This window comes from Microcoleus asticus IPMA8 (assembly GCF_013179805.1).
Lineage (GTDB): Bacteria > Cyanobacteriota > Cyanobacteriia > Cyanobacteriales > Microcoleaceae > Microcoleus > Microcoleus asticus.
Genome location: NZ_SRRZ01000005.1, coordinates 1 through 57,671 on the forward strand (window position 1 = coordinate 1; position 57,671 = coordinate 57,671).

52 protein-coding genes (1 of these 52 running past the window's edge) are annotated in these 57,671 nt (G+C 44.9%); 30 read left to right on the plus strand and 22 right to left on the minus strand.

The window, feature by feature from the left end; genetic code table 11:
* Nucleotides 1–431, plus strand: a 431-nt coding sequence (locus tag E5S67_RS02120; protein WP_172185020.1) for an IS1 family transposase, incomplete at its 5' end; no start/stop codon positions are given.
* Between the two features lie 55 nt (nucleotides 432–486).
* Here the strand turns inward: E5S67_RS02120 and E5S67_RS02125 are convergent.
* Both E5S67_RS02125 and E5S67_RS02130 read right to left on the minus strand, forming a co-directional pair.
* Nucleotides 487–999, minus strand: coding sequence for a DUF3226 domain-containing protein (locus tag E5S67_RS02125; RefSeq protein ID WP_172185022.1), 513 nt, complete (start codon nucleotides 997–999; stop codon nucleotides 487–489).
* A complete protein-coding gene (locus tag E5S67_RS02130; protein WP_172185174.1) occupies nucleotides 996–2,093 on the minus strand; it encodes an AAA family ATPase in 1,098 nt (365 codons plus the stop codon). Before E5S67_RS02130 ends, E5S67_RS02125 begins: the two co-directional genes overlap by 4 nt.
* A 483-nt stretch (nucleotides 2,094–2,576) precedes the next feature.
* Between E5S67_RS02130 and vap15 the strand changes: the two genes are divergently transcribed.
* The 3 genes from vap15 to E5S67_RS33920 are packed head-to-tail and all read left to right on the plus strand — an operon-like array spanning nucleotide 2,577 to nucleotide 3,200.
* Complete coding sequence (gene vap15 / locus E5S67_RS02135; RefSeq protein WP_172185024.1) at nucleotides 2,577–2,813, plus strand: type II toxin-antitoxin system VapB15 family antitoxin; 237 nt, start codon at nucleotides 2,577–2,579, stop codon at nucleotides 2,811–2,813.
* Nucleotides 2,791–3,024 (plus strand): putative toxin-antitoxin system toxin component, PIN family, encoded by a 234-nt coding sequence (locus E5S67_RS33915; protein ID WP_216670139.1) that lies wholly within the window; start codon nucleotides 2,791–2,793, stop codon nucleotides 3,022–3,024. Before vap15 ends, E5S67_RS33915 begins: the two co-directional genes overlap by 23 nt.
* A 20-nt stretch (nucleotides 3,025–3,044) precedes the next feature.
* Nucleotides 3,045–3,200: a putative toxin-antitoxin system toxin component, PIN family gene (locus E5S67_RS33920; protein ID WP_422614750.1), complete on the plus strand. Its 156-nt coding sequence runs from the start codon at nucleotides 3,045–3,047 to the stop codon at nucleotides 3,198–3,200.
* Between the two features lie 5 nt (nucleotides 3,201–3,205).
* Here the strand turns inward: E5S67_RS33920 and E5S67_RS02145 are convergent, their stop codons facing one another.
* The 4 genes from E5S67_RS02145 to E5S67_RS02160 form a co-directional block, all read right to left on the minus strand.
* Nucleotides 3,206–3,439, minus strand: a complete 234-nt coding sequence (locus E5S67_RS02145) for a hypothetical protein (protein WP_172185025.1) — start codon at nucleotides 3,437–3,439, stop codon at nucleotides 3,206–3,208.
* Nucleotides 3,440–3,621: 182 nt separating this feature from the next.
* Entirely contained in the window at nucleotides 3,622–5,409 is a 1,788-nt protein-coding gene (gene aspS, locus E5S67_RS02150; protein ID WP_172185026.1) for an aspartate--tRNA ligase, read from the minus strand.
* Between the two features lie 163 nt (nucleotides 5,410–5,572).
* Nucleotides 5,573–6,178 carry a hypothetical protein gene (locus E5S67_RS02155; protein WP_172185027.1) on the minus strand — a complete coding sequence of 202 codons (606 nt, stop codon included), beginning with the start codon at nucleotides 6,176–6,178 and terminating at the stop codon, nucleotides 5,573–5,575.
* 343 nt (nucleotides 6,179–6,521) lie between these two features.
* Complete coding sequence (locus tag E5S67_RS02160) at nucleotides 6,522–7,145, minus strand: macro domain-containing protein (RefSeq protein ID WP_172185028.1); 624 nt, start codon at nucleotides 7,143–7,145, stop codon at nucleotides 6,522–6,524.
* A gap of 128 nt (nucleotides 7,146–7,273) precedes the next feature.
* Here E5S67_RS02160 and crcB point away from each other — a divergent pair, with 128 nt between their 5' ends.
* Nucleotides 7,274–7,672 carry a fluoride efflux transporter CrcB gene (crcB, locus tag E5S67_RS02165; protein ID WP_172185029.1) on the plus strand — a complete coding sequence of 133 codons (399 nt, stop codon included), beginning with the start codon at nucleotides 7,274–7,276 and terminating at the stop codon, nucleotides 7,670–7,672.
* Between the two features lie 350 nt (nucleotides 7,673–8,022).
* On the opposite strand, the gene E5S67_RS02170 is transcribed toward crcB, so the two are convergent.
* From E5S67_RS02170 to E5S67_RS34655, 4 genes are all read right to left on the minus strand, one after another.
* Nucleotides 8,023–8,985, minus strand: a complete 963-nt coding sequence (locus E5S67_RS02170; protein WP_172185030.1) for a diguanylate cyclase — start codon at nucleotides 8,983–8,985, stop codon at nucleotides 8,023–8,025.
* A gap of 10 nt (nucleotides 8,986–8,995) precedes the next feature.
* Entirely contained in the window at nucleotides 8,996–12,157 is a 3,162-nt protein-coding gene (locus E5S67_RS02175; RefSeq protein WP_172185031.1) for a response regulator, read from the minus strand.
* Between the two features lie 90 nt (nucleotides 12,158–12,247).
* The gene (locus E5S67_RS02180) at nucleotides 12,248–17,701 is read right to left on the minus strand and encodes a PAS domain S-box protein (protein ID WP_172185033.1); all 5,454 of its coding nucleotides are present in this window, start codon (nucleotides 17,699–17,701) and stop codon (nucleotides 12,248–12,250) included.
* A 752-nt stretch (nucleotides 17,702–18,453) separates the two neighbouring features.
* Nucleotides 18,454–18,648: a PAS domain S-box protein gene (locus E5S67_RS34655; protein WP_172185035.1), complete on the minus strand. Its 195-nt coding sequence runs from the start codon at nucleotides 18,646–18,648 to the stop codon at nucleotides 18,454–18,456.
* A gap of 211 nt (nucleotides 18,649–18,859) precedes the next feature.
* On the opposite strand from E5S67_RS34655, the gene E5S67_RS32165 reads away from it, so the two are divergent.
* The 8 genes from E5S67_RS32165 to E5S67_RS02215 all read left to right on the plus strand — a co-directional run bounded on the left by E5S67_RS32165 (nucleotide 18,860) and on the right by E5S67_RS02215 (nucleotide 26,916).
* Nucleotides 18,860–19,075, plus strand: a complete 216-nt coding sequence (locus E5S67_RS32165; RefSeq protein ID WP_216670140.1) for a hypothetical protein — start codon at nucleotides 18,860–18,862, stop codon at nucleotides 19,073–19,075.
* A gap of 190 nt (nucleotides 19,076–19,265) precedes the next feature.
* The gene (locus E5S67_RS32170) at nucleotides 19,266–19,508 is read left to right on the plus strand and encodes an MFS transporter (protein ID WP_216670141.1); all 243 of its coding nucleotides are present in this window, start codon (nucleotides 19,266–19,268) and stop codon (nucleotides 19,506–19,508) included.
* A gap of 18 nt (nucleotides 19,509–19,526) precedes the next feature.
* Nucleotides 19,527–19,772, plus strand: coding sequence for a hypothetical protein (locus tag E5S67_RS32175; protein ID WP_216670142.1), 246 nt, complete (start codon nucleotides 19,527–19,529; stop codon nucleotides 19,770–19,772).
* Nucleotides 19,773–19,859: 87 nt separating this feature from the next.
* Nucleotides 19,860–21,203: an AAA-associated domain-containing protein gene (locus tag E5S67_RS34345; protein WP_172185037.1), complete on the plus strand. Its 1,344-nt coding sequence runs from the start codon at nucleotides 19,860–19,862 to the stop codon at nucleotides 21,201–21,203.
* A 96-nt stretch (nucleotides 21,204–21,299) separates the two neighbouring features.
* Nucleotides 21,300–23,036, plus strand: a complete 1,737-nt coding sequence (locus E5S67_RS02200) for an ABC transporter permease (protein ID WP_172185039.1) — start codon at nucleotides 21,300–21,302, stop codon at nucleotides 23,034–23,036.
* Between the two features lie 274 nt (nucleotides 23,037–23,310).
* Entirely contained in the window at nucleotides 23,311–24,195 is an 885-nt protein-coding gene (locus tag E5S67_RS02205; protein WP_172185041.1) for an amino acid ABC transporter substrate-binding protein, read from the plus strand.
* Between the two features lie 153 nt (nucleotides 24,196–24,348).
* A complete protein-coding gene (mgtE, locus tag E5S67_RS02210; RefSeq protein ID WP_172185043.1) occupies nucleotides 24,349–25,746 on the plus strand; it encodes a magnesium transporter in 1,398 nt (465 codons plus the stop codon).
* Nucleotides 25,747–25,992: 246 nt separating this feature from the next.
* Complete coding sequence (locus E5S67_RS02215) at nucleotides 25,993–26,916, plus strand: hypothetical protein (protein WP_172185045.1); 924 nt, start codon at nucleotides 25,993–25,995, stop codon at nucleotides 26,914–26,916.
* 180 nt (nucleotides 26,917–27,096) lie between these two features.
* On the opposite strand, the gene fcmC is transcribed toward E5S67_RS02215, so the two are convergent.
* Together fcmC and fcmB are read right to left on the minus strand one after the other, a co-directional pair.
* Nucleotides 27,097–27,615 (minus strand): filament morphology membrane protein FcmC, encoded by a 519-nt coding sequence (gene fcmC / locus E5S67_RS02220; RefSeq protein WP_172185047.1) that lies wholly within the window; start codon nucleotides 27,613–27,615, stop codon nucleotides 27,097–27,099.
* Between the two features lie 20 nt (nucleotides 27,616–27,635).
* A complete protein-coding gene (fcmB, locus tag E5S67_RS02225; protein ID WP_172185049.1) occupies nucleotides 27,636–28,718 on the minus strand; it encodes a filament morphology actin-like protein FcmB in 1,083 nt (360 codons plus the stop codon).
* Nucleotides 28,719–29,040: 322 nt separating this feature from the next.
* Between fcmB and ftsH2 the strand changes: the two genes are divergently transcribed.
* The 5 genes from ftsH2 to E5S67_RS02250 all read left to right on the plus strand — a co-directional run bounded on the left by ftsH2 (nucleotide 29,041) and on the right by E5S67_RS02250 (nucleotide 37,185).
* Nucleotides 29,041–30,927: an ATP-dependent zinc metalloprotease FtsH2 gene (gene ftsH2, locus E5S67_RS02230; RefSeq protein ID WP_172185051.1), complete on the plus strand. Its 1,887-nt coding sequence runs from the start codon at nucleotides 29,041–29,043 to the stop codon at nucleotides 30,925–30,927.
* 133 nt (nucleotides 30,928–31,060) lie between these two features.
* Nucleotides 31,061–31,462 (plus strand): hypothetical protein, encoded by a 402-nt coding sequence (locus E5S67_RS02235; RefSeq protein ID WP_172185053.1) that lies wholly within the window; start codon nucleotides 31,061–31,063, stop codon nucleotides 31,460–31,462.
* 147 nt (nucleotides 31,463–31,609) lie between these two features.
* Nucleotides 31,610–32,899 (plus strand): aminopeptidase P N-terminal domain-containing protein, encoded by a 1,290-nt coding sequence (locus tag E5S67_RS02240; RefSeq protein WP_172185055.1) that lies wholly within the window; start codon nucleotides 31,610–31,612, stop codon nucleotides 32,897–32,899.
* A gap of 122 nt (nucleotides 32,900–33,021) precedes the next feature.
* The gene (locus E5S67_RS02245; protein WP_172185057.1) at nucleotides 33,022–35,949 is read left to right on the plus strand and encodes a PAS domain S-box protein; all 2,928 of its coding nucleotides are present in this window, start codon (nucleotides 33,022–33,024) and stop codon (nucleotides 35,947–35,949) included.
* 6 nt (nucleotides 35,950–35,955) lie between these two features.
* Nucleotides 35,956–37,185 carry a hybrid sensor histidine kinase/response regulator gene (locus tag E5S67_RS02250; RefSeq protein ID WP_172185059.1) on the plus strand — a complete coding sequence of 410 codons (1,230 nt, stop codon included), beginning with the start codon at nucleotides 35,956–35,958 and terminating at the stop codon, nucleotides 37,183–37,185.
* Nucleotides 37,186–37,200: 15 nt separating this feature from the next.
* On the opposite strand, the gene E5S67_RS02255 is transcribed toward E5S67_RS02250, so the two are convergent.
* The 5 genes from E5S67_RS02255 to E5S67_RS02275 form a co-directional block, all read right to left on the minus strand.
* Nucleotides 37,201–37,782, minus strand: coding sequence for a D-glycero-alpha-D-manno-heptose-1,7-bisphosphate 7-phosphatase (locus E5S67_RS02255; RefSeq protein ID WP_172185061.1), 582 nt, complete (start codon nucleotides 37,780–37,782; stop codon nucleotides 37,201–37,203).
* Between the two features lie 302 nt (nucleotides 37,783–38,084).
* A complete protein-coding gene (locus E5S67_RS02260) occupies nucleotides 38,085–39,212 on the minus strand; it encodes an ATP-binding protein (protein WP_172185063.1) in 1,128 nt (375 codons plus the stop codon).
* Complete coding sequence (locus E5S67_RS02265; protein WP_172185065.1) at nucleotides 39,209–41,185, minus strand: WD40 repeat domain-containing protein; 1,977 nt, start codon at nucleotides 41,183–41,185, stop codon at nucleotides 39,209–39,211. The genes E5S67_RS02260 and E5S67_RS02265 overlap by 4 nt, the downstream gene beginning before the upstream one ends.
* 1 nt (nucleotide 41,186) lies before the next feature.
* Nucleotides 41,187–43,562 carry a WD40 repeat domain-containing protein gene (locus E5S67_RS02270; RefSeq protein WP_172185067.1) on the minus strand — a complete coding sequence of 792 codons (2,376 nt, stop codon included), beginning with the start codon at nucleotides 43,560–43,562 and terminating at the stop codon, nucleotides 41,187–41,189.
* Nucleotide 43,563: 1 nt separating this feature from the next.
* On the minus strand, nucleotides 43,564–44,985 hold the full coding sequence (locus E5S67_RS02275) for an NACHT domain-containing protein (RefSeq protein WP_246276589.1): 1,422 nt from the start codon (nucleotides 44,983–44,985) through the stop codon (nucleotides 43,564–43,566).
* Nucleotides 44,986–45,240: 255 nt separating this feature from the next.
* Here E5S67_RS02275 and E5S67_RS02280 point away from each other — a divergent pair, with 255 nt between their 5' ends.
* Together E5S67_RS02280 and E5S67_RS02285 are read left to right on the plus strand one after the other, a co-directional pair.
* Complete coding sequence (locus tag E5S67_RS02280; protein WP_172185069.1) at nucleotides 45,241–45,852, plus strand: ATP-binding protein; 612 nt, start codon at nucleotides 45,241–45,243, stop codon at nucleotides 45,850–45,852.
* A gap of 54 nt (nucleotides 45,853–45,906) precedes the next feature.
* Nucleotides 45,907–46,635: a response regulator transcription factor gene (locus tag E5S67_RS02285; protein WP_172185071.1), complete on the plus strand. Its 729-nt coding sequence runs from the start codon at nucleotides 45,907–45,909 to the stop codon at nucleotides 46,633–46,635.
* 185 nt (nucleotides 46,636–46,820) lie between these two features.
* Here E5S67_RS02285 and E5S67_RS02290 read toward each other — a convergent pair whose 3' ends face one another.
* Nucleotides 46,821–47,783 carry a glycosyltransferase family 9 protein gene (locus E5S67_RS02290; RefSeq protein WP_172185178.1) on the minus strand — a complete coding sequence of 321 codons (963 nt, stop codon included), beginning with the start codon at nucleotides 47,781–47,783 and terminating at the stop codon, nucleotides 46,821–46,823.
* 169 nt (nucleotides 47,784–47,952) lie between these two features.
* Here E5S67_RS02290 and ispD point away from each other — a divergent pair, with 169 nt between their 5' ends.
* Together ispD and E5S67_RS02300 are read left to right on the plus strand one after the other, a co-directional pair.
* A complete protein-coding gene (gene ispD, locus E5S67_RS02295) occupies nucleotides 47,953–48,645 on the plus strand; it encodes a 2-C-methyl-D-erythritol 4-phosphate cytidylyltransferase (protein WP_172185073.1) in 693 nt (230 codons plus the stop codon).
* 127 nt (nucleotides 48,646–48,772) lie between these two features.
* The gene (locus E5S67_RS02300) at nucleotides 48,773–49,423 is read left to right on the plus strand and encodes a Uma2 family endonuclease (protein WP_172185075.1); all 651 of its coding nucleotides are present in this window, start codon (nucleotides 48,773–48,775) and stop codon (nucleotides 49,421–49,423) included.
* A gap of 77 nt (nucleotides 49,424–49,500) precedes the next feature.
* Here the strand turns inward: E5S67_RS02300 and E5S67_RS02305 are convergent, their stop codons facing one another.
* Together E5S67_RS02305 and E5S67_RS02310 are read right to left on the minus strand one after the other, a co-directional pair.
* The gene (locus E5S67_RS02305) at nucleotides 49,501–50,238 is read right to left on the minus strand and encodes an SDR family oxidoreductase (protein ID WP_172185077.1); all 738 of its coding nucleotides are present in this window, start codon (nucleotides 50,236–50,238) and stop codon (nucleotides 49,501–49,503) included.
* Between the two features lie 33 nt (nucleotides 50,239–50,271).
* Nucleotides 50,272–51,039: an SDR family NAD(P)-dependent oxidoreductase gene (locus tag E5S67_RS02310; RefSeq protein ID WP_172185079.1), complete on the minus strand. Its 768-nt coding sequence runs from the start codon at nucleotides 51,037–51,039 to the stop codon at nucleotides 50,272–50,274.
* A gap of 176 nt (nucleotides 51,040–51,215) precedes the next feature.
* On the opposite strand from E5S67_RS02310, the gene E5S67_RS02315 reads away from it, so the two are divergent.
* Together E5S67_RS02315 and E5S67_RS02320 are read left to right on the plus strand one after the other, a co-directional pair.
* Nucleotides 51,216–52,151 carry an AraC family transcriptional regulator gene (locus E5S67_RS02315; RefSeq protein WP_172185081.1) on the plus strand — a complete coding sequence of 312 codons (936 nt, stop codon included), beginning with the start codon at nucleotides 51,216–51,218 and terminating at the stop codon, nucleotides 52,149–52,151.
* A gap of 59 nt (nucleotides 52,152–52,210) precedes the next feature.
* Nucleotides 52,211–52,534: a hypothetical protein gene (locus E5S67_RS02320; RefSeq protein ID WP_172185180.1), complete on the plus strand. Its 324-nt coding sequence runs from the start codon at nucleotides 52,211–52,213 to the stop codon at nucleotides 52,532–52,534.
* A gap of 154 nt (nucleotides 52,535–52,688) precedes the next feature.
* On the opposite strand, the gene E5S67_RS02325 is transcribed toward E5S67_RS02320, so the two are convergent.
* Nucleotides 52,689–53,621 carry a LysR family transcriptional regulator gene (locus tag E5S67_RS02325; RefSeq protein ID WP_172185083.1) on the minus strand — a complete coding sequence of 311 codons (933 nt, stop codon included), beginning with the start codon at nucleotides 53,619–53,621 and terminating at the stop codon, nucleotides 52,689–52,691.
* A gap of 260 nt (nucleotides 53,622–53,881) precedes the next feature.
* Between E5S67_RS02325 and E5S67_RS02330 the strand changes: the two genes are divergently transcribed.
* From E5S67_RS02330 to E5S67_RS02355, 6 genes are all read left to right on the plus strand, one after another.
* Nucleotides 53,882–54,175, plus strand: coding sequence for a hypothetical protein (locus tag E5S67_RS02330; RefSeq protein ID WP_172185085.1), 294 nt, complete (start codon nucleotides 53,882–53,884; stop codon nucleotides 54,173–54,175).
* Nucleotides 54,176–54,338: 163 nt separating this feature from the next.
* Nucleotides 54,339–54,623: a hypothetical protein gene (locus E5S67_RS02335; protein WP_172185087.1), complete on the plus strand. Its 285-nt coding sequence runs from the start codon at nucleotides 54,339–54,341 to the stop codon at nucleotides 54,621–54,623.
* Nucleotides 54,624–54,704: 81 nt separating this feature from the next.
* A complete protein-coding gene (locus tag E5S67_RS02340; RefSeq protein ID WP_172185089.1) occupies nucleotides 54,705–55,769 on the plus strand; it encodes a tetratricopeptide repeat protein in 1,065 nt (354 codons plus the stop codon).
* Nucleotides 55,770–55,947: 178 nt separating this feature from the next.
* Nucleotides 55,948–56,223 carry a hypothetical protein gene (locus E5S67_RS02345; RefSeq protein WP_172185091.1) on the plus strand — a complete coding sequence of 92 codons (276 nt, stop codon included), beginning with the start codon at nucleotides 55,948–55,950 and terminating at the stop codon, nucleotides 56,221–56,223.
* Nucleotides 56,220–56,585 (plus strand): clan AA aspartic protease, encoded by a 366-nt coding sequence (locus E5S67_RS02350; RefSeq protein ID WP_172185093.1) that lies wholly within the window; start codon nucleotides 56,220–56,222, stop codon nucleotides 56,583–56,585. Before E5S67_RS02345 ends, E5S67_RS02350 begins: the two co-directional genes overlap by 4 nt.
* Before the next feature lie 28 nt (nucleotides 56,586–56,613).
* Nucleotides 56,614–57,123, plus strand: a complete 510-nt coding sequence (locus tag E5S67_RS02355) for a GNAT family N-acetyltransferase (protein ID WP_172185095.1) — start codon at nucleotides 56,614–56,616, stop codon at nucleotides 57,121–57,123.
* Nucleotides 57,124–57,263: 140 nt separating this feature from the next.
* Here E5S67_RS02355 and E5S67_RS02360 read toward each other — a convergent pair whose 3' ends face one another.
* Nucleotides 57,264–57,671 carry the 3' portion of an adenylate/guanylate cyclase domain-containing protein gene (locus E5S67_RS02360; RefSeq protein ID WP_172185097.1) on the minus strand. The gene runs 1,170 nt beyond the window's last position, so 408 of the gene's 1,578 nt are visible here — the last part of the coding sequence; its start codon lies off the right edge, out of view; the stop codon is at nucleotides 57,264–57,266.

Consider the following 57,671-nt stretch of genomic DNA (forward strand, 5'->3'; position numbering starts at 1 on the left):
CCAAGGAAAAAAAGCGCTTGAGTGTTCAGATGGATGAGTTATGGTCATTCGTTGATAGTAAAGGAAATCAGCAGTGGGTCTGGCTGGCATTGGATGCCCAGACTAGGGAAATTGTTGGTGTACATATTGGAGATCGTAGCGCAGTATCGGCTCAAGCTTTATGGAATTCAATGCCACCAGTGTACCGTCAATGTGCAGTAATTTATACCGATCATTGGAGTGCTTATGATTCTGTATTGCCCAGTAAACGTCATCAGAGTGTAGATAAAGATAGTGGTTTGACGAGCTATATCGAGCGCTTTAACTGTACTATTCGACAACGAGTATCTCGACTGGTAAGAAAGAGCTTAGGCTTCTCTAAAAAATTAGAAAATCATCTTGCTGCTATTTGGCGGTTTGTGCATCATTACAATGCTAATTTACAACTCTAAATGCCTACTTTTCTTTGAATTCAGTTTTATTCTCTCGATCCTTTCCTTCAGGGCACTACCCGTTATCTGGCAAAATATAGGCTCCTGTACGCGGGCTATTGGTATTTACAACACCAGGGCACTGCGGAAAATTAGGAAAATAACTTCGGAATTTCTTAGCATATGGTTCGACAATGCGATCGGGAGTTGATTTATCGCAATCGGCAACTATCCCGAATGCTGCCAAGTTTGTTTGATACTCATAATTTGCGAATAAAATGTCATCCAAATTAGTCACAAGATTGCTGCTGCCTTCACCGGCAAAAATTGCTACAGAGATACTATCATTAAATAGAATAGAAGGCATATCAAGACGTTTGTACAAATCTCCTTGTTTGGGATAACGGGGAATAAACTTGTGCCAAAATTTGTCAAATTTACTTTCCAATTTTTTTGACATATCCAATCTTGTCAACTTATCTAATTTGTTCCACTCGTCCCGAAAATCCTTAAAACCCAAAAGCTTGAGAACCTTGCCCGTAAATGCTTGATCGTGAGGTCCTTCTACTCCAATAATGGCGTATTTCACACGCGAACCTCCTGCCCCAAATCCTCCCGCAATCTTTGCAATCTTTCTCGTTCAATTCTAACTGCTTTAGTTTGTGACTCCCGTTTCTCTAAACGATAAAGAACTAAGTCTGTCTCCAAATTGCTAGCATCCAACATCGCATCAACTGTTTCTAAACTATGGGTAGTTGCAAATAATTGAACATTCATTTGCTTGCACCACTGCACAATCCAAGCAAATGAACTACGAAGTGCTTCAGTATGAATTGCTGTTTCTATCTCATCAATTAGCAAAACTCCACCTCTGACTTTTGTCAGCGTTAGAGCAATAAATAGCAAGCGACGTACTCCATCACCAAAAGAACTTAATGGTGAAATTCCCACTTGTTTGTGGTCAATATAGAGACTGCTACGATTGCCGCCATGCGAGAGAATCACTAAATCAATAATTCCTGAATCCATCACTTGCAATAGCTTAATCACTTCCGGCTTAAAACGCTGAAAGATAGCTTCTGAGAGCAAGCCAACTTGTGACTGTTCAATGCGGTGAGAAAAAGGTGTCACAGTATCAACTGACAGCATTGCATCTGAGCGAATTCGCCGATTCGTTAAACGCTCATTTTCCCAAATTTCAAAAAATTCAGATAATTCATTTGGTGAATCAGATATAATAGCTTTGAGTTCTATTTCTGCACCTCGCAGAGTATTATCAAATCCAAGATCGTCTGAAGATTGACTGTCGTCATCTTCCGATAATTCCACTCCCTCAAATTCTTGGTAAATTGCCCTCGACTCTCTTACTGAAAACTTACCATTACCAGAAACATGAGTTTCCATTGGGTAAAAATCCAATTGTTCTTCTTCTTTATTTTGAGGAAACAGCCATTTTAGTGCTTCCAGTCTTGGCTTGCGAGAATATTTGATTTCTCGTCGCCACGATGTGTTCAGCCATTCCAGCGGATCTAAGGGGCGACAATAGGTTGATATCGCCTCTAAAACACTGGTTTTACCTGAGTTATTCCCACCAACCAATATGTTGATTTGGCCCAAGTCCTGCAAGTCCAAATCTCGCAGGCCTCGGAACTTATGGATAGTTAAATTGTCAAGGTGTTTCATAATTATCACTTGGGCGTATAATAAGTCGATCGCACTTACCACTCCTTAATCTGCTTCTTGTCTAATTTTGCCCATTCATTAAAATCTGCAAAAGCAGAAGATTCAAAAACAATTCTTCTGCTCATTCCAAATCGTGTAAATTAACTTCAACTAAATTTTGTCGCTCTTTAACATTTTCAATAGCTTTCAAAAGTCTATTCTTGTTGACCTCTGATTTTCGATTATGATAATTATAGCGTTTTTAGTCTAATGACGTGGAACATAATTATAGCATAGCCACACCCGAAACCCTCAACCTCGCCCAACCAACCCAAACCAGCCTCAACGCCTTCTCTCCAACTCCTCTGCATCAACGGCAGGAAATTCGATAACCCCGATCGCCCCGCCGATATCTACCTGAAACGGACTGTTTTAGAGACTTGAAGCCATCCTCAATCCAAAAATTTGAGATAAAATATCGACAAGCCCTAAACATAACGAACAATGACCCTAGCCAACTATCAACTTTCCCTAAACTTTGAGCAAATTTTAGCCCTCGTCAAACAACTGCCATATCCCGAAAAATTGCAGTTAAGTCAAGAGCTGGAAAAAGAAGTATTAAACAGTAAATTAACAGTTCTTTTGGAGTCATTTAGAACCGATGAGCTTTCTTTAGAAACTATCACCCAAGAAGTAGAAGCAGTCCGAAGCGAAATTCATGCCCGAAAAACCACCCCTTAAAGTAATTATAGACACTAATCTTTGGATTAGCTTCTTGATTGGCAAAGAATTAGCTACTCTCAAGAAATTAATAGTGGATCGAGCTATCCAAGTTGTCTTGTGCGAACAAATAATCGAAGAAATCAATCTGGTAACTCAAAGACCAAAACTCCAAAAATATTTTCCGCTAACGAAAGTCCAAGAATTGCTTGAATTATTGGTTTATGGATAGAAATAGCCTCGGAAGTCTCTATTTGTAGAGATGATAAAGATAATTATTTGTTGGCTTTAGCGAAAGATAGTCAAGCTGATTTTTTGATTACAGGAGATGGAGATTTATTGAGTTTGGTGAATTTTGAGGTAACACAAATTTTAACTTACAAAGATTTTTTAGGCAAACTCAATTAAAACTATTATCCTAAACTATATTCATTATCTGCTAAAATGTCTTGTAAAATTTCAGGCGTTAAGCCTCGCTGCATAGCCCGATCGGAAATTTCTGCCATCACCTGCGTTAATGTTTTATTGTGTAAATTTTGTCTAAAAAACAATTGAATAATCGAACTTAACTCTTGCTGAGTCTTAGGACTAGCTTCTTCAAAAGCTGTCTTAATATTTTCATCAACTTGAATCATAATTATTGCCATAGCCGTTAAAAAAAGTGTTAATATGAAAACTTTTTTTGTTCTAACTCTATTTTATCACACATCTTGCACCATTCTCAAGAACAGGCAAGATGCCTGTTCCACAACAGATGAATGTTATTGTGGGGTGGGCTTCTAGCCCGCCCTGAAAGGATTATTGAGAATGGTCAAGGTATTCTACATACTTATGACTTAGGCGTATAAGTCGATCGCACTTGCAACTCCTTCAACTGCTTCTCATCCACACCAGACGGCGCATTTGTCAACAAACACCCCGCTTGCTGCGTCTTCGGAAAAGCCATTACGTCCCGAATAGATTCCTCACCAGCTAACAGCATTACCAACCGATCCAAACCGTAGGCAATTCCTCCGTGGGGGGGAGTTCCATACTCAAACGCATCCAACAAAAAGCCAAACTTATTGTAAGCTTCCTCAGTCGATAAGCCGATCGCCTCAAACACCTTTTCCTGAACTTCCCGCTGATAAATCCGCAGAGAACCGCCACCAACTTCTGTGCCGTTTAACACCAAATCGTAAGCTTGAGCTCTCGCAGCTTTCAAATCGTTAATATCGTCAGGATGCGGCGCAGTAAACGGGTGATGCAGTGCTTCCAAACGCTTCTCGTCAGCGTTCCATTCAAACATCGGGAAATCTGTCACCCACAGCAGATTCATCTTGTCTTTGTCAATCAATCCCAATTCGTTACCGACGAACAAACGCAATCTATCCAAAGTCTTATTGACTGTTGTCGCGTCTGCGGCTGCGAATAACAACAAATGACCGGGTTGCGCGCCGGTGCGATCGAGCAATTCCTGTTTTTGTGCTTCCGTCAAATTATCCTTAATTGCGCCGATCGTATCAATTTCGCCGTTATCCCGCACCCGAATGTAAGCTAATCCCTTCGCACCGGCTTCGCTGGCTTCCTTAAACAAATCGCCGCCCGGTTTAATCCGCACGTTAGAAATCGCATCATTCCCGCCCGGAATCGGCAAAACTTTCACAATTCCGCCCGCAGCAACCGCCCCGGAAAATACCTTAAATCCCGAATCTTTCATCAAATCGGAAACATCGACTAATTCCATACCGAAGCGAGTATCCGGTTTATCGCTACCGTAGCGATCCATCGCTTCTGCGTAAGTCAAGCGCGGGAAAGGACAAGGCAATTCAACGCCTTTGACTGTTTGGAAAATATGGCAGACTAAACCTTCATTTAAGGCAATTACTTCTTCCACAGACATGAAACTCATTTCCATGTCCAATTGCGTAAATTCCGGCTGTCTGTCGGCGCGCAAATCTTCATCGCGGAAACAGCGGGCAATTTGATAATATCTGTCAAAACCAGACACCATCAACAATTGTTTGAACAACTGCGGCGACTGCGGCAAAGCATACCATGCACCGGGATTGACGCGGCTGGGAACTAAATAATCTCTCGCACCTTCTGGAGTCGCCCGAGTTAAAATGGGCGTTTCAATTTCCATGAAACCTTCGACATCTTCCAGGTGGCGGCGCATGGCTTTGACAACTTGGTGGCGAAGCTGCAAATTGCGACTCATACGATCGCGCCGCAAGTCCAAATAGCGATATTTCAGCCGCAAATCTTCCCGCACACTTTCATTTTCCGCCGTCGCTACCTGAAACGGTAACTGTTTGCGAACCGCATTCAACAACTCAATTTCGTCAGCATAAATTTCCACCTCACCCGTAGGCAATTTCGGGTTGAGGGACTCTTCGGGGCGGCTGGTGACTCGCCCGGTAATTTTAAGCACGTATTCGCTGCGCAAAGCCTCAGCCCCGCGATAGGAATCGGGGGTGCGTTCAGGATCGCTGACAATTTGCACGATACCCGATCGATCGCGCACATCCAGAAAAATCACCCCGCCATGATCGCGGCGGCGATCCACCCAGCCGTAAAGGGTGACAGTCTCTCCGATGTGTTTGCTTCGCAGTTCGCCGCAGTAGTAACTTCTCATAATTGGGGGTTGTGGACTAAAAATAAAGCTTTTTAATTATGCAGTATGCCTGAAACTTCTGCTGAATGCAAATGCACGCACAATCGGCATTAGCTTTGGAATTAATTCCAAAGCTAACTAGCCTAACAACCCGCTGGGAGTTCCCAACCCCCGGCCGGCCCTTCTAGGAATCCCCGCGATCGCTGTGAGACTTGTCAAAAAACGCCGTCAGCGCGTTCCATGCAGACTTAGCCGCATCCGTCAAGCGAGTGCCGATCGACTCAATTTGCTTCACAATAAGGTGCCAATTCTTTTCAGCTTCCGTGTGAATGTGGTCAACAGCTTGTTCGATGCGATCGCGTTCGATCAATTTATTTTGTTCCACCGCTTCTCGCGCTTGTCGCACTGCTTTCAAATAAGCTTCGCGACTGACTTCGCCGGCATCTTGCACCTGCGCTTGCGCCCGCGTTTTAATCGCATCTACCACCAGCCAATTTTTCTCAGTTTCTTGTTTAATCAGCCTGACTGCTTCTGTGAATCTCTCGTGGGCGAGATCCTTATTTTCTTCGATCGCCCCGGAGGCCTTATTCACAGCTTTTAAATAAGCTTCGCGGGTGAGTTCCCCCGCTGCTTGCACTTCGGCGGTGGCGCGTTTTTTAATTGCTTCAAACAGCGCCGCAGTTTCTGCGATCGCCTCATCAGTCGCGTCGGGCATCTCTTTTTTGACGAGATCCGTCGTTTCGATAGTTGCCTCTAAAATTGGTTCTTCGGTTACTTTTGGATCTGTCATATCAATCTTCTCCTTTGGTAGCAAACATTTTCAAAAAATCTCACAGTCCCTGGATGCAGACTTTGTAGGTGTAGCGCCAGATTTTATTCGGGCCTTTAAGAATAACTCGGCAATTATTGTTCCAGCTTCATCAAATTTTAAATCTGCGCTTCCGCAGTCGAGCGGTTTCAGTTCTATATTAGATTATATCTACCAAAGTTGAGTTCGTGTGTAGGATACCGCCAACTTGCAGGTACGGTTTAGCGAACTTAAATTTTTAATAAATCGCTCAGCCTCAAAAAACACACACCAATAAAATTGATTTCTCAATACTATAAAACTTGCAACTTTCATACTGCCAATTTTATACCTGCAAATCTTCGACCTCGCTCAAATATAACAAGTGGTGGCATCTTTGAGCGTGCAGTAAAGATTGAGGAAATTCGTAGTGAGATAGGAGGATATCTTCGAGCGCAACTTTCATTTGATTGGCACAGATCTGTGGCGGCACTTTGCCAATTCCCGTACCCATGCCGGGAATAGCGATAGTTTCAATTATATGTTTCACTGGCGTTCCATCTGAGACTGAGCCAAATTTTACTAGAGTCAAAATAGCGCGGGTTGCTAGATAAACATTTACGGTTTCTCTTAAAACTGTGGGAACGCGCATAATTGGTGCAGCTATTAAATAAGGAATTTCAGCATGATCGGTGTCTACAATTTCTGCCATTCCTACTAATAGTTCGCCGTGATGTCGAGCCTGAATTAGTTTTTGCAAGCGTTCAAGAACCTGCCCTCCAAAATATTCCGAAATTTCTAAATCTAAGCCGTCGTCCATGAAACCAAAACTATTCCCCGGACTAACAATAGCATCGCATTTAACATCGAACATTGAGCCGCGGTGTATCTTTACATTTTCCATATTTCCGCAAGTGCTTTCCCACGCTCTAACTAAATCATCATCTACGGCGACTAGCACAATTTGCATAAATACTCTCTATAGGTTTTAATTAAGAATAGCCAGAGCGATCGCCAATTTAATCATACAATACTTTACATAAGTCCGCTAAATCTAAAATTCATCTCAATATCAAGTAGCAAATATTTAATAGCTGTATGCTGCAAGACCCAAATCTCCGCCATCCGATCGCAATTAGTTTAGGTGCCGTTGCCGGCGCTTTGAGCCGCTATTATATCACCTTGTGGTTTGCCAGCCGTTTCGGTACGGCTTTTCCCTACGGAACTTTTTTTATTAACATCACTGGTTGCTTGGCTATGGGATTTTTTATTACCCTCGCTTTTGAACGAGTTCCGACTATTCCGTCGGAAGTGCGGTTAATGGTAGCAACGGGCTTTTTGGGTGCTTATACTACTTTTTCAACTTACGGTTTAGAGACAAATGTCTTGTGGCGCGATCGATCTTACAGCATCGCCGCTTCTTACTGGGCTGGCAGTGCCATACTCGGAGTAATCGCCGTTCAGCTAGGCATCATTCTAGCACGAATTGGCAAATAGATAAAATCGGTTTGGGCAAATAATACCAGTTAAAAAAAGAATGCAACTGTAGGCAAACTCCCAACCCATACAGCATCAGTCAGTCGATTTTAGATCGGGGTTGCGGACAATAACGATGACATCTTTTGAACACAAGTTCCCTTAACCTAATACAGGGAGGGCTTTTAACTGGATTGCTACCCGGTCAGGTTTAGGTGTGATGATGTTTACTGCATCGTGTTTTCCTGCTGAGGGGCTAAAGTCTTCAAGCTGTTTGCCTATCTTGTTTTCAGTTTACTCTTTCTCGGTTGAGTTCACGTTTAATCAATAATGCTTCTGGCGATCGGATATCGCTGTTCTCAAAAGAACAGTTAACGATTTAAACAGCGTTTGGTGCGTTTATTCTCGTACATAAGTTGATCTGCCTTTGCCACCAATTGTTCTAATGAAAAGTCATTATTGAAATCCCCAGCCTGCACCCCTAGACTTATTGATAGTAGATAGGCTCGTTCGTGCTGTCGATTAAAGCTATCAATATTAGCTTGCAGCCGATTATAAAAATTATATGAATTTCCAGAAAAAGTAGGAACAAATAAAGCAAATTCATCTCCGCCCAGTCGAGCCACAATATCTGAATCACGAAAAGTTTGTTTCAATATTTGAGCTGCGTCAACAATTACTCTGTCTCCCATCTCGTGTCCGAAAGTGTCGTTAATCTTTTTCAAACCATCTAAGTCAGCAAATAAAATATAGTAGCTGGTTTGCGTGCGTCGAGCAATTTTTAGTTGTTGATCTGCTAGTAAAAAGAAGCCCCGTCGGTTATATAATCCAGTTAATTCATCCGTCAGGGATAGCTGCCTTACTTCGGCCTCTGCCCTCAGACGTTCCTGGATTTCCTGTTCTAAACGTTGATTTTGTTCGATCAGTTGTTGGTGTTGCTGTTGAATGAGTAATTGATTCTTTACCCTGAGCAGCACTTCCTGCTCTTGAAAAGGTTTAGTGATGTAATCTACACCACCCAATTCAAACGCCCGTACCTTGTCTTCGAGTCGTTCGAGCGCACTGATAAAAACGATCGGAATCTGAGCAGTTGCTTCAGATGCTTTCAACTGTTGGCAAACTTCGTAGCCATTCATTTCAGGCATATTAATATCAAGTAAAATCAGATCCGGAGAGTTGCGGCGAACACCTTCGAGAGCCATTCTACCGTTGAGTGATTTGCGAACAATATAGCCCTGTGACTCTAGGATTTTGGCTAACAACCGCAGATTGTCTGGGGTATCGTCCACGATCAGAATATTCGTTTGGGCAGCAAGTTTAAGTAAAGTCGCCATAATCTTCTTTCTAAAATTGGGTGAGAGTTGCGATCGCTTCCAACTGGAAGTTATCAACCAGCGATATCATTGCTTCAATGATATCTTGTTTCTCCTTGGGAATTTGAGCTATGAGTTGATATAGCTTGCGATCGCTGAGATCGAGTGCTGCTTCATGGACTTGTGCAATCCATTCGATAGGCATAGTTTTCAAATCTTCAGGAGTCAACGTCTTTGGTAGTAAAACAGATGACTCTCGGAGAACTTTTTCAGCGTAGCAGTAGCGGACACCCAAGTGAAAAGCTATTTTGTCGAAAAGTGTGGCTTCACTAAACGGCTTGGTAATGTAGTCATCGCAACCGGCTTGCAGACAGGCGTTGCGATCGTCTTCAAAAGCTAATGCAGTCAGAGCAATGATGGTGGTCATTTTTGCTTTGTCATTTATCTTAGGCTCAGAGTTGTCTGCTGATAACGACTGACTAATGACTGATGACTCTTGCGCTCGAATCTGTATCGCCGCTTCATAACCATCCATGACAGGCATTTGAATGTCCATCAAAATCAGGTCTGGATGCCATACTTGCCAACGGGCGATCGCCTGTGCCCCATTCTCAACCGCACACACCTCAAACCCAACTGACTCCAGCAGTGTCACCAGCAATTGCCGATTTTCTGGAACGTCTTCTGCGACTAGAATTCGGTACATCGGTTGCCCTAATTCCAGCCCGATAACGAGATCGGTTTCAGCTTCTTCTAAATCAAGGGACTCCGGTAGAGCCAAAATAACTTCGCAGGTAAAAGTCGATCCTTGATTCAGGTTGCTTCGGACAGTGATATCCCCTCCCGTCAGACGAGCAAACTGACGACTGATAGACAGTCCTAAACCAGTTCCGTTTGCATGACGACCGCAATCGGTTTGCATGAAAGCTTCAAAAATAGATTCTAAATCTGAGGGCGCAATACCAGATCCGGTATCCTCAACCTCAAAATGCAGGGTAATTGTTTGTTTAATATCGCATAGATTATAGGGAACAGAAATAGGCAGCGTCAAACTGGTTTGGTTGATGGTGTCTTCGCCTTCGCTTAGCGTTCCCGATGGCATATCGTCTGATGAAAAAGCTCGTCCCCGCAGCGCAATCTTTCCTGTGGTTGTAAATTTGATCGCATTCCCTAGCAGATTAATCAAAATTTGGCGAACTTTGGCTTCATCACCGCAGACATAGCGCGGCACAGTAGCATCCCACTCACTACTCAGATTCAAACCTTTTTCAGAAGCTTTGAGGAGGAACATATCGTTAATAGAAAAAAGCAGCCGATGCAAATCAAAACAACTTCGATTCAGTACCAATTTGCCGGCTTCAATTCTGGACATTTCCAAAACGTCATTGATTAATGTCAGCAGGTGTTCTCCACTGCGACTAATGATACCTAAATGCTCTTGAAATTCAGATGGAATATTAGGACTGCGGTTCATAAGCTGGGTAAATCCCAGAATGGCATTCAGCGGCGTTCTGAGTTCGTGGCTCATCTTGGCAAGAAACTGGCTTTTGGCGCGGTTAGCGATCGCAGCCCGCTCTGCGGCTTGTTCTAGGGCAGCTTGTGAAAACTCCAGCACTGCCAGCATGAGGATGTTTCTCATTTCGGCGGCTGCTTCTAACTCCACCGCCTGCCAAGGATAAGACATTTCCCGCACTGTCTGCCTCCACAGTTCAAACGACTTCCGGGGACACAAGTGCATTGCTCCAATTTCATCGACTGTGACGGCATCCTGTGGATTACCTGCCCAGTTTACGGTTTGAATTTGTTCGGGTCGGAACCAAAGAATGTGGTATGACTTTTCTTTGACATAGCTCAGCAAAATTGAGATTGCTAAAACACCGCTGGCTTGGTCTTTGAATTGCTTCGCTTGGGGATACAACTGATAGAGAGAAGCTGTTGCAAACACTCGTTCCTGGTTGTGTTGCGCCAACCACTTTACAAACTCCTCTATCTCTGATTCAGATGGTGTTTGACCCACCAGTGTCAGACGACCATCAAGTAGGATGGCTGCGCCTTGAGCATCAACCAAATTTAGCAGTTGAGAGGCATTTCGAGTCAATACCTGTTCGATAAAATTGGACTCTCGCTGGAATGCCTGCTGAAGTTGATCCTGAATAGTTTTTACTTGCTTTCGGTAAACATTCAATTCTTTTTCTTGCTGATGCACCAGTTCAATCGAGGCAAATTGTCCTAAAAATTCACAACTTTTGCGCGTTTCGTAATTCACCAATCGCGGGCTGTAATGGTGACAAGCAATTAATCCCCAGAGACGCCGATCGTCAATTAACGAAATTGTCAGCGATCCGGCGACTCCCATATTCTGCAAATATTCGATGTGGTAGGGAGAAACTCCCCGTAACACACAATCAGCCAGATCCAGGGGTGTATTGGTGAGGGGATTGTTAGTAGGAATTAGGGGGGCAGGTGTGTAATTGATATCGGGAATTTGGCGCACCCAGTTGCGGTAAAACAATTTGCGGGCGGGTACGGGAATATCGGTCGCCGGATAATGCAATCCCAGATAACTTTCTAAATGGCTTTCTTTTTCTTCTCCAATCACCACCCCATGATTGTCGGCTTCAAAGCGGTAGATCATGACGCGATCGAACCCGGTCATCGCTTTCACTTCTCTGGCAAGGGTTTGAGCTAAATCGGAAAGGTTGGTTGCGCTGCGAAGTTTGAGGATGGCAGCTTGGAGGCGATGATAGAAGTGGACTGAATGAGTTTTGTTGGTGGTCAGTTGGGATTCGAGTTCCAAAATTAACCCATCTGCTGTCCGATGCAGCGTGCTTCTAAAGGTCTGAGTTTTCCGACGCCGATCTACCTGGGCAATTCTCCGGTGTGTTTTTAGCTCAAACGGATTATGAATTTCTAGGTTATTTTCGCTCAGATATTCGGCAATCCGTTGCACTTGAGCGCGGGAAAATAACCGTTGTAAGGGCTGACCAAGCAATGCTTCTGCGGCTATGCCAAAAAACTGTTTTACATTTTCACTCACTTGTAAAATCTTGAGGTTAGCTTCTTGCAACTTCACAACTATTCCATAAGGTTGAATATAACCGGGAGCATACACTGATTCATCGCTGCACTGCTCTAAAGTTGTCAATTCTAAAGGAGTGAGTGAGGGTGGTTTCGTAGCAATTGGTGTTTGCATTTTAAACTAAGTAATTCTAAAAGTTAAAAACTTGTCCATTGTGGATTTTAGACTTTGGATTTTGGATTGAATAATTTTCCTATCCCCCACTCAGGTTGGGGAATTGCCGTGAATTAGCTGAAGAATTTGCTCAAATTGATACTGGTTGGCAAGTTCAGTCAGACGGGTAGCAAGTTGAGCGAGTTCTGGGGACAGTTGAGATACAAGTTCAACGATCGCCCCATCGTCTCCACATACAGCATTCTCCTCCAATTGAGCCAGCCATGCTTCTGATAATGTTGCCATAAGTGTTGGAGCGAGGGCATCTGAAACGGGACAGATCGTACAGCAGAGGTATGTTTCCTCTTTCTCCTGCACTGTTCCTTCTTTCTGGTATACATACTCTAAGCCTAGATATTCCGCCATCTTGAGAAATAGCGTATTTTCTCTGAAGGGTTTGCTGATGTAGTCGTTGCAGCCAGCAGCGAGGGCGAGGGTGCGATCGCTCTGAGAAGCCTGTGCTGTTAGTGCAATAATGATGCTGGTTTGTCCGTGTTCCATTGCCCGAATTTTTTTAGTGGCTTCGTATCCATCTAGCAAGGGCATTCTGATGTCCATCCAGGTGAGGTCGGGTTGCCATTCAAGCCATAGCTGGATTGCCTCCTGTCCGTTGGTAGCTTCTCGTACCTCCAATCCTAATTGTGTCAGCAATCTGACTATCAACAGGCGATTTTCGGCGCGATCGTCAACTACCAAAATGCGATGGTGGGGTTGACCGGGAGCCAGCCCTATCACGAGGCGATCGTGCTGTTCGGATGTGAGGTTAACTCCACTGGTGGGAGTGATGGGGAAAGTAAAGGTAAATGTAGTTCCCTGTCTTAAAATGCTACTAACAGCAATTTCTCCGCCCACGAGCTCTAAGAGTTTGCGGCTAATGGTCAATCCTAGCCCTGTGCCACTTACCGATTGCTTTCCAGCTTGCGCTTGCACGAACGCATCGAAGATAGTATCAATTTCTTCGGGTGCAATCCCTACACCCGTGTCACTCACTGCAAACTGGAGAATAGTCCGAGTTGTGAATGCTACTTCTGTAGTGGGAGCCTTGATGCTGACGCGCAAAGTAATGCTTCCCCGCTCGGTAAATTTAATCGCATTACTCAAAAGATTGAGCAAAACTTGGCGCAGTTTTTGAGCGTCGGCAAGAATAAATTGGGGAACTTCGGGAGCAATCTCGAAACAAAGGTCAAGTCTTTTAGAACTGGCTCGTTCTGCTAACATATTTCGCAGGTTATGTAGCAGGGCAATTAAGTCAAATCCACTTTCTTCTATTGTGCAGTGTCCTGATTCAATTTTCGAGAGATCTAAAATATCATTAATCAAACTCAAGAGATGGTCGCCACTGCGACGAATGGTTTGTAGATCTTCTTGCTGGTTGGGAGTGAGGGAAGGGTCATGGGTCATTACCTGGGTAAATCCCAGAATTACGTTGAGGGGTGTGCGGAGTTCATGGCTCATATTGGCGAGGAAGATACTTTTCGCCATGTTTGCTGATTCTGCAGCTTCCATTGCTTGTCGCAGTGCTATTTCTTTTTGTTTGCGATCGCTGATGTCTTTGTGTGTTCCAATCATCCGTAAAGGCTTACCCTGTTCATCATAGGCAACGACTTTCCCGTAGTCAGCGATCCACTTCCATTCCCCTGACTTGCAACGCACGCGATAATCACAGGCATACTTAATTGAGCTATCTTGCAAGTGACTGTTCAGATACTCAAAAACGCAGAATTTATCATCAGGATGAATCATCTGCTCCCAGACGTTCAAATCCATCACCAACTCACCAGGCTGGTAGCCCCGCATTTCCTGGTAGTGGGAACTCAGGTAAAATTTTCCAGTTTTAATGTTCCAATCCCACAGTCCATCTCCAGAGGCTTCTAGTGCTAGCATTAAGCGTTCCTCACTCATTTGTAAAGCTGTTTCAGCTTGATGTTGTTGCGTCAGATCGATCGCCACACCACCGACTAGCAGTTGCCCCAATAAGTCGGGAATGAGAAATTTGTAAACGAGAAAATCACCCAGCGTTCCATCTCGACGGGGCGCAACCTCAACCGTTTCAATTACCTCCTGGGTTTGAATAACCGCTTGGATATTGTCGAGAAATTGTTGGGCGACGGTGGCAGAGTAAAGTTCACTAATGGATTTGCCAATCAGATCGTCAGTGGGTAACTCGAAGGTATGGAGATAAGTCTGGCTAGCATAGAAAATTACACCTTTTTCATCGGTAATCCAGGCAGGGGCAGGGCTATGATTCATGAAGGCTTGGAAGCGAGCTTCACTTTCTCGAAGTGCCTGTTCTGCTTGTTGGCGTTCCGCTTCAATGCGTTTGCGATCGCTAATATCCCGGCAGATACAGAAGTTCATGATTTCACCTTCTAATTCTACCCGATCCAAGCTAATTTCTACATCATAAACTGAACCATCCTTGCGGCGATGTCGCGTCTCAAACAAAGGAATAATGTCCTCTCTATTGAGCATGATTTGTAGTTCTTCCTGCGTCCATTGAACATCCCAATCAGAGACGTTCATATTCAGGGTTTCTTCTAAGCTGTAGCCCAGCATTCTAGCAAAACTCGGGCTGGCTTCGATCGCGTTTCCGCGCCGATTTATGACAACAACACCGTCCCTGGAAGTGTTGAAAAACGTTTTAGTCCGCAGGAGTTCCTGTTCTAGTGCAAGTTCGGCTTGTTTGCGATCGCTAATATCTTTGATGAAGCAGTAATGCCCCAAAAATTGATGCTGTTCGTCGTAAGTTGAAATCATAACGACTTGTTTGTAAAAAACCGAACCATCTTTACGAACCCCTTTCGTTTCAACTTCAACTCTGCCCTCTTGCACCATCAGCCAATAAGCTGCAACCAGTTTTTCCAACTCATCGGGAGATACGGTCTTTTCCCAGGACATCCCCATCATTTCTTCTGGCTGATAGCCTGTCATGTCAGCATAAGCTTTATTCACATAGAGGTAACGCCCTTGTACATCCAGTTTGGAAATGCCGGACACCGCATTTTTCATCACCTCACTCATTTCTTTAAGCTCTGCTTCTGCGTGTTTGCGATCGGTGATATCTTCTGAAAAACAAAGTAGGTACTGGAACAGATGCTGCTCGTCGCAAATGGGAATCTTCACAGTATGCAGCCAACGTTTGCCCAGACTATGACTTTCAATGAGTTCTTCAGCAATATCCTCAGTCTTACTTTTTTCAAAAACTTCTCTATCCTTTTGGTCAAAAAAGATAGCCTGTTCTATTGGGAAAAAATCATAGCCACATTTGCCGATCGCTTGTTCGGCTGAGATGCCAAATAACCGTTCGCTGGTTTTATTCCAAAACTGAAATACGCCCAATCGTTTAGGATCTGCGTCCTTAACAAAAATTGCAATCGGTAAATGATCCAGCAGTGCTTGTAAGAAGTTGCGAGTTTTTGGGATTTCCAGCTCTACTTTTTTGCGCTTGCTAATATCAATAAACGTAACTACAACTTGTGCGATTTGACCGTTTTGATAGAACTCCGGGAAGGCATTAACTAATAGCCAAACACAATTATCAATTTCTTTGTTAATTCCTAAAACATAATTTTTCAGGGAACTTCCAGTGGATAAAACCTGATTTACCGGATATTCCTCTAGGGGCATAACGCTGCCATCTTCCCGGACAAAATGCCAGGTCGGAGAGATCGCTGTTTTTCCCAGCATTTGATCCATTGAAAGCCCTAGTAATTCACCGGCCTTTTCATTACATAATTGGATGCTGGTATCTGTCGCATGAATCACAAAACCCGCATTTAAGTTATCGATCAATTGCCGATATCTGGCTTCGCTTACCTGTAAAGCAAATTCAGCTTGCTTGCGCTCGGTAATGTCGGTGTGAGAGCCAGCCATCCGAATTACATTACCTGCATCATCCCAAAGTGCCTGACCGCGATCGAGCATCCATTTGTAGGAACCATCTTTGCAGCGAATGCGATGTTCTGTGATATAGAAAGGAGTTTTCTTGGCCAAATGGTCTTGAACGGCTTGCTTCACCCATCCCAAATCATCGGGATGTACCAGATTACCCCATTCGTCTACAAGGTTTTGGATTTCGTGGTCTTCATAGCCCAGGATTTCCTTCGAGCGACTAGACAAGAATATCTCGTTGGTTTGAACATTCCAATCCCAAATGCCGTCATTATTCCCGCGTACAGAAAGTTCCCAGCGTTCTTCACTTTGACGTAGTGCTGCTTCTGCTTGTTTGCGGTCAGCAATATTCCGGGAAATCTTTGAGGCTCCAATTATATTCCCTGTTTCGTCTTTAATGGGGGAGACACTCATCGAGACATCGATTAATGTTCCATCTTTCCTTAGCCTCTTTGTATCGTAGTGTTCGATGCGTTCTCCTCGCTGGATTTTGGCGAGAATTTCGCTTTCCTCATTTCGATAGTCTGCGGGAATCAGTTTTGTCCCTGATTGCCCTACTATTTCGACCGCTGTATATCCAAAAATTGTTTCTGCTCCTACATTCCAACTTGTAATTACACCCTCTAAATCTTTGCTGATAATGGCATCTTCCGAAGACTCAACGATCGCAGCTAGTCGGGCGATCGCAATTTCTGCCTGTTGTCGCTGGTGAATTTCCCATTCCAACTGGCGATTTGCTTTTTTGAATTGATGGACTTCGCGATAACTAACTTGTGCGAGATACACGACTGACATCAGCAGCCACACTAAAATTAAGCCACCAACTAACACAACTATTGGTAAATTAAAATTATCCTTTTCTACTAAATCTAAATTGGGATCGATATCTAGTCGCCACTCTGCACTATAGGCTCTTATTACAACTGTTTTATGCAGTGAATAATGAGATGAAAGCTCTTGACCGTAGATTAAATTTGTGCCATCATATATAGCCACCTTGTACCCAGGAGGCACTTTTAAAATACTATCAAATAGAGTTTTAAACTGAAAAACTCCGACAATAAACCCATCAAACCGCTCCCCTACAAATAAAGGAAAACTTGCTAGAAATCCTTGACCCCCTTGAACGAGTGAAATTTTGCGAGTTAACATAGGTTGACGCAAATCACGAGCCACTTGCAAAGTGATTTTGCGACGCAGTTCCCGATTAAGATCTAGGTTTTGCGCTGCCTCATTCCCAGCCAGCGGCACAACCGATCGCACTTTAAATGATCGATCGACTAATTCGATCGCCTGATAACCGTAGAAATCCTTTACATAAGCCTCTGCATCGGCTTCCCAAAGAGCCAATGGCGTACCGCCATTGGCTTCCCAGCGATTCGCCATTTGCCGAAGTGTCAGCACTCGAATTGATAATCCTTCGCTCAGTTGTGACTGAATCGCATTGGCTTGCTGCTGAATTAACTGCTCGATGTGAATTTGTCTGTTGATGGTTAGCTGTTGCCACGTAAGTAAAACAGCAAGAGAAGCCAGCACCCCAAGCAGAAGAGGTAGCCATCTTTTAAATCGTGTTTGACATAAGGTTATAATCAGGTTGAGTCTAGTTGTAGCCATAAATTAACGATATATTAATAGATTTGTCTGCAAATTTGAGTGCTAAAATTGTGTAACTTTATGATGCAAATGAGCAAAGTTTTAAGCGTTAAAAGCAGTTCGCATTCGGACAATTTCTAAACAAACTCGATCGGCCCTAAATAGAACTTTTAAATTTTGCTGAGCGAGAATATTGTTCTTTAAGCCCTAGATATATCACTAAATTTAGAAATAGCGATGAGCTACATCTGTTCAGATTGTAAATAGACATTGTTTGCCAACATTGGCGGCAAAACCAGTAGATTTGATGCTGGTGAACGTGACGGAGGATTTGATTCGAGCAGCAGGGGCAGTGTGTCATAAAGACCTATTTTTTAACTAAGGGGGTATTTAACTCTTGTTGCAAAGTGCTGTAAACAGGGTTGAAGCACCAATAACAATACCCTAGAAAAAACAAATAAAGATTTGGTAAAGAATACAAAATGCTTAAGGAAAAGATACAAGTTTAAACATTCTGTAATAATATTAAAAGCGCAGAGAATTTTTATCCCATAATGCGCACCTTGTTAGCCACGTTGTAATGTCACATCTGTTGCTTGAGAATTGTACACTATTGAGATGCAACTTTTGAAGGCCATTCCTACATAAAATGGTTTTCCTGTTCCCCGATCCCTCTGCCCTGTTCTCTGTTCCTTGATTTAATATGAGAGTCTAAATCCCAGCCCAACACATTGGCAGTTTGAACAGGAACCATAGCTGGGAATCAAGGGGATTTACGATAACTGGTGGCAGGTGATATTGATAGTTTTAATTAATTGTTGACTATAGAAAGGTAATAAGTTGTCAAACCAATTCTTCCCCAAAACTTCTTGGTGTGTATAACCCGTGACGCGGAAGAAGAAAAGATTTACGTAGTTAACATTTTGGGATCGATCGAGTGCGACGACGCTTGACTGCACGTTATCCAATAGCGATCCCCAGCTTCGTTATTGATGATAGCAGATCGCACGGGCAAAGCAATTAGGTTATCGGCTCGGCTTTGCGATTTTGGCTGTGCCAGCTTTTTTGGGGCTGATATAGCAATCCTTGCAGGAGTCGTAAATTTTTTACCCCACCCCAACCCTCCCCGAACCCGCTGGGAGTCCGAAAGAAATTGACAAATGATTTAGGATTGGTATAGTGCTGTTGCTACTTCAGCGAATTTATCTTAATCCGCGCGATTTTGAAGCAGGAGCTTTAGAAATCAAAAAAGGGCTGCCGGGGCTGTTTTGGGTTTATTTAGATACTTTAGGGTTGATTGGGGCTGGCTATGGGATTTTCCCTTCATTACCTTTGACCAGGCGCAAAAACGGATACAACCCCCCGACTCCTGTGGTGGAGAACTCAAGATTTTAGACGAAAGTTCCACCTCCCAGATTCATCTGTGGAGTAAATCTCAAATCTCAAATCCTTCGACTCAGCGCTTACACCCAAGCCTCAAATCTCAAATCGACTGACTTTCACAGAAGCGCGATCGCATTTGACAGCCAGATTCCGCTATTTTACGCTTGGGCGATGGGAATTGATGCGATCGCAGCCCTGATTTTTGGGCGGCAAGTTCGATCGCATCAGCATCTCGGCCCTGATGTTTGCAGTGATTTTTTCTTCACTGTTTGCCCCATTGGTATTCTTCGGAAACGGGCAGGGCGCATTGCTAGAAATGACTTTATGCGGTATAGGTATGGGAGCCGAGGAATCGATTTTGAAAGCCGCCGTAGCTGGACTCGTGCCTGCCGACAAAATAGGTTCCGCCTATGGGATATTTAACACAGGCTATGGCTTATCATAGTTTCTGGGCAGTTTGGCGATGGGAATTTTGTACGATCGCTCAATTACTTGGCTGGTTGTATTTTCAGTTGCGCTCCAACTCGCTGCTATTCCCGTATTGTTCCTGGTGAAAAAGCGATCGTTTGTCACAGAAAATTGGCCGAATACTCGGCAGTCATACCATTTTCGATTTTCGATTTTTGATTTTCGATTGAGAATGACTGACTGCATCATGGTTTGGGGCTTGCCTGCCGTTGCATTATTTTACGAAACTGGTATCAATTAGCCGTTATCCGTTGTCAGTTTACCAGAGTTTTTGACGGCTGATTAATGACTAATAACTAAAATTAAACAAAACATAGGAGGTTGAGTTGTGATAGTTAAAACAGCAACAGAGTGCCTCATCACCTTAGAAGGCGTTAGCAAAGCTTACCAGCAGCCCAACGGTCAAAAAATCTCTATTTTAGAGCCAATTAATTTAGAGCTGCGATCGGGCGAAATAGTAGCTTTGCTCGGGCCTTCCGGTTCGGGTAAATCAACATTAATGCGGATGATTGCCGGACTTATCCCGCCCAGCGGCGGTCGAGTTCTTTACCACAATCGTCCTTTAGTCGGCTTAAATCCTGGGGTGGCAATTGTATTTCAAAACTTTGCCCTTTATCCTTGGCTGACGGTACTAGAAAATGTAGAATTAGGCTTAAAAGCTAAAGGAGAAGTGGCAGAAACGCGCAGGCAAAAAGCTTTGCGTATGATTGACATTATTGGTTTAGACGGATTTGAAAATGCTTATCCGAAAGAACTTTCCGGCGGAATGCGGCAGCGGGTGGGATTTGCTAGAGCTTTGGCGGTGGAACCCGAATTGCTTTGCATGGATGAACCATTTTCAGCTTTAGACGTGCTGACGGCAGAAAACTTGCGGTTTGAGTTATTAGATTTGTGGCTAGAAAAGAAAATTCCTACTAAAGCTGTTTTAATCGTAACTCACGGGATTGAGGAAGCGGTAATTTTAGCCGATCGAGTTGTAGTCTTGGGCCGCAATCCGGGGCGAATTCGCGCCGAATTGACCGTGACTTTGCCGCACTACCGCGATCGCAAAACTGCGGAATTCCAAGCTCTCGTAGACCAAGTTTACAAAATTCTAACCAATCCTGACTTGAGCGACGAAACAGTGACAGCAACTGCTGAAAGTGCCGCTGCTGTGTCTCAACCTCAACCCCCTGAAAGCGCTAAATACCAATCTCTGCCGCAGGTGCGAACAGGTGCGATCGCAGGTCTGTTGGAACTCTTGGAAGACCGCAAGGAAAAAGACCTCTACCGCCTCGGTCAAGAACTAATGTTAGAGGTTGACGACATTTTGCCGATCGTGGAAGGAGCAAAATTAATGGATTTTCTGGTAATCCAAGAAGGCGACCTCATTTTAACTCCTGTTGGCATTCAGTTCATTGCCGGCGGAATTGACCAGCGCAAACAAATTGTTCGCACCCAAATTCTCAGCAATATTCGCCTCGTACAGCAAATTTCTCTAATGCTTCAGGCTAAGCGCAATCACCGCATTTCTGAAGAATTAATTTTGGATATTCTAGAAGCCCACTTTAGCCCCAAAGAAGCAATGCGGCAATTGAAAACTGCTATTGACTGGGGTCGCTACGCAGAGTTATACAGTTACGATGAACCGGGCGGCGAAATCTTCTTAGAATCAGAAGATAAAGCTGAGTAGTTAGTGGTTAGCTGTCTGTTGAATGTTGACTTTTGTCTCTTGTCATTAGTTACCAATGCCCGATGCCAGATGCCAGATTCCCAATAACTAATTATTATGACAAGACCTCTAACACCCGCCAATAAAACTTTAGAAAGGTCAGCTTGGACTTGGCAAGACGGCTTGCTGATTCTAGCAATCTTCTCTCTAATTTTGGTCATTGTCCAAACAGCTTCTCAATTCAGCAGTGACTACAACCCAAATTTTCAAATTGAGACTACGCTAAATGTCTTGCCAGCATATACAGCCCAGAGTCTTTTACGCATGGCAGCAGCCTATTTTTTATCCCTGCTGTTTACCCTAGTTTATGCTTATTCTGCTTACCGCTTTCCCCTCGCAGCGAAAATTTTAATTCCTTTGTTAGACATTTTGCAGTCGATTCCAGTTTTATCTTTTTTGCCGGGAGTTGTTTTAGCGCTAGTTACTTTATTTCCAGGTCAAAGAATCGGCGTAGAACTCGCATCGATTATCTTAATATTTACTGGGATGACTTGGAATATGACCTTTAGTTTCTATCAGTCGCTTTCCGGCATTCCGCGAGAACTTAAGGAAGCTGCTCAAGTTTATCGACTCAATGCTTGGCAGCAGTTCTGGACGTTAGAATTGCCCGCTGGTGCGATCGGACTGGTGTGGAACAGTGTCATGTCAGTAGCGGGCGGCTGGTTCTTTTTGATTGCGATCGAATCTTTTACCTTGGGTGACAAAAACTTTAATTTGCCCGGACTCGGTTCCTATTTGGGCAAGGCAGCCAATGAAGGTAATTTTGGGGCGATCGGTTGGGGTTTAGCAGTATTAATTGCTGTTATTATAGCCCTAGACTTTTTGATATGGCAGCCTTTGATTGCTTGGGCGGAAAAGTTTAAATATCAAGCCGTGGAAGCTACCAATGTACCGCAGTCAAAATTGTTGGATTTTTTGAGGCGATCCGCGACGCTGCGGGTATTTAAGTCGCGCATTTCGCCGATTAGAGACAGTTTCGATCGCGGTTTGGCAAGAGCTTTTGCACCTGCTAATTTACAAACAAATCCCAGACAAAAAAGCCGCATCGGAAATTGGATAAATTGGATATTTGTCAGCGGGTTTGCCGTCATTGTGCTTTGGGGAACTTGGGAAGCGGTGCTGCTGCTGCGGTTGCTGAATTTGTCGGACTGGCAAAAAGTCATGACTGGTGCATTTTTTACAGCTTTGCGAGTCATTTGCGCGCTATTTTTATCGCTGCTGTGGACAGTGCCGGTCGGAGTGGCGATCGGTCGAAATCCGCGTTTAGCTCAAATTTTGCAGCCATTAGTACAAATAGCAGCTTCTGTACCGGCAACCGCTTTATTTCCCGTATTGCTACTAGCTTTAATTCAGGCTGGAGGCGGCTTGCAAATAGGTTCTGTGGCGCTGATGATGTTGGGTACAATGTGGTATTTGCTGTTTAATGTTATTGCTGGCGCTCAAGCCATACCTTCGGAGTTATTTGAAGCTGCGCAAGTTTACAAATTATCCCTAATTCAGCTCTGGAAAAGTTTAATTTTGCCGGGAATTTTTCCCTACTTAATCACAGGAATTATTACTGCCGTTGGCGGAGCTTGGAATGCCAGTATTGTCAGCGAATACGTGCAGTTTAAAGGTCAAATTGTTACTACAGAGGGTTTGGGAGAAACTATTTCTCAGGCGACGGCATCTGGGAATTTTCCCTTGCTTTTGGCTGCTACTTCTGTGATGTCGTTGTTAGTTGTATTGACTAACCGTTTGGTGTGGCGGCCGCTTTACCGTTTGGCACAAGAAAAATATCAACTATTGGTTTAATTTGGGTAGTAAAATAGGAGTGAAATATAGCAGCCCAAGCTGATAGATAGCCGCTGTAAATTCTTGGATATGGCGATTTAATGAAAATATACGACACTTGTGTGTGGCAAAACGCGCCAAACTTAATTTTAGAGGGTGCAGGTTGAAGTTAGCCGATCGCAGTATCCAAAACAGCCCGATCGCCCAAAATTAGACCACCAAAATATATTGACAATATGGTTTTTTTGTGTATCATATTAAAAATCAGTAAAATATCTATTTAGATGCCGAACTAATGAACTCAGCACTAACTAACAAAAACCTAAAACTCGCAGCATTTACAGCCATATTTGCGATATTATTCCCTGCTGCTTTACCTAAAATTGCCTCAGCCCAGACAACACTAGAAGAAATTCGGCAAACTGGAATTCTCAAAGTAGGCATCAGAAAAGACGCCCCTCCCTTCGGCTACTTAGAAGGCGAAAAATGGCAAGGAGTTTGCATCGAAGGCTTAGAATTTTTCAGAGCTGACTTAGAAAAGAAAATAAATCGCTCCGTCCGCTTAGAAAAAATAGAAACAGACCTCAACGAATCAGCCGAAAAAGGGCGCTTTCGCAGCGTTACCAGCAAGCGCGCTCACCTAGAATGCGGGCCTAATACAATCCTAAAAAATCCCCCCAGCGGGATTGCATATTCACTGCCTTTTTTATACAGCGGCACTTATTTGTTAGTCAAGCCAGAAAACAGAGTGAGAGTCAACCCTTCGGGATTCCTGCAAGACGTGACCATTGGCGTGCTCAGCGGTTCTCTTACCCAACAATTCATTGCAGGCCGATATCAACTAGCCAACCAGCGCATTTATGAAGGTATCGGGGGCCGAGAGTCGGGTGTAAAAGATGCGGTATCCGGAGCAATCGATGCCTTCGCTAGCGATGGAATGTTGTTAGTAGGAGAAGCTCTGAGACAGGGTTTAACTCCAAGCCAATATTCTGTTATACCGGAGCAGCCTTTAACCTGCATTTCCTACGGCATGATCCTGCCAGCAAGCGATACTGAATGGAAAGAAACAGTCAATAATTTTATTCGCAATCAAAGTTCGACGAACCTGTTGGAAAAAGTGCTCGGGCGCAATTCTCCTTTCTTTCCGATGAGTGTCGCCGATCAAGATAAATGTATTTGAACCCAAATCGCGCCAGGTGCTCGGCGCGCACCTGAAGAATAGGGGTAAGATGCGGAGATTGTCAGGGCAAGTCCGATCGCTGCAACCAGTGGCGTCAATAAGCTCTAAACTGGATTCAGGAAGGCGCGCAGCACAGGTTTAGGAGGGTCATCAGTGACAGAAAAAAGTTATCAATCGTCTTCTCTACCCACCTACGCGCGAAAGGAACTGCGGGAATTAGTTCGATCGCAGTTAAGGGCCCTGTTGGAAGAAGGAGACTTTAAAGGAGCAAAAGCGATTTTGCACCCGGTGCAGGAAGCCGACATAGCTGAAGCTATCGAAGGCTTGCCAGAAACCATGCAAGTAATAGCTTTCCGCTTGCTTTCCAAAGACGAAGCGATCGCAGTTTACGAATATCTCGACTCCAGCGTTCAGCAGTCCCTGTGCGAAAAATTCAAACGCCAAGAAGTCCTCGATATTGTAGACAAAATGTCCCCGGACGATCGAGCTAAACTCTTTGACGAACTGCCGGCAATATTAGTCCGTCGCCTGTTGGGTGAATTGAGTCCGACGGAACGGGAAGCTACGGCGCAACTCTTGGGTTACGAAGCCAGTACCGCCGGTCGGATTATGACCCCGGAATACATTTCTCTGAAAGAAAGCTTTACCGTCGCCCAAGCTTTAGACCGAATTCGCTCTTTGGCTAAAACTACAGAAACAATTTATTCTCTTTACGTCACCGACGCCGGACGCAGCTTGACCGGCATTTTATCCTTGCGGGATTTAGTCACTTCCCCCCTCGACAAAACTGTGGGCGAAATTATGACCCGCGACGTAGTTTCTGTTCAAACAGGAACGGATCAAGAAGAAGTAGCTAGGCTGATCCAGCGTTACGATTTTTTAGCTGTGCCCGTTGTAGACCGCGAACAGCGCTTGGTCGGGATCATTACAGTTGACGACGCGATCGACATTTTAGAACAAGAAGCCGCCAAAGATATTTATACCTTGGGCGGCGTCCAGTCCGGCGGCGACAATTATTTTCAGACCGATTTAATTACCGTTGCCCGGAAAAGGGTCGTGTGGCTGTTTGTTCTGCTATTAACTAATACTGTCACCGGCGCAATTATTCGAGCTCAAGAAGATATTTTGCACCAAGTAGTCGCCCTAGCAGCCTTTATTCCCCTGCTGACTGGCACTGGAGGCAATGTCGGAGCTCAGTCCTCAACTGTTGTAATTCGCGGTTTGAACACTGATGAAATTACAGCAATGGGGCCGTTTCAAGTAATTGTTCGCGAGGGGATGGCGGGAGCGCTGCTAGGAGGTATATTGGGGACTGTAGCGACGGGCTGGGCTTATACTCTGCAAGGGAGTTTAGCAGTGGCGCTCGCGGTGGGAGTGAGTTTGTTTGCGATCGCAATTTTAGCTTCTATTGCCGGTTCAGCTCTGCCGTTTCTATTTCGTTCTTTGGGTTTAGACCCCGCTTTAATGTCTGCTCCTTTTATTACCACCGCAGTTGATGTCCTCGGGGTCTTGATTTATTTCACTTTAGCTCGACTAATTTTGCAGCTTTAATATATTGAATTAGATGGCTGTGAATAAAAAACTTAATCGGTTTTTCACCACTGCTAAACTCGGGGTCAACGTGCGATTCCATACCAGATATCTGCACTGGCGCGTACTTTATTTTTATCCGCACACTTGCACCAGTTGAAAAAAAGAATGCAACTATAGGCACGTGTTCCAAACTCCGAGCTTCATCAGTCATTCCAAATCTAAAATCTAAAATCTAAAATCTAAAATCTAAAATGGTATTAGCCTATGTCATCATCCAATTCACAAACCAAAATCCAAAATCCCAAGTCGAGCAATTTGTTAGAAACTGCTGAAGCGGTTTTTCTTGCTGCCTCTGCTGTGGGATTGGCTGTTAGTTTGGTTTGGGGGCAGAGCGTTTATGCTCAAGTGCCTGTAGTGATTTCGTTGGTGTTAAATTTTGTGAACCGGCAGAAGTTGCACGGGCAAGTTAAAGCAAGTACGGCGGCAACGTTCGATCGCGTAAATCAACAAGGAGCTACTACCGATCGCGCGATCGAGCAATTGCAACTTGCTGTAAATGCTTTAGATGAAGCTCTTTCTAAAACATCTCGCGAAAATCTCAATGTTGGGCAGGGAGAAAATGTGCACTCTCTCATTTCAGCAATTGAGAACCTGCGCCAGCGATTAATAATTTTAGAAAAAACTATTAAAATGATTCAAAGCGAGATCGAACTCACCAGCCGCCAATTCAAACAGCGGCCGGAGTTGCAACAAGTCGAAACTTTGACAACAATAATTCTGGACTTGCAGCAGTTTATCAACGAACTGCCACAGTGGGGCAGTTTGCAGCAGCGGCAGCTAACAGAACTTCAGCAAAAAGTAGACAATGCTTTGGCTGAGCTATCTGAAGAAATTGCTGTGATTCCCAACCGCGTGCAGGAGGCAGTAGCTAGTCGCGGGGGGGAAATTAACCCAGAGTTGGGTTCGAGTTTGAATGCCGATCGAAAGAAGGCCTATCGACCTAAAACCCAGAATGAGAAAATTCGCCAGAAATATCCCAGAGCTTATGTCAAGTGGAGTCAGGATGAAGACGAAAATTTGAAGCAAGAATATGCTAGCGGTCAACAAATTGGCGAATTAGTTCAGAGATTTCAGCGACAGCCTAGTGCCATTCGTTCGCGATTACAAAAATTAGGCTTAATCGAATAATGGGAATGGTATAGACAAAAATGAGTAAATCTAAAATCTAAAATCTAAAATCGGCAATAACAAAACGATCGCCCTTTTTTTTAAAAGAGCGATCGTTTTATTTCTTTATTCAGTACCGGCTGCCAACAGCGGGCCACTAACATTACATCTCAAGGCTTTTGAGCCTGGGTCTACCTCATTCTAGAAATCTTGGGGTAACAAAGAACTTAAACGCTCCAACAAAGGATCGGAATTCCTAGGAGGAGCAACCTCAGCATCTGACACTAAATTATCATCCGCCACAGACTCAGACTCAATCGAGCCAGGCTCTACTACTTTTGAAACTTGGGCAAAAGAAACTTGAGCAAACTTACTGTTAACACTTCCCTGCAACTGATCCAACTGCGCGCCCAGTTGACTCAGGTGATGTTCCAGTCCCTCCAAACGGCTTAATTCCTCAGCCGAAACATTGCGCTCGAACTCAGCAAATTTGACCGCAAGTTCAGCAATACCCTGTTCCAACCGCTGAAAGCTCTGTGTAGAGCTAGCAGACTCAGATACAGACAAAAACTGCCACAAAGCTTGCTTGCAGAGATTGCTGAAAGTCTGATACTTCGTGAAAGCCAACTCTTTTTCAATAGCGGCCAGCAAAGTTTGATCCGCAGCATCTTCAGTAAACGCCACCGAGAAATTCGCCTTATTTTTTGCCCACAGTGCCATAGGGTTCAAGCCTTAATCCGTTACTTTATCGTGGCTAGCTGAGCCTCAGCATAAATAAACTGTCCCAAAGCATTAGCTTTCCGAGAAGGCTGAGCCAAGTGAGCCTTAAGATTGGCGTCTTTAAGCAAAGGTTGCAGCACCTCCCAGAAAAACTCGCCGCCGCCGCCAGTCAGAACCACATCCGTCACCCGTTCCGGCAGCCACTGCACCAAACGTTCGGACAGTTCGTTAGCGAAAGCCTCCCGCAAATCCTTAATAATCGGATCTAAATTAGTCGGCTTAGTCGCTCCTCTCGGACGGTAGAAACGCTGGCCTTCTGGTTTATTCACCGCTTCCAGTAAAGACAGAGATTGAGGGTCTGCCCCCGGAATCTTTGAGGCAACTTGTTCGTAGAACTTGTTCATGGCGAAGGAATCGCTCTTAGAAGCCGCGCGGGCGAACCGGAAACGATCGACCATTAACAAATCGGTAGTTTGGTGTCCGATATCGACAACAGCCACCGACAGTTCGGGCAACTCCGGCGTAAACTCCTTGTTGTCTTGAGCCTCGCACCAAATCAGGCTGCCGAAGCCTTCGGGCATCACCCAAACGTGACTGATGTTAATATCCACACGCTCGCCCCTGTACACCACAACGTGGGGAGAGCGCAGTTGGCTGATAATCTCTTCCTTTTCTTTCTCAAACTGATCCTGGGAATAAAACGGCAAACCCAGCACAACTGCTATTTCGCCCTTCATCTGGAAATATCCAGCACAGGAAAAAACCTTAACCAAAGCATCTACTACTTTCGACTGGTCGGCGCCGCCGAGATTAGCGCCAAAATCTGCAGCCAGTTGGCCTATAGCGTACCCTTTGCCTTGGTACTCCAGCCACATATCCAACAGAGGGTCTGTTGCTTTCGACTCAAAGCTGCCGCCACGAACCTTTTCAACGGGCATAGCAGCCACGTTGGCAGGGATGAAAACAACGCTGCTGGGGTTGCGACTCACGCAGGCTTTAGTTGCCGTCCGACCCAAATCAGCACTAATAATCGATTTGTGAGAAGCGATCTTAGTCTGCTGCGTCAGCATAGCCGAATTAGGAACAAGCTGTCTAGTTGTCATTGAAATGTGTTACCTCACTGAGCCTCACCATTATCATGCCTTATCCCTTGACACTGCCACGCTTAAAGACAGTGGGTTTTGCGGCGATTCTTCTAACTCTACCTAGATTGGTATCGAAATCAGCACCAAACATTATATTCGGGACGATCGCCCTTACCGTAACTAACCTAACTTTTTCTGGAGCGATCGTCGTTTAAGCTCTGTTGCCTGAGAGTGCATTGTTAAGTTAAATTTAGTTAAGATTCTGAGTGTAAACTTTTGTCGCACTTCTCCGACACCGCGATCTTACCCGATCTGTCCCCAATTCAAGGCATCCGCATTTATGAAAATTTCTTGGCGAACTATACTACTTTGGACTTTACCCGCCTTAGTCATCGGCTTTTTCTTGTGGCAGGGGGCCTTTGCCCCATCCCCCACAGAAATGACCAAGAACACCGCCAGTACCCGCCTCAGCTACGGTCGATTCTTAGATTACTTAAACGCCGGTCGAGTGACCAGCGTTGACCTTTACGACGGAGGCCGGACGGCTATTGTCCTAGCAGTCGATCCCGAACTGGACAATCACGAGCAGCGGTGGCGGGTGGACTTGCCCTCAAATGCCCCGGAACTGGTTTCTAGACTTAGAGACTCCAAAATCAGCTTCGACACTCACCCCCTGCGCAACGACGGCGCTGTCTGGGGACTTTTAGGCAATCTAGTATTTCCCCTCTTGTTAGTAGGAGGGCTGTTTTTCCTCTTCCGCCGCGGTGGCAACGTTCCCGGCGGCCCGGGCCAAGCCATGAATTTTGGCAAATCCAAAGCTCGCTTTCAAATGGAAGCTAAAACAGGCGTACTGTTCGACGACGTAGCAGGCGTTGAGGAAGCCAAAGAAGAACTTCAAGAAGTGGTGACATTCCTCAAAAAACCCGAACGCTTCACCGCAGTCGGGGCGAAGATTCCCAAAGGCGTGCTGCTAGTGGGCCCTCCCGGAACCGGTAAAACCCTGCTGGCAAAAGCGATCGCAGGCGAAGCCGGCGTGCCTTTCTTCAGCATCTCCGGTTCAGAATTTGTGGAAATGTTCGTCGGTGTCGGCGCTTCCCGCGTTCGGGACTTGTTCAAGAAAGCTAAAGAAAATGCTCCTTGCATCATCTTTATCGATGAAATCGATGCAGTGGGCCGCCAGCGCGGCGCCGGTATCGGCGGCGGTAACGACGAACGGGAACAAACCCTGAACCAGTTGCTGACCGAAATGGACGGTTTTGAGGGCAATACTGGCATTATCATCATTGCTGCCACGAACCGCCCCGACGTGCTCGACTCAGCGCTGCTGCGTCCGGGACGTTTTGACCGCCAAGTTAGCGTAGATACGCCGGATATCAAAGGCCGCTTGGAAATTTTGGAAGTTCACGCGCGCAACAAGAAGCTGTCTCCGGAGATTTCTTTGGACGCCATCGCCCGCCGCACTCCGGGTTTTACGGGCGCTGATTTGGCTAACTTGCTCAACGAAGCTGCTATTTTAACTGCCCGCCGCCGGAAAGAAGCGATTACGATGCTCGAAGTTGACGATGCAGTCGATCGCGTGGTAGCAGGTATGGAAGGCACTCCCTTGGTGGACAGCAAGAGCAAGCGGTTGATTGCTTACCACGAAATCGGCCACGCGATCGTCGGTACAATCATTCAAGCCCACGATCCAGTTCAAAAAGTTACCTTAGTTCCTCGCGGACAGGCCCGCGGCTTGACTTGGTTCATGCCCAGCGAAGACCAAGGTTTGATTTCTCGATCGCAAATTTTGGCCCGGATTAGCGGTGCTTTGGGTGGCCGCGCAGCCGAAGAAGTAGTTTTCGGCGATGCCGAAGTAACCACCGGTGCCGGCAACGACTTGCAGCAAGTCAGCGGTATGGCGCGCCAAATGGTGACTCGCTACGGGATGTCTACCTTGGGCCCGATCGCCCTGGAAGCTCAGCAAAGCGAAATTTTCCTCGGCCGCGACTACACAGCGCGATCGGAATATTCCGAAGAAATTGCCTCTCGGATTGACGGACAAGTCCGGGAAATTGTCGATCGCTGCTACGACGACGCCCGCCGAATTATTCGCGAAAATCGCACCGTGGTCGATCGCTTAGTCGATTTGTTGATCGAAAAAGAAACCATCGACGGCGAAGAGTTGCGCCTAATCGTCTCTGAGTACACTTTTGTTCCTGAAAAAGAACAATACGTTCCTCAGCTTTAAGACTTGTTTAAAAATTAGGGACACGGCAATGCCGTGTCTTTAAAAAGTAGGGACGCAGCACTATTGCCACGTCCCTACTTTTTTATTAAACTGTCAATAATATTAAACCGCCCCTAAACGCCAATTAACGCAGATGAATACTAAATTTGCCATACATACTAAGAATTTGTCATTTTTTTTAATAGCAACTTTTATTTTTGTTTGTATCAATACTTTGAGCGCCCGCGCCGAAAAATTAAGATGTTTTGTAGATATTTGCCTCGACCCCAGCAGCGTTGAATTAAGTAAATCCGATATTCCCGGTGCTCCCTCTTATCCAGTCAGAGCTATTTTAGGAACTCAACAGTTTAGTAAGCAGAAATTGTTGGCGCAAATGGAAGTTAACTGCCAGCAGCGACAGTTTAGAACTGTCAGAGTTAGCGAAGATGGCGAAATTTGGTCTAATTTCGATCCCAGATGGACTTTAGTCGATCGCAACTCATCTTTGTCTGGCCTGGTTGACTATACTTGTAAATTGGCGATCGCAGAACAATAGAATCAATAAGTAGACCCAGAAAAAAAACAGAGCACCTATCTCTTCAACCTTGGGCTTGCGGGTGCAAGTTTGACCAGCAGCGCTTGAAACCGCCGAGTGTTAATATTACACTCAATCTAAAATCTAAAATCTAAAATCTAAAATCGGATGACAAACCCCACCGAATACCGGCAAAGACGCGAACAGTTAATGGCAAAAATTGGCAGCGGGACGGCGATATTTCGCAGCGCGCCCACAGCCGTCATGCACAACGATGTAGAATACGCATACCGACAAGATAGCGATTTTTTCTACTTAACCGGTTTCAACGAAGCTGCGGCGGTAGCAGTGCTCGCGCCGCACCACGAAGAACACAAGTTTGTCCTGTTTGTGCAGCCAAAAGACTTGGAAAAAGAAACTTGGCACGGTTATCGGGCCGGAGTAGAAGGCGCTAAGGAATTGTACGGTGCAGATGAAGCTTTCCCCATCGCCGAACTTGCGGAAAAATTGCCGAAATATTTAGAAAAAGCCGATCGAATATACTATCACTTCGGGCGCGATCGTAGTTTCGACCAAACAGTCCTCAATCACTGGCAGCGCTTGATGGCAACCTACCCGAAACGCGGCACGGGCCCCACAGCAATCGAAGATTCCAACATCATTTTACACCCGATGCGGCTGGTGAAAAGCGAAACTGAATTAGCATTAATGCGAAAAGCCGCTAATATCTCAGTTGCAGCGCACAACCGCGCCCAAGAATTCGCCAAACCTGGCAGGTACGAATACGAAATCCAAGCTGAAATAGAACATACTTTTGGGTTAAATGGCTGCACTCCCGCTTACCCTTCAATTGTTGCATCTGGTTACAATTCCTGCGTCCTTCACTACATCGAAAACAACCGACAAATGCAGGAAAACGATTTGTTGCTAATAGATGCCGGTTGTGCTTGCGACTACTACAACGCTGATATTACTCGCACGTTTCCTGTCAGCGGCAAATTTACAGCCGAACAACAGATAATTTATGACTTAGTTTTGCAAGCACAATTGCAGGCAATTAGTCAAGTATATCCGGGTAATCCTTACAGCAAAATTCACGAAACAGCCGTGCGCGTTTTGGTGGAAGGTTTAATGGATTTAAAACTTTTGGTGGGAGACATTGAAGAGATAATTAAAGAAGAGAAATACAAGCCATTTTATATGCACCGCACTGGTCATTGGCTGGGATTGGACGTGCACGATGTCGGCGTTTATCAGTACGGCGAAAATCCGCAAGTTTTGCAGGCAGGACAAGTGCTGACGGTGGAACCGGGGATTTATATTTCTCCTTATATTAAACCCGTTGAAGGACAGCCGGAGGTTCCTGAAAAATGGCGCGGTATTGGCGTGAGAATTGAAGATGATGTTTTGGTGACACTTGAGAGCCAGGAAGTCTTGACGGCGGGAGTTCCTAAATAAAGGTAGAAGGCTTTGGGTACAAGTCAAGAAAGATTGACTACTTAAGTTGGCAGTAAAGGCTTGAGCTTTGTTAGTATTGGCTTGAAACAGCTCAAGTCTTTACTGCCAAACCTAGAGCAATTATGTGTATTGATCCTACCAAGATCGATCGACCTCTGGAAACCTGCGAAGCATTAGTAGCAGAGCAAAAAGCAAAAATTCGGCAACTTGAAGAGGATTTGCAGCAGCAGAGAGATTTGTGCCAGAAATTAGAAGCACAACTCAAAGCAGTCGAGAATGCTGGCTTTTCGGGTTCGGCGACTGAATTTGATATCACCGAGGACGATCGCATTCGGTTAATCGCATCTCTGGAAAAAAGCCAGGAAATGTACCGAACTCTCATCAAACATTATCCGAATGGTTCGGTGTTTTTGTTCGATCGCGATTTGCGCTATACCCTGGTTGACGGTCAAGGGTTGGCAGTAGTTGGTTTGTCCAAAGAACTGTTGGAAGGCAAAACATTGTGGGAAGTATCGCCACCAGAAGATTTGCCACTTTTTGAGACTACATATCGCGCGGCTTTGGCAGGAAAAGAGAATACTTTTGAATATAAATACGGCGGTCGCGTTTATTCAACAACAATTGCTCCCGTCAAAAACGACAGGGAAGAAATTTTTGCAGGAATGGTCGTTACTCAAGATATTACCGAAAAAAAACAGGCAGAAATAGCCCTGGAAGAAATCACAAATCAGCTAGAAATTAAATATCAAAAGCGCACTGAAGACTTGAAAACAGCCAACAATAAATTGCAGGAAGAAATTATCTATCGCTGGCGCGCCGAAAAAGCTCTGCGGGAAAGCCAGGAACAGCTAGAATTGTTTTTCTCTCAATCTTTAGATGGCTTTTTCTTTATGATGCTGGACGAACCGATTAACTGGGACGATACAGTTGACAAAGAAAAAGTTTTGGATTACGTGTTTGCTAACGGGCGGGTAACGAAGGCAAACGATGCTGTGATCGCTCAATACGGATGTACTAGAGAAGAGTTTATTGGTCGGACGCTTCACTCTTTTTTCTCCCACAACTTGACTGGCGGCAGAGAGATAATCAGGCAATTTTTTGATGCTGGCAGAATTCACATCAAAAATGACAATCGCAAGTTTGACGGGGTTATAATTTGGGTGGAAGGCGACTATATTTGCATTTACGATTCCCACGGCAGAATCGTCGGATATTTTGGCGTGCAGCGCGATATTAGCGATCGCACAAAAGTAGAAGCGACCCTCAGAGATAGCGAAGAACGCTTTCGGGCAACCGTCGAACAAGCGGCAGTCGGCATTACCCACCCTGACAAAACAGGCCGCTATTTGCGAGTCAATCAAAAATTTTGCGAGATCGTGGGATATACTGCGAGCGAACTGCTGTCGCGAACTTGGATGGACGTTACTTACCCAGAAGATATAGATGCAGATTTAGAACAAAGCAAGCAATTATTTGCCGGGGAAATTGACAGTTTTAAAATGGAAAAACGCTTGCTGCACAAAGACGGCAATGTAGTTTGGGTAAATATTACAGTATCGCTAATCAAAGAACCGCTGAGCGGGGCAATTTACAATGTAGTAGTGACAGAAGAGATTAGCGATCGAAAACAAGCTGAGGTAGCACTGAAAGAGAGCGAAGAAAGGTTCCGACAGCTAGCAGAAAACATTGAAAGCGTGTTTTGGATGTTAAACGTTCAACCCCTGGAAATTATTTATATCAGTCCGGGTTATGCAAAAATTTGGGGCAGAAGCTGTGCTGATTTGTATGCTTGCGAGCGCTTTTTTACAGAGTCCTTCCATCCAGAAGATCGCGACCGCATTATTGCTACCTTCACTAAAAAAATTGATTCTGAAGAGGATATCGAATATCGAATTGTCAGGCCGGACGGCAAAATCCGCTGGATTCGCGCTCGGGCTTTTCCGATTAGAAATCAAGCTGGTCAAGTTTACCGCATCGTTGGCATTGCAGAAGATATAAGTGAACGCAAACAGGCAGAAAAAACTATCCGTGAAAGTGAAGAACGTTTCCGCCAACTAGCAGAAAATATCCAAGATTCCTTCTGGCTGATGTCTGCTGAATTCACCGATTTATTGTATCTGAGTCCAGCTTACGAAAACATCTGGGGGCGCAGCCACGAAGAATTATATGCCGATCCCTTAAAAATGATGGAGTGGGTGCATCCAGAAGATAAACATTTGTTGGAAGAGGCAATGGGGCGAGTGTTGCAGGGCGAGTCAACCAATACCGAATATCGGATTTTTCGGCCAGACGGCACAATGCGCTGGGTGTGCGATCGAGCTTTTCCCATTTACGACGAATCCGGCAAAATTTACCGCATCGCGGGTATTGGCGAAGATATCAGCGATCGCAAATTGACCGAGGCCCGCATCCAAGCAGCACTCCGCGAAAAAGAAGTATTGCTCAAAGAAATTCACCACCGCGTCAAAAATAATATGCAGGTAATTTCCAGCTTGCTGCAACTTCAAGCTCAATACATTGAAGACGAAGCGATGCTAACTTTATTTGAAGAAAGCCAGACCCGAATCCATTCAATGGCTTTGATTCACGAGCAACTGTATCAATCCGAACATCTCGATCGGATCGACCTTCCCCCCTACGTCGAAAACTTAGTTGCTAATTTGTATCAATCTTTTGGGTGCGGCAACACTGCGATCCAATTCAATCTAAACGTTGACCGCATTTGTTTAAACATAGAAACAGCGATTCCTTGCGGGTTAATTATTAACGAACTGGTTTCTAATTCGTTGAAATATGCCTTTCCCCCTAGATTAGGAGGGGAAATTAGTATTAAATTTTTCAAAGACAGTAATCAGCAATTTAACTTAACTATTCAAGATAACGGTCGCGGATTTCCGGAGAATTTTGATGTGGAAAATACTGAGACATTAGGATTGCAATTAGTTAAAATGTTGGCTTACCAATTAGAGGCGAGTATTGCCATTGACAGTCAGTGTGGAACTTGCTACAATCTAATTTTCAAAGAGTTAAATTATCGGCAGCGTATTTAAAAAAAAATGAACCCTATAAAAATTTTGGTTGTAGAAGACGAAGTTATTGTAGCGCAAGACATAGCAGGTAGATTAAAAAAACTCGGATATGTAGTAACAGCTACAGTTTCTTCAGGAGAAGAAGCAATTCAAAAAGCTATAGAAAACCCGCCAAATTTGGTGTTGATGGACATCGTGCTTAAAGGTGACATGGACGGAGTAACAGCGGCAGAAAAAATCCGAACTAATAGGAATGTGCCGACAGTATTTTTAACAGCTTATGCCGACGATCAAACGCTGCAAAGAGCGAAACTTACAGATCCATTCGGTTACATTATAAAACCCTTTCAACAACATGATTTACGGGTGGCGATCGAGATTGCCCTGCACAGACACGAAATCGAAACCAAGATGCGAGAATCTCTCAAAGCCTCGGAAGCAGCCAGAGAGTCGCTGGAAGAAAAATCGCACCGCCAAAATCATTATATTTCAATGGCCGCTCACGAATTGCGCAACCCGCTCAACGCGATTTTAATCTCTGCGGAACTCCTAGAGATCGATCGAACTCGCAGCAGTGACGAATCCCAAGTTAGAACCCTGCGGCTGGTGCACTCAGCTACCCAGAAGATGAACCAGCTAATCGACGATATGCTGTTCATGGGTAGAGCAGAAGCAGGCAAACTCAAATGCAATCCATTACCGATAAATTTAGTCGAATTTTGTCAAGAATTGCTCGCTCAATTGCAGTTAGGAAATGAAGCCAAGCACAAACTAACATTAATCCCGTCAGATGTTACCAGCGCGATGTTAGATCAACAATTGCTGCACGGCATTCTTTCTAACTTAATCGTCAATGCCATCAAATATTCCCCCAACGGCGGGCAAGTCACCTTGGAATTGGAATACCGTCAAGCAGGGAAGGGAGACAAAGAAGCTATTTTTTGCTTATCTCCTCACTGTTTGTTTGGCAATTCCCAATTTATAAATAGTAACTCTCCTTTACTAATTATGCGTATCCGAGACGAAGGTATCGGCATCCCCGAAACGGAAGTAGGAAAAATATTTGAAATGTTTTACCGCTGCAAGAATACTGGAAAGATTAAAGGTAACGGTTTGGGATTAACAATTGTTAAAAAAGCTGTGGAATTGCAAGGAGGTGCGATCGCCTGCGAAAGCAAAATCGGCGTTGGTACAACCTTCACAGTCGCGCTTCCTTACCTTGCCCTTTCCTCTAAGACTCAACGAGAAACAACTTAAATACCACTACCAACACTAATCCAAGTGTTGCAAAATCCACTCCACAGCCACCGCTAAATTGGCTGCAATAAAATCCGGTTTAGTATGATGCTGATACTCACCGCTCAACACGCTTTTCCCGTAACCAGTCTGCACCAAAATGCCAGTACAGCCGGCATTGTGAGCCATATCAACATCAGTCGCTTTATCGCCTACCATAAAACTATTCCGCAAATCCAAATCGTGTTCCCAAGCCGCCGCTACCAACATCCCCGTATTTGGTTTTCGCCAAGTCGTATACCGCGTAAATTCTGGGTTTGTTCCGCCTTCGGCTGCGCTTAAATAAGGACAGTAATAAAGAGCATCTAACTTGGCTCCTGCTTCATTTTCTAATAACTGACACAGGCGTTTGTGCAAAGCTTCTACGTGGCTGACGGGATTATAACCCCTCGCTGGGCCCGATTGATTGGAAACCAAACAGCAAAATATTTGTCGGTCATTTAAACGGCGTACAGCTTCAGCTATTCCGGGGATTAAATGCAAATCTTCTACTTTGTGGATGTAGCCGACTTCGATATTGAGAACGCCATCTCGGTCAAGAAATACTGCTCGTTTCATTGTTGTATTGTTTTTGATATAATATAAAACTCGGTGGCATCGGAATTGATATTACCCACAGTCAAGACACGGCAATGCCCAAGGCGTGTCAACTTAAGCTTTTCGTCCGCTAGTCCTCCCGCCTACCCGGCAGTCCGCCAGGGAATGAATTCCCTGTCTAATAGCGAAAGTCCTCTACAAGAGGACTGAATAATTCATTAGTCCTCTTTTAGAGGACTTCAGCTTTGAGACAGGGGTTTCAACCCCTGTCGGACTATCGGTGTAACGTTAAGTTGACTCCAATGGACACTGCCGTGTCCTCATCATGATTCTAAAATAGATTGTTTTCCCAGCCATTCGCGGAAACTATTATGATACAAACTATAGCAAATTTCTCCTCCAATTTCTTGTTTATTTAAGAACTCGATCCAATTGTCTAACACTTTTTCAACCTCGTATTCATCCTCATCAATTATATTGGATATCGCACTTACAGACAAACCTGTTGTGGATTTTATCAAAACATTCTGCACAGACAACTCGATCGCCGATAAAGCATCACCTCTCATCCGCAGCCAGTGGTTTTGATAATACGCTGCTAAACCGGGAGGAAGTTCAGAGACAAGTGAGGACTCCCCCAGATTAGCATCGGGGTGTGAATTCTCGTTAATGGCAGGTAACATCTGACTCAGATACATGAAATTGTTTTCGCTGACAGTGGCGAGTTGTTGGCAGAATTCGGGTTGAGTTAAATCCGGTGCGGTTGATAGGTATTGCTGAATGTAGTTAAGGACATCTTCCCGATTTTGGGCGGGATAATCTCTTAAATCCAGAGTTTGAGAGGGGGTTTCAATTAACAAACCGGATTTCTCTCTCAAAAACGGGCGGCGGGCGAGGATAAAATAAGTACGATCGCCCAAATATCTCGGCAGATAAAACAGATTTGAGCTGGGAGGCTGACTCGTGCGGGCGATCGCGTCTACAGAATCAATGACTATTATCAACTTTTGGCGATCGTTTAATTTATCGCTAATTTGCTGAAGCAACAAAGACAGAAACCAACTCCCATCATGGGATTCTAGATTTTGAAGTTGAGATCTTAGCTTGACAATTTCCGATGTTTCCCCATTGGCGGCAAGGTATTTGTCAATCAGTTGAGTGCAGGCTGAAGCGAGAAAATCTTCGGCTCGATTTTTGCCTTCAACTGCAGCGTTGTAATAGATACTGCGAGGATGGGCGGTGACATATTGGGCGAGGATGGAACTTTTGCCGCAGCCGGGAGTGCCGACAATTGTGAAATAACCGCGGCTGTGGGAGTTCAGAAAGTCGGAAATGGCAGAAAAAACAAATTTTCGCCCTGCAAAATTCTCGGTTTTTTCTCGCAGGAGTTGCTGAAATTCCTTTGGGTAAGAATCGGTATAGATGGGAGTTGGCAGAGGTGAGGAATTCATTTTAGTTCCTCCATCCCTTCTAGCTGCAGGAAATATACTCGGCCGGATGCGTCGCCTGCCACAATTGTGACTCCATCGGGTGCAATAGCGCAACACGCGATCGGGCTTTCACAGGTGAAATTAGCAATAACCTTTCCACTCGACAAATCCCAAACTTTGATACTCTTGTCCGATGAACCAGAAATCGCCCATTTGCCATCAGCAGTGACAGCAACTGCATTTACCGAGTAGCTGTGACCTTTGAGACTAAACAGTTCGTTTCTAGTTGTTAAATCCCAGACTTTGATGGTGTTGTCCCACGAACCAGAAATTGCCCGCTTGCCATCAGCGGTGACGGCGACTGCTGTTACGAATTGGCCGTGAGCTTCGAGAGTAAACTGTTTTTTTCTAGTTATTAAATCCCAGACTTTGATGGTCTTGTCCGATGAACCAGAAATTGCCAGCTTGCCATCAGGGGTGACGGCGACTGCTTTTACCCAATCGCCGTGACCTTTGAGAGTAAACAGTTCGTTTCGAGTTGTTAAATCCCAGACTTTGAGGGTGCTGTCCGATGAACCAGAAATCGCCCGCTTCCCATCCTCCGTGACGGCGACTGCATTGACTGCGTTGCTGTGACCTTTGAGAGTAAACAGTTCCTTTCGAGTTGTTAAATCCCAGACTTTGATGGTGGTGTCTCTTGAACCAGAAATTGCCCGCTTGCCATCGGGCGTGACGGCTACCGCATTTACCAAGTAGCTGTGACCTTTGAGAGTAAACAGTTCCTTTCGAGTTGTTAAATCCCAGACTTTGAGGGTGTTGTCCGATGAACTAGAAATTGCCAGCTTGCCATCACCAGTGACGGCAACTGAATTTACCCAGTTGCTGTGACCTTTGAGAGTAAACTGTACCTCTGCAGTTGTTAAATTCCAGACTTTGAGCGTGGTGTCTCTCGAACCAGAAAATGCCCGCTTGCCATCCTCCGTGACGGCGACTGCATTTACTGAGTTTCTGTGACCTTTGAGAGTAAATTCTTCCTTTCGAGTTGTTAAATCCCAGACTTTGATGGTGTTGTCCCACGAACCAGAAATTGCCCGCTTGCCATCACCAGTGACGGCTACTGCATATACCGATTGGGTGTGACCTTTGAGAGTAAATTCTTCCTTTCGAGTTGTTAAATCCCAGACTTTGATGGTGTTGTCCCACGAACCAGAAATCGCCCGCTTGCCATCGGGGGTGACGGCGACTGCATATACTGAGTTGCTGTGACCTTGGAGAGTAAACTCTTCGTTTCCAGTGGTTAAATCCCAGACTTTGAGGGTTTTGTCTTTTGAACCAGAAATTGCCCGCTGGCCATCCTCCGTGACGGCTACTGCATTTACCCAGTTGCTGTGACCTTTGAGAGTAAACTTTTCATCTCCAGTTGTTAAATCCCAGACTTTGAGGGTATTGTCTCTTGAACCAGAAATTGCCCGCTGGCCATCTTCCGTGACGGCTACTGCTTTTACCCAGTCACTGTGACCTTCGAGGGTGCGTAGTAGTCCCCTGCGAGGGGGAGTTAAACAGGCTGTCAAAGGACGCAACCAAGCTGCTGCTTTCCACTGCTTTGCTACCTCCAGCATTGCCTGAATCTCTGGCATTTCAAAGTACAGTAAGCGCCCTAACAATTGTTCTGCTAGCTTAGCCTTATCTGCCTCCAAAATATCTGCTGACATCCACAACACCGATTGAATCAAGTCCAGGGCTTTCGCTTTTTCTGGGTTGTACTCTGGGTGAGTTACTGCTTCTGAATCGTCAACCAAATTGAAATCATCAATAAGTGCCTGCACCCCAAATTCAGGATGCTGAATCTTTGCCATCAGAAAGTTAAAATCTGTCAGTTTTTGATAATACTTTTCTAAATTACCTGACTTGAGATAATTTGGCAGTAAGCTGCCCAGATAAGCACGTTGATAGAAAAGTGGTTTGGCCGCTAACTTGTCAGCAAATTCTCCCATATCACACCATCCCCTTTTCTAAATACTCAGTAATCCCTTCTAGTCGCAGGAAATATACGCGGCCCGATGCGTCGCCTACCACAATTGTTACTCCATCGGCGGCAATAGCGCAACAGATAATCGCACTTTCACCCGTGAAACTGGCAATGACATTTCCAGTGGTAAAATCCCAGACTTTGAGGTTTTTTTCCCAGGAACCCGAAATCGCCCGTTTACCATCAGCAGTCACGGCAACTGCTTTTACCAAATCGCTGTGACCAGTGAGAGTAAACTCTTCCTTTTGAGTTGTTAAATCCCAGACTTTTAGGGTGTTGTCATGTGAACAAGAAATTGCCCGCTTCCCATCAGTAGTGACGGCTACTGCATTTACAAAATTGCTGTGACCAGTGAGAGTAAACTTTTCCTTTTTATTGATTAAATCCCAGACTTTGATGGTGTTGTCCGATGAACCAGAAATTGCCTGCTTGCCATCAGCAGTGACAGCGACTGCATTTACAAAGTTGCTGTGACCATTAAGAGTAAACAGTTGCTTTCCAGTTGTTAAATCCCAGACTTTTATGGTGTTATCCGATGAACCAGAAACTGCCCTTTTGCCATCAGCAGTGACGGCTACTCCATTGACTGATTTGTTGTGACCTCTAAGAGTAAACTGTTCCTTTCCCGTTGTTAAATCCCAGACTTTTAGGGTGTTGTCTTTTGAACTAGAAATAGCCCGCTTCCCATCAGCAGTGACAGCTACCGCATTTACAAAGTAGTTATGGCTTTGATAAGTAAACAGTTTTTTTCCAGTTGTTAAATCCCAGACTTTTAGGGTGTTGTCCGAGGAACCAGAAATAGCCCGCTTCCCATCAGCAGTAATAGGGGCGTAATTTACCGAGTAGTTATGGTCATGAGAAGTAAGCTCTTCATTTTCAGTTGTTAAATCCCAGACTTTTAGCGTGCTGTCCGAGCAACCAGAAATCGCCCGTTTCCCATCAGCAGTGACGGCTACCGAATTTACCGAGTAGTTATGACCGTGAGAAGTAAACTCTTCCTTTCCAGTTGTTAAATCCCAAACTTTGAGAGTGTTGTCTTTTGAACCAGAAATCGCCCGTTTCCCATCAACAGTGACGGCTACCGAATTTACCGAGTAACTGTGGCTATTGAGAGTAAACTCTTCCTTTCCAGTTGTTAAATCCCAGACCTTGAGCGTCCTGTCTCTTGAACCAGAAATCGCTCGCTTGCCATCAGCAGTAACGGCTACCGCATTGACCAAATAGCTGTGACCTTTGAGAGTAAATTCTTCCTTTCCATTTGTTAAATCCCAAACTTTGAGAGTGTTGTCGGATGAACCAGAAATCACCCGCTTCCCATCAGTAGTGACAGCGACGGCCCATACCGAATTACTGTGACCTTTGAGAGTAAACTCTTCCTTCCGAGTTGTTAAATCCCAAACTTTGACTGTTTGATCCTCTGAACCAGAAATTGCTCGTTTACCATCAAGAGTGATAGCGACGGCCCATACCGAATTACTGTGACCTTTGAGAGTAAACTCTTCCTTTCCAGTTACTAAATTCCAGACTTTGAGGGTGTTATCCGATGAACCAGAAATTACTCGTTTACCATCAGCAGTGACAGCAACTGCATTTACCCAGTAAGTGTGACCTTTGAGAGTAAACTCTTCCTTTCCAGTTGTTAAATCCCAAATTTTTATGGTATTGTCCCAAGAACCAGAAATCACCCGCTTGCCATCAGCAGTGACAGCAACTGCATTTACATTTACTGAGTAGCCATGACCTTTGAGTGTAAAAAGTTCCTTTCCAGTTGTTAAATTCCAGACTTTTATGGTCTTATCTACTGAACCAGAAATCACCTGTTTGCCATCATTAGTGACGGCAACTGCATTTACAAAATTTGTATGACCTTCAAGTGTACGTAGTAATCCTCCTCGGGGGGGAATGAGACAAGGGATTAAAGGACGCAACCAAGGTGCTGCTTTCCACTTTTTTGCTACCTGCAGCATTGCTTGAATCTCTGGCATTTCAAAATACAGTAGGCGGCCTAACAATTGTTCTGCTAGCTTAGCCTTATTTAGTTCTAAAATATCCGCTGACATCCACAACACCGATTGAATCAAGTTCAGAGATTTCGCTCTTTCTGGGTTGTACTCTGGGTTAATTACTGCTTGTAAATCGTCAATCAAATTAAAATCATCAATCAGTGCCTGCACTCCAAACTCAGGATGCTGAATCTTTGCCATCAAAAATTTAAAATCAGTCAGTTTTTGATAATACTTTTCTAAATTCCCTGACTTGACATAATTTGGCAGTAAGCTGCCCAGATAAGCACGTTGATAGAAAAGTGGTTTGGCCGCTAACTTGTCAGCAAATTCTCCCATCTCACACTATCCCCTCTTCTAAATACTCAGCAATCCGTTGATTTACTTCCTTAAAAATCTTCCGCTTTGAATCCATCTCCCGTTTGCCTTTCAGAAAGTCAAGGAAACTAGCATGATAGATGGTATAGCAGATTTCTCCGTCTAAATTCTGCTTTTTCAAATATTCAACCCACTCATCTTCTAAAACCTGTGCCACATCGCATTCATCCACCTTGGCAATTCCCGCAATCATCTCGCAGGGAATCGCCGTGCCAATCTCTAATAAAATATACAAGACAATCTCCATCAATTGCCCTGGCTTAGATTCCATTTTCATCCGCACCCAATGGCTTTGATAATACTCTTGCAGCCCGTCGGGCAATTGCTTTAAATCCAAGTCATTGTAATAGCCATTAGCAATTGCGGGCAAAACATACCGCAAATACATAAAATTGTTTTCGCTCTTGTTTGCCACTTGCTCGGCAAACATTGTATCGGCAATGCTGTGGGTTTGAATCCAGTTTCTTAGTTTATCTTTATAGTCAGGATCGGTATTGATAAAAAAGCGAATATATTCTTTGATATCATCCTGATTAAAATTCATGTATTTTTCGTCTCTTAAATCTAAGTCTTTAACCGGAACTCCCGGAGATACGGCCAGCCGCCTTTGACCGAAGTTAAAGGGTCGCCGCGTCAGCAGGAAATATACGTTATTGGGCAGAGTTGTCGGCAAATGTAAAAGATTTTCTCCCGGTTCTTGTTCAACTTCATCCAGTGCATCAATTGCAATTACCAAACGTTCACCTGCCGTGAGTTTCCCCGCCACCGTTGCCAGTAATTTCGGTAAATCGGCGTCTTCTGATTTTAGCAATTCATAGCGGTCAATTAATTGCTGGCGAATGCTCTTCAAAAACAATTCTGGTCTGTTGCGGCGTTCGACGACAATATTGAAATAGCAGGGAGATTTATGTTCCCAGACGTATTTGGCAACGATCGAGCTTTTGCCCATTCCCGCATCCCCGATAATTGTAAAATAACCGTGAGAATTTTCGGTGATAAATTGGTGAAAAGTATCAAAAACAAATCCGCGACCGCAGAAAGTCCTAATTTTTTCTTTTATTAACGATATAAATTCTTCAGGGTAGGGGGCAACTACTGGGTCTGGTTTTGGATAATACTTCTGTTTTAATTTTATAAACAATATATCCAATTTACCGGCACCGTTTTGGTCAAGAAGTTGAGGAAAAGTATTTCCAAATTTTTTGTAAATCACTCCCAGCCGCTGTTTTACCGTAGCTTCTGATATGCTTAATTCTACTGAAAGCTGTGCCTGATTTCGGGGGCAATTTTCAGGAGAGAAGAGTGCTACTAATAATGTTTCTGTTTGTTCGGCAGATAACCCATGTCCGCCACATTCGCCATTAAGAAATTTTTGCCAATCCATCTAAGTTAACCCAAAATTTATTTTTACATTATAAATTAAGTAAATAAGTCCGTCAAGCAAATTATCAAAATTAAGATTTATACCCAATTAGGGTAATGCCTTTTCTACTTTAATTAGACCTTGACTATACTTCGATTATACCAACCTCTAATATACCTAAGTTTATACCTCAGGTAAACTTTACTCAATAAAATTGATGCCATGATTTTATCAAGACACAAAAACAAGTTTTGATAAACAAGAGAGGTCAGTCAAATGAACTTTAACTTATGTGGCAACTCGCAAAACTCTGACGAAGATTATAGTGGAATCGGTATAAAACTTATGGGCAAAATTGCCGATGAGCTAAGTTATACCCGCACTTCTGACGGTCGCAACTGTTTGTTAATGGTGAAATATTTATTTCAGCCAGTACCACCCCAACCTAGCACTCCAGCTCGTTGTTTCAAGCGGGCGATCGATGTTTTACACAGCTTTAACTGGCTTCAAGAGCAACGAACTCCCCAATCCGGTCGCACTTCTAACCAGCCAATTCACAAGATTAGCCTTGAAGTAAATACGGATTTTAAGGCTGTTACCCAAGTCCTTTGGTGGGTCGAGCAGTTAGAGCCTCTACCCATTCCCGCAACAGTTTTGCAGCTTTGTAAACTTGCTGCGATTGAAGGGTTTACGAATGCTGTTCGCCACGCTCACAAAACTCTGCCCTTAGAAACTCCGATCGAGCTTGCGATCGCAGTTTTTGCCGATCGCCTAGAGATCGAAATATGGGATTGGGGCAAGCCTTTTGACCTCAAGACCAAGCTGAAAAAAGAATTGCCAGAAAAAACTCTGTTTAGTTGGAACGACCTGGGCTTTACTCTTCACTAAAGCTGTTCTGAAATTGCCAGTTGTCCATTAACAGTAGGAAGAAAATTTTTTGTGATGACTACTGATACTGCTCCCAAGATCCTCGTTGTGGATGATGACCCGTCCATCCGCACTCTAGTTCATCGTTTTTTAACTCAGAAATATCAAGTAGATTCGGCAGCAGATGGCGAGACGGCTTTAGAATTGTTTGAGAAATTCAAGCCACTGCTAGTAGTTCTTGATTGGAATTTGCCGGATACTACAGGCTATCTCCTCTGCCAGGAAATGCAGCGCCGTACTAATGTTTTTGTGGTAATGCTAAGCAGCCGCACCGACGAAGCTGATAAAGTTAAAATCATGTCCGCCGGTGCTGATGACTATATCTGCAAACCTTTTGGTCTGGCCGAGTTAGCAATTCGTATAGAAGTTGTGTTGAGACGCATGAGACCTGTTACTCCATCGCGTATTGTATTCGATCGATTCGCGATCGATTCAGCGCGTCGGGAAGCAACACTCAACGATCGCATTATCAACTTAACAGCCTTGGAATTTAATATCTTGTATTTGTTGGCAAGTCATTCCGGTGAATCTTGGAGTCGCCAACAGCTAATCGAAAAAATCTGGGGGTGGAACTGCGACGACACAGGAGAAGACCAACTTGTTACCGTACATATTGGTCAGATTCGCAAGAAAATGATTCAAGCTGATGCTACGGGGTCGCAGTTTATTAAAACTGTTCGGGGTTACGGTTACAGGTTCGAGCCGCCCTCGCGCATGGCAATGGCAAATTGCCAATTTATCTAGGCGACGGAGGACACGGCAATGCCGTTTCCCTACCCCAAAATGAGCGTAGCTTGCGGGGCGGAACGCCATCGCCCTTGATGAGATATGCAACCATCGCCTGATTAATTGTAGGGACACGGCAGTGCCGTGTCCTGGATAACGGAGGACACGGCAATGCCGTTTCCCTACCGAAGATATCCTAGTTTTTAGCCGCCCCAAACCTTCTTTAAAACCTCTTGAGGAGAGATGTCCGCCATTTTGCCAGTAGGAGATTTAATGCCCAGAAATCGATCGCTCTTGGGCAGCAATTTCGCCGGTTCAGTCGGGCCGAACAAAGCTATTGTATAAGTTTGAACCGCCACAGCTAAGTGCATCGGCGCACTGTCAGTACATATCATCAAATTAGCAGCAGCAATGGTAGCAGCCAACTTGCCGACATCATCCGGCGAGATAACTTTTACATTCGGACATAACTCGACTAACTTTGTCACGAAGTCTGCATCTTCGGGGCCTTTCACAACAACAACGGGCAAATTCGGCTGCCGCTGCTGACAATCTTCAATTATTTGCTTCCAGTTGTCTGTAGGGTAAATTTTGTCAATACCTTTAGACACAGCTAATTGACTGGAACCGCCGTGAATTAGAATGTAACCGCTTTCTTTTACCCCCAACCGCTGCTGTTCGGCTTCCGCCCACTGAATGTCCTGTTTTGGTACATTAATTGCGATCGGCGGACAAGCATTTTTAATGTTAAATCCTTGCAGCAAATCGTGGTACATTGAAGCGGCGTACTGTTCAGTTTTGAGCGGTACAGCAGCGGTGAGAAATCGAGCGCCGTTGGTTCCCGAATAGCCAACTCTCTGCGGAATGCCGGTCAGCCACAGCAGCAGCCCTACAGTCCACCGCTGGCCTAGGGAAATAACTGCTTCGTATTCGCGATCGCGAATTACGCCCAGTAAATTGCCCAAATCTGCCATAGCGTTGCGGTCTTTGAAATTGTACGTCAAGACTTCTTTGACGGATTTGCAGACTCGGTAAGCGCCCTTCGCCCTCGGTTCCACGATGACATCAATTTGCGCCTCTGGATAAGACTGCTTGAGGTCGTCGAGGGTGGGGAAAAATAAAATTTGGTCGCCAATCCCGCCTGGGACAAGTGCTAGTATTCGCATCATAAACGATCGGCTATTATCTATCGAGGTAGCTCTCAGCGATCGGTCTTCAGCTATCAGCTTATAGTATTTCTAGACATTAAAAGCTACTGGCTGACAGCTAAACAACTGACCCAAAAGTACAGGACGCTCTTAATATATACCTAGTTGGGTTAAGAACGGTTAGTTAATGCACTTATTAATTCCTGCCGCGGGTTCGGGGCGACGGATGGGGAGTCAGCGGAACAAACTGCTGCTGACTTTGCTGGGAAAACCTTTGCTGAGTTGGACTTTGGCTGCTGCTGAAGCTTCGCAGCACATTAGCTGGATTGGCATCATGGGCCAGCCAGACGATTTTCCTGATTTTAAAGCAATTGTGAGCGATTTATCTTTGGCTAAGCCCGTGGAACTGATTCAAGGTGGCGCCACCAGGCAAGAATCAGTTTACAACGGTTTGCAGGCTTTGCCGCCCAATGCCGATCGAGTGTTGATTCACGACGGCGCGAGGTGTTTGGCAACTGCTGAATTGTTCGATCGATCTGCCGAGGCCCTCTTGACCTGTCCGGGCTTGATTGTCGCCGTCCCGGTCAAGGATACGATTAAGGTCGTAGATGAGCGTCGGATCGTGCGAGACACGCCAGACAGAAGCAATTTGTGGGCAGCCCAGACTCCCCAAGGATTTGAAGTGAAATTGTTAAAGCAGTGTCACGAAGAAGGGCGACAGAAAGGTTGGGAAGTTACCGACGATGCGGCTTTGTTTGAAAAATGCGGTTTACCAGTGCAAATTGTGGAGGGAGAAGAGACGAATTTGAAAGTCACAACGCCCGTAGATTTAGCACTAGCTGAATTTATTCTGCGGCAGAGAACAGAGCAGAGTAAATAGAATTTATTGACTATTTTTAAGAACGGGCGAAATGCCCGTTCCACAATCAAGAATCTGTTAGTTGTGGAACAGGCATCTTGCCTGTTTCTTATGTTATCTTAGAAAGATCATACCTGGAAGTAAACATATGATTTCTGTTGCGCCGATCGCACCACCGTTACTCATAGGCGAACAGCGGGTGGTGTTTAGAAATATTACTTGGCAAGGTTATCAACAACTGCTCAAGATTTTTGGCGATAAACGAGCAGCTACATTGATATTCGATCGAGGGACTTTAGAAATTACCATGCCTTTAGAAGAACACGAATTTTCGGCACGCTTAATCGAGTTTTTGATTCGGATTTTAGTGAAAGAACTAGGTTTGAAAATTAAAACAATGGGTTCGACAACCCTCGATCGATCGGACTTAGAGCGCGGTGCAGAACCAGATAATGCCTATTACATCCAAAATCAGCCCCTCGTAGCCGGTCGTACAGTTGATTTAGCCACAGATCCGCCACCCGATTTAGTAGTGGAAATAGATATCACCCATACCGATATTAACAAGCCTGCTCTCTATGCCAGTATGGGAGTACCGGAGTTTTGGCGTTACAATGGTAGAGAATGGCGAATTTATAAGCTAGAGAACGATGAGTATTTGGAAGTATCGGTCAGCCCCACTTTTCCGATACTTCCGAAGTCCAAGCTCTACGAATTTTTGGCAGCAGCGCAGCTAGATGAGGTAGAAGCAGAGGTGAATTTACGCAACTGGGTGAGAGAGATGGCGAAATCTAACTAGCGAATTGGGCATTGGCGGTCGCCAGATTACGAGCTTCATCAGACCGTAAGTTCAAGAGAGAGAGTTTTCCTGTTTCGTTAGTAAGGGCTTGCTGTTGGTCTGACAATAATTTCGCTAACATCAACATCGTCAGGTTGTTCGATCGCAAATACAATCGATCGCGCGATCGCAGCCGCAGGAATAGCTATTTTGCGGAATTCTTGCATTCCCAATATTGCAGCTTCATCGCTGATGCTCTCGGCTAACTCAGACTCCGTTACTCCAGGAGAAATCACCGTCACCCGAATGTCGCCCCCAACTTCTTGTCTCAATCCTTCTGAGATTGCTCTAACGGCAAATTTAGTAGCACAGTAAACAGCAGCAGTAGGAGAAACCGCGTGTCCGCCGATCGAGGAAAGATTGATAATCTGACCAGATTTTTGTGCTTTCATCACAGGAAGTGCCGCCGCGATGCCGTACAAAACACCTTTGATATTGACATCAATCATGCGATCCCATTCCTCAACTTTCAGTTGTTCGAGTGCAGATAGGGGCATGACGCCAGCATTGTTAATCAGGACATCAACGCGATCGAACTTGCTTTGGGCAAATTGAACGAGATCCTCCATTTGACTGCGCTGAGTCACATCTAGAGCCTGGTATTCGACTGTTCCACCCTCCGCACGAATGTCCTTGGCGATCGCTTCTAGGCGATCGGTGCGACGTGCACCTAAAACAACTTTTGCACCTTTTTTGGACAGCAACTTAGCGGTGGCTTCACCGATTCCGCTACTGGCTCCAGTGATCAGAACAACTTTATTTTCTACGTTCAACATGGTTGTTTTTCCTGTTATTGAGGTTGACTTGAATTAAATAAACTGACCGCCAGAGACTTCGATTCTCTGTGCATTCACCCATCTGTTGTCTTCCGATAGCAAAGCCGCGATCGCACCGCCGATATCATCAGGAAGACCGACGCGGCCCAAGGCAGTTTGCGAAGCGATAAAGCTGTTAATCTCAGGATTGTCACGCACCGCACCGCCATTGAAATCCGTTTCAATTGCGCCTGGGGCTACCACATTCACAGCAATCTGTCTGTGTCCCAGTTCTTTCGCCATGTATCGGGTCAAAACTTCGATCGCTCCCTTCATGCTTGCGTAAGCTGCATAGCCAGGTAAAGCAAAACGGGCAAGCCCAGAGGAAATATTGACTATCCGTCCTCCATCATTGATTAAAGGAAGAAGTTTCTGCGTGAGGAAAAAAACGCCCTTCAGATGAATATTCATCAAGCGATCGAAATCATCTTCCGTCGTATCAGCAAAAGACGCATAAACACCAACACCAGCATTATTGACGAGGAAATCAAAATGCTCTGTCTGCCATTTGTCTTGAAGTGACTGCTTGACTTGTTCCGCGAAACCGTCAAAGGTTTTAGTGTTTGAAGTATCCAGTTGCAGGGCAACGGCTTGAGCTCCGATATCGGCGATCGCAGATACGACATTTTTCGCATCCTCATCGCTGTTGTTATATGTCACGATGACATCGACTCCTTTTTTGGCAAGGGTCAAAGCCGTATTTTTGCCAAGTCCTCGGCTCGCCCCTGTTACCAATGCGATTTTTTTCTTGTCTTGGGTCATTGCCTTATCCTTTTACTGTTTCATTCAGATGTGTTCATCCTATGAGTAAAAGCAAGGGTTTTGAATACACAGACCTCGCAATTTATTGCCTAATCCTCCAAAGCCCTAGTTTAGGAATGGCTCAAGATGCTCTATGATGAGCAAAAGGAAATGGTTAAATCAATCAAAAAACTAGCATGGCGATTGAAATGCTCAACCAAGTAATAAATCAAGATGCGATCGCTAATCAGTGTCAAGAACTGGCGGGATTGCTAACTCGGCACACCGACGGCAAGGGAAATGGTTTTCATAAAACAGACATAGACAAACTGGAATTTATGCGAGAATCTTCTGTTTCCGCCGCACTGCACGGTGTCTATCAACCTATTCTCGCCATCGTCATTCAGGGCAAAAAAGAAGCCTTGCTGGGTGAGGAAACCTATCGTTATGGCGCGGCTCAATATCTTGCGATCTCAGTTGATTTACCTCTGAGTGGATTTGTTGTAGAAGCAACTCCAGACAAACCGTATTTAGGATTCAAGCTGAATTTAGACCCACGCCAACTCTGCGATATTATCACTGCCCAAACCCAGCCAAGCGCAAGCAAGAAAGAAAACTCTGTCAGAGGCTTATTCGTCAGCAATGCCGATGCGCCGTTGCTCGATTGCGCCCTCAGACTGACACGACTTTTGGATACGCCGCAGGATATCCCGATGCTGGCACCGATGATTATCCGCGAAATCTATTATCGTCTTTTAATGGGTGAGCAAGGCGAAGCTGTCCGCCAAATCGCCACATCTGGCAGCAATATGCAGCGCATCGCCGAGGTACTCAAACTGATTAAAACTGATTTTGCAAAACCGATGCGGGTTGAGGATTTGGCAGGACAAGCCAATATGTCTCCTTCATCTTTCCATCACCATTTCAAGGGAGTTACATCGATGAGTCCACTTCAATATCAAAAGCAATTAAGACTATTAGAAGCACGTCGCCTGATGCTTGCTGAAAACTCCGATGCGGCAAATGCTGCCTATCAGGTGGGTTATGAAAGCCCCTCACAGTTCAGCCGCGAATACTCTCGTATGTTTGGTGCGCCGCCGATTAAAGACATTGAGCGTTTGCGTACTGCTTGAGCGTAACTGTTTCGACTATATTGGTTTTGTTCCGTTAATACAAGTGGAGGATGAAAGCAATGGAATATAGCGGTACATGGCGGATCGCAGAGATGGCAATGTGGGATAGTGATTATTTGGACATGGAAGTTGAAGCCTATATCGAGATTGATGAAACAGGTTCAGGAGAATTTCAATTCGGTTTAGTATCAGGTCAAATTGACGGCGAAGTCGTAAAAGATGGAAAGGATCAGCGATTTGAGTTTACATGGGACGGTAATGATGAGAACGATCCTGCATCTGGTAGCGGTTGGCTCAAATTAAAGGATAAAAACTCGGTAGATGGTCGAATCAAATTGCACCAAGGCGACAGTTCTAGTCTTGTTGCAAAACGCATGAAATAGGCAATCAGCGATCGCACTATTGGTTGCGCGATTTTTTTGATCGCAGATGAACGCAGATAAAATACCATCTGCGTTCATCTGTGTTCCGAAGCTGATATCTGCGGTAACAAAATCCAAATCTAACCAATAACCAATAACAACTGACTTAGGTTTCTCATGAAGGATTAATCGCAAACTCGCCCTCACTATCAACCTCTGCCGCACTTGTCACTACATCCAAAAACGCAAACACGGCCGGAACTAACAGCGCATCCCTCAAAACAGCCACCCCAATTACTCTCTCAAAATCCGCCGGCAAACTGCAAACTTTTACCGAAGCAGGTATCGGTTCTGCGGCCAAACGGGGCAGAATTGCTGTACCCAAACCTTGCATCACCATACTGACAATAGTTGAATCTTCGCTGAGTTCGTAACCGATATTTAAGGGAAACCCGGAAGTTGTCAAATATTTGCGAAGCGGTATCGAACAAGGATTTTCGGCCGGCTGCAAAATCAGGGGATAGTTCGCTAATTCTTCCCAGGTAATCTTAGCACTTTTACATTGTCCGTTCGGCGGCAGCAACACAACATATTTATCCCGCAAAATTTCTCTAGTTTCAAATTCATTAGAGATGGGAAGAGAGACAAAGCCGATGTCTGCTTTGCCCGAGCGCAAAGCTTCTTCCACAGCTTGAGTATAATAAACTTCGGTAATGGTGACCGCAATTTTGGGAAAGCAACTGCGAAATTTAGCAATAATACCCGGTAGGATATGAGTTGCGACACTCCGAAAAGTAACTATCCGTACCTGGCCTCCCTGCAAGCCTTTTTCTAAATCCGCTTCTTTGACCATCATTTCTAAGGCGCAGGCTATTTGACGCCCGTGAAGCAGCACCCTTTCCCCCACCGGCGTCAGTTGAGCACCGTGTCGCCCCCGGTGGAACAGTTGCACTCCCAATTCTGTTTCTAAAGAGGCGATGGCGTGGCTGACTGCGGATTGGGACAGTTCCAATTGCAAAGCCGCCTCGCTAAAGTTTTCACAGTCTGCTACTGCTAGCAAAGCCTGAATTTGAGAGAATTTCATCCGCCGCGTATTGATTTCGTTCATAGCGTTTGTGCCAGTAGTACCCAAATTGTCACAAGGGCTTCGATCTATCGATTTTATTCATACAACCTATGCAAGCAATGCTTTGATTGTCAATGGTCGCAGAGTTAAAGTTAATTTATCAGGCAACAGATAGACTTTAACCAAACTTGCACGACAACAATATTGTGCTGTATTTGCGATGAAAACATGGCATATTTCAGCTATTATTTGTAATTTTTTGGTGCAATTTTTGGAGTATTTATAACTAAAAGGTGTTGGCTATGTCTACTGGCAAAAATCAGATCGATACCCCAAAAATGAAAGTTTTTTCGATGGCCGATCGAGCAAAACCTTCCGAAAAACAGAAAGGGCAATCGCTCTTTTGGGTTATGAATCAAATTTGGCAGTTTTTCATAGTCGCCACTGCTGGCCCAGACGAGCTAAGAATTTGGCAAACCTCAGATAATGATGGTAACACTTGGTGGCACGGTTGCGATCGAGCTACAGGTCGCTCTACTTGTGTGGCAACTGAGGATGAAATGCGCGCTTGGCTCGATCGGCGTTACTGCCAATAGTCGATTGTCGCTTGTATGGAACCGGGTTTATTTAGGTTGTTTGCCGTCATCAAAGGAATTGGTGAATCCGCCGCTACAAAATTTGGCAAATGCAAAGATTTCAGTGATGAGGCAATAATTGTGAATTTTTGATTTTTGATGGTTTAATTTCAAAGGAGATACTATGCTTCAAAGAATTTCCGAGTTAGCAGCGCCCGTTAGCGGAGCCCTCGAAGAGGATCGCATTATTCTAATGGAAAATGAGGTATACAGATTGCCTCAAACTCATCGAGAACTTCAAGTTTTGTCAGGAACTGCTTGGATCACGCTTGACCAACAGGACATCATTTTGCAAAGCCAGGAAAAAGCATCGCTTCCACCTAGCAAAAACTTTGCTGTCATATCCGCTCTCAACAATATGCCGCTGATTCTGACAGTCTGGCAAGACAAAAACCCAGCCAGAACCTAGGGATTGAGAAAAAATTCGGCAGGAGCACCCCAAAAAGCTCTATCTTAATAGTTATCACTTGGCTATTGGAGGACTCGATCGGTGCACTGCCGCTCTTACCACTTCAGCTATCTCGCAGCTATAAGTATTGTTTTATGGCCGGCACTCAGCTTGCTGGCAATTTCAGACGCTCGGGCTTATACCCCAATTATAAATGCGAGGCGCGCCCAAGCGAGCGATTACGCCCAAGCAACAGACCCTAAAACGCAAGCAGACAAACTCTTTGAAACAGGAGTAAAACAGTACCGCGAGGGTTTGTTTCGAGAAGCAATTCAGACTTTTGAGCAAGTTTTGGCAATTCGCAAGCAACTAGGCGACAAACCGGGAACCGGAGAAACCCTCAATAATATGGGGGAAGTTTATGCTGAAATGGGTTCGCAGCCCAAAGCTTTGGAAGTTTTGCGGCAAGCTTTAGTCATTCACCGAGAAATTGGCGAAGGGCTTCGTATCGCGCGCACTCTAAATCTCATAGGTTTCGTCAACCGGGTTGCGGACAATTTTTCCGAAGCGATGAAACTTCACCAAGAAGCTTTGGAACTTGCCAAAACTGCCAACGATCAAATTGGAATTGGAGAATCTCTCCACAACATCGCGGCCGTGTACGCAGAACAGGCAGATTACGCCAAGGCGATCGAATTTTACCAACAAGCCCGCACGATTCGCACTACTTCCGGCGATCGCCGCGATTTAGGCCGTACCCTCAATAACATGGGCGGCGTCTATTACAACATCGGCGACTTTAATAGAGCGATGGAATTTTACCACCAAGCTTTAGCAATTCGCCGGGAAATCGGAGATAGGGCTGGCGTCGGCCGCCTCCTCAACAACATGGCACTTACCTCTCGCAAACTCGGCAAAGATACTCAAGCGCTGATCTATTTTCAGCAAGCGATACCAATGTTAGAAGCAATCGGCGACAAGACAAGTATCGGACGCTTGCTCAACAATATGGGCGCGATTTATGAAAGTCTCGCTCAATATAGCAAAGCTCTCGAATCCTACGAGCGAGCTTTGAAACTTGCTCGCGAGGGCGGTGACAAAGCCGGAGAAACTACAGCGATGGAGGGTATTAAGCGATTGTCTTCCAGTCAGCTTGTGCCGCAATAATGACAGTTAAGCGGTTCGGCTTCTCGGGTGAAGATTGGAAAAGATAGACTTTGGCGATTGGTGGGCAAGAATCTGTCAGTAGTTGCATCATGTGTTGCCAAAAATACATGGCTCAAAAAGAGGAAAAAGGCTTGAGGGGCGCTATAATTTGATTAATATCGCGATCGAAAGGTGGAATATGCAAAGCTCCATTCTGCTGAGCAGCGAAGAAGTTGCAAGGCGTGCCGAGAAGCTCTACGATGAGCAAATCCGTCAAGAAGTAGAGCGAGAAGAGAATATCGGCAAAATGGTTATTATTGATATCGAAACAGGCGATTACGCAGTAGACAAAATGGGTTTAGAATCAGCACGGCAGTTGCGGAAAAAGAATCCGAACGGTCGGTTATTTGGGATTCGGATTGGGTACAAGGTGGCGGCTGCAATTGGTGGAGTGATGGAGCGGGTTTCAAAGTGATTTCCGGAATCGTAACGGATAGGCACGCGACGGTTTCTGTAGTATTTCGTCTGCCCGATCGACCCGACATTACAATTGAATTTGTGATAGACACAGGATTTACCGACTTTCTCTGCTTACCTCTGGAAGTTGTATCCATCTTGGGGTTGCCTTTTGAGTACAATATGCGTGCGAATCTGGCTGACAATAGCAATGTAGTGCTTCCGGTACATACCGCTACGATTCTTTGGAATGCAGAGGAGCGAGATGTTCGCGTACTTGCAACAGGAGCAAGACCGCTACTTGGAACTGCTTTGCTGGATGGATATGAACTGGTTGTACAGTTTACAGAAGGTGGACTGGTTACTATTGAAGAGTTGTAAGTTTTTACTAATTTAATAAATTTAAACTATGGATATCCGTACCGAAAAGCCAGAAGATTTAGAGGCAGTTCGCCAAGTTAATATTGCGGCATTCGGGCGAGAAAATGAGGCCAACTTAGTCGATCGATTGCGGGGAATAGCAGCTACATTTTCATTCGTTGCCGTCCAATCCGATCGCATTGTCGGACAACTTTTCTTCAGTCCAGTTGCGGTCGCAGGAAAATGTTCCAGCAATTTGTCGATTCTGGGGTTGGCACCAGTCGCAGTTCTTCCCGAATACCAGCGCCAAGGTGTAGGAACGCTGCTGATCCAGCAGGGTTTAGAAGAGTGCAGGCGATCGCGATTTCAGGCAGTGGTTGTGCTGGGCGATCCAGATTTCTATTCGCGTTTTGGGTTCGTTCCTGCTAGTAGCAAGAGCTTGAAATGTGAATATGATGTGCCCGATGAGGCTTTTATGGTTTTGGAGTTAGAAAGTGGAGCTTTGCAGGATTGCAGCGGAACGGTGAAGTATCGATCGGAGTTTAGTCTATGCGAGTGACGAAGCGGCAGTTTTTCTGATGATGTATCGTACAACCAACATTACACAATTGACATTTAGGAGTCAGAGTGGAAAGCGGTTGTGCTGTACTTGCCTTTGTGAAGCATAAAACTTGCACAACTATTGCCCAGCAAACTTATTTAAACGCCCCCTTTTCCCCTCTCCACCTTTACACCCTGCAATCCAAAAATCGGAGTTTGAGCAGATTTCCCCTTCAGAGAAACATCTCCCAAAGCCTCGCAAATAAAGTTTAGCTCGATCGACTCACACACCCTTTCAGCAATCAAAATTTGGTTTTCCCCCGCCTTGCTCATCAACCGAGCCGCCGTATTCACCGTATCGCCAAGGATATTAAACTCCCTGCGCCCTCGGGGTTCCCCAACCTCAGCAGCAAACACCGGCCCCAGGGATAGCCCAATTTGACAGCTTACTTTTATTTCTTGACCCCCGATAATTACCGGAGGCAAAGCTGCAATCATATCTCGGATTGCAATCGCCGCACTAGCCGCGCGGCTGGTGTCATCCGTGTGAGCGTCGGGCACGCCAAA

What these genes read in the sequence shown, in the direction of transcription:
- E5S67_RS02130 (WP_172185174.1), bottom strand. Translation starts at nt 2,093, where the DNA reads ATGAAACACCTTGACAATTTAACTATCCATAAGTTCCGAGGCCTGCGA.
- vap15 (WP_172185024.1), top strand. Translation starts at nt 2,577, where the DNA reads ATGACCCTAGCCAACTATCAACTTTCCCTAAACTTTGAGCAAATTTTA.
- E5S67_RS33915 (WP_216670139.1), top strand. Translation starts at nt 2,791, where the DNA reads ATGCCCGAAAAACCACCCCTTAAAGTAATTATAGACACTAATCTTTGG.
- E5S67_RS02145 (WP_172185025.1), bottom strand. Translation starts at nt 3,439, where the DNA reads ATGGCAATAATTATGATTCAAGTTGATGAAAATATTAAGACAGCTTTT.
- aspS (WP_172185026.1), bottom strand. Translation starts at nt 5,409, where the DNA reads ATGAGAAGTTACTACTGCGGCGAACTGCGAAGCAAACACATCGGAGAG.
- E5S67_RS02155 (WP_172185027.1), bottom strand. Translation starts at nt 6,178, where the DNA reads ATGACAGATCCAAAAGTAACCGAAGAACCAATTTTAGAGGCAACTATC.
- E5S67_RS02160 (WP_172185028.1), bottom strand. Translation starts at nt 7,145, where the DNA reads ATGCAAATTGTGCTAGTCGCCGTAGATGATGATTTAGTTAGAGCGTGG.
- crcB (WP_172185029.1), top strand. Translation starts at nt 7,274, where the DNA reads ATGCTGCAAGACCCAAATCTCCGCCATCCGATCGCAATTAGTTTAGGT.
- E5S67_RS02170 (WP_172185030.1), bottom strand. Translation starts at nt 8,985, where the DNA reads ATGGCGACTTTACTTAAACTTGCTGCCCAAACGAATATTCTGATCGTG.
- E5S67_RS02175 (WP_172185031.1), bottom strand. Translation starts at nt 12,157, where the DNA reads ATGCAAACACCAATTGCTACGAAACCACCCTCACTCACTCCTTTAGAA.
- E5S67_RS02180 (WP_172185033.1), bottom strand. Translation starts at nt 17,701, where the DNA reads ATGGCTACAACTAGACTCAACCTGATTATAACCTTATGTCAAACACGA.
- E5S67_RS32175 (WP_216670142.1), top strand. Translation starts at nt 19,527, where the DNA reads ATGGGAATTTTGTACGATCGCTCAATTACTTGGCTGGTTGTATTTTCA.
- E5S67_RS02200 (WP_172185039.1), top strand. Translation starts at nt 21,300, where the DNA reads ATGACAAGACCTCTAACACCCGCCAATAAAACTTTAGAAAGGTCAGCT.
- E5S67_RS02205 (WP_172185041.1), top strand. Translation starts at nt 23,311, where the DNA reads ATGAACTCAGCACTAACTAACAAAAACCTAAAACTCGCAGCATTTACA.
- E5S67_RS02215 (WP_172185045.1), top strand. Translation starts at nt 25,993, where the DNA reads ATGTCATCATCCAATTCACAAACCAAAATCCAAAATCCCAAGTCGAGC.
- fcmC (WP_172185047.1), bottom strand. Translation starts at nt 27,615, where the DNA reads ATGGCACTGTGGGCAAAAAATAAGGCGAATTTCTCGGTGGCGTTTACT.
- fcmB (WP_172185049.1), bottom strand. Translation starts at nt 28,718, where the DNA reads ATGACAACTAGACAGCTTGTTCCTAATTCGGCTATGCTGACGCAGCAG.
- ftsH2 (WP_172185051.1), top strand. Translation starts at nt 29,041, where the DNA reads ATGAAAATTTCTTGGCGAACTATACTACTTTGGACTTTACCCGCCTTA.
- E5S67_RS02235 (WP_172185053.1), top strand. Translation starts at nt 31,061, where the DNA reads ATGAATACTAAATTTGCCATACATACTAAGAATTTGTCATTTTTTTTA.
- E5S67_RS02240 (WP_172185055.1), top strand. Translation starts at nt 31,610, where the DNA reads ATGACAAACCCCACCGAATACCGGCAAAGACGCGAACAGTTAATGGCA.
- E5S67_RS02245 (WP_172185057.1), top strand. Translation starts at nt 33,022, where the DNA reads ATGTGTATTGATCCTACCAAGATCGATCGACCTCTGGAAACCTGCGAA.
- E5S67_RS02250 (WP_172185059.1), top strand. Translation starts at nt 35,956, where the DNA reads ATGAACCCTATAAAAATTTTGGTTGTAGAAGACGAAGTTATTGTAGCG.
- E5S67_RS02255 (WP_172185061.1), bottom strand. Translation starts at nt 37,782, where the DNA reads ATGAAACGAGCAGTATTTCTTGACCGAGATGGCGTTCTCAATATCGAA.
- E5S67_RS02260 (WP_172185063.1), bottom strand. Translation starts at nt 39,212, where the DNA reads ATGAATTCCTCACCTCTGCCAACTCCCATCTATACCGATTCTTACCCA.
- E5S67_RS02265 (WP_172185065.1), bottom strand. Translation starts at nt 41,185, where the DNA reads ATGGGAGAATTTGCTGACAAGTTAGCGGCCAAACCACTTTTCTATCAA.
- E5S67_RS02270 (WP_172185067.1), bottom strand. Translation starts at nt 43,562, where the DNA reads ATGGGAGAATTTGCTGACAAGTTAGCGGCCAAACCACTTTTCTATCAA.
- E5S67_RS02275 (WP_246276589.1), bottom strand. Translation starts at nt 44,985, where the DNA reads ATGGATTGGCAAAAATTTCTTAATGGCGAATGTGGCGGACATGGGTTA.
- E5S67_RS02280 (WP_172185069.1), top strand. Translation starts at nt 45,241, where the DNA reads ATGAACTTTAACTTATGTGGCAACTCGCAAAACTCTGACGAAGATTAT.
- E5S67_RS02285 (WP_172185071.1), top strand. Translation starts at nt 45,907, where the DNA reads ATGACTACTGATACTGCTCCCAAGATCCTCGTTGTGGATGATGACCCG.
- E5S67_RS02290 (WP_172185178.1), bottom strand. Translation starts at nt 47,783, where the DNA reads ATGCGAATACTAGCACTTGTCCCAGGCGGGATTGGCGACCAAATTTTA.
- ispD (WP_172185073.1), top strand. Translation starts at nt 47,953, where the DNA reads ATGCACTTATTAATTCCTGCCGCGGGTTCGGGGCGACGGATGGGGAGT.
- E5S67_RS02300 (WP_172185075.1), top strand. Translation starts at nt 48,773, where the DNA reads ATGATTTCTGTTGCGCCGATCGCACCACCGTTACTCATAGGCGAACAG.
- E5S67_RS02305 (WP_172185077.1), bottom strand. Translation starts at nt 50,238, where the DNA reads ATGTTGAACGTAGAAAATAAAGTTGTTCTGATCACTGGAGCCAGTAGC.
- E5S67_RS02310 (WP_172185079.1), bottom strand. Translation starts at nt 51,039, where the DNA reads ATGACCCAAGACAAGAAAAAAATCGCATTGGTAACAGGGGCGAGCCGA.
- E5S67_RS02315 (WP_172185081.1), top strand. Translation starts at nt 51,216, where the DNA reads ATGGCGATTGAAATGCTCAACCAAGTAATAAATCAAGATGCGATCGCT.
- E5S67_RS02320 (WP_172185180.1), top strand. Translation starts at nt 52,211, where the DNA reads ATGGAATATAGCGGTACATGGCGGATCGCAGAGATGGCAATGTGGGAT.
- E5S67_RS02325 (WP_172185083.1), bottom strand. Translation starts at nt 53,621, where the DNA reads ATGAACGAAATCAATACGCGGCGGATGAAATTCTCTCAAATTCAGGCT.
- E5S67_RS02330 (WP_172185085.1), top strand. Translation starts at nt 53,882, where the DNA reads ATGTCTACTGGCAAAAATCAGATCGATACCCCAAAAATGAAAGTTTTT.
- E5S67_RS02335 (WP_172185087.1), top strand. Translation starts at nt 54,339, where the DNA reads ATGCTTCAAAGAATTTCCGAGTTAGCAGCGCCCGTTAGCGGAGCCCTC.
- E5S67_RS02345 (WP_172185091.1), top strand. Translation starts at nt 55,948, where the DNA reads ATGCAAAGCTCCATTCTGCTGAGCAGCGAAGAAGTTGCAAGGCGTGCC.
- E5S67_RS02355 (WP_172185095.1), top strand. Translation starts at nt 56,614, where the DNA reads ATGGATATCCGTACCGAAAAGCCAGAAGATTTAGAGGCAGTTCGCCAA.